Source organism: Pseudomonas sp. OVF7 (assembly GCF_030644265.1).
In the GTDB taxonomy this organism is placed as follows: Bacteria; Pseudomonadota; Gammaproteobacteria; order Pseudomonadales; family Pseudomonadaceae; genus Aquipseudomonas; species Aquipseudomonas gorinensis.
The window spans coordinates 2516441-2570814 of record NZ_CP128996.1 but is presented as its reverse complement, the minus strand read 5'-3'; the positions used below and the strand labels follow the sequence as shown (position 1 = coordinate 2570814).

At 60.2% G+C, this 54374-nt stretch carries 60 protein-coding genes and 1 pseudogene (2 of these 61 running past the window's edge); 35 read left to right on the top strand and 26 right to left on the bottom strand.

Annotation, left to right across the window (positions count from 1 at the left end; genetic code table 11):
• From kdgD to garD, 4 genes are all read left to right on the top strand, one after another.
• A protein-coding gene (gene kdgD / locus QU606_RS11745) for a 5-dehydro-4-deoxyglucarate dehydratase (protein ID WP_024073438.1) crosses the window boundary here: on the top strand, positions 1-191 show its 3' end. The gene continues 721 nt to the left of window position 1, outside the view; 191 of the gene's 912 nt are visible here — the last part of the coding sequence; its start codon lies beyond the left edge, outside the window; it ends in the stop codon at positions 189-191.
• A 54-nt stretch (positions 192-245) separates the two neighbouring features.
• The gene (locus QU606_RS11740) at positions 246-1691 is read left to right on the top strand and encodes an aldehyde dehydrogenase family protein (protein WP_069075252.1); all 1446 of its coding nucleotides are present in this window, start codon (positions 246-248) and stop codon (positions 1689-1691) included.
• A gap of 204 nt (positions 1692-1895) precedes the next feature.
• Positions 1896-3260 (top strand): MFS transporter, encoded by a 1365-nt coding sequence (locus tag QU606_RS11735; protein ID WP_024073440.1) that lies wholly within the window; start codon positions 1896-1898, stop codon positions 3258-3260.
• Positions 3261-3271: 11 nt separating this feature from the next.
• Positions 3272-4825 carry a galactarate dehydratase gene (gene garD, locus QU606_RS11730; protein ID WP_041160840.1) on the top strand — a complete coding sequence of 518 codons (1554 nt, stop codon included), beginning with the start codon at positions 3272-3274 and terminating at the stop codon, positions 4823-4825.
• Between the two features lies 1 nt (position 4826).
• Here the strand turns inward: garD and QU606_RS11725 are convergent, their stop codons facing one another.
• The 3 genes from QU606_RS11725 to QU606_RS11715 are packed head-to-tail and all read right to left on the bottom strand — an operon-like array spanning position 4827 to position 7026.
• Positions 4827-5543, bottom strand: coding sequence for an HAD family phosphatase (locus tag QU606_RS11725; protein ID WP_304998404.1), 717 nt, complete (start codon positions 5541-5543; stop codon positions 4827-4829).
• Positions 5540-6400, bottom strand: coding sequence for a hypothetical protein (locus tag QU606_RS11720; RefSeq protein ID WP_024073443.1), 861 nt, complete (start codon positions 6398-6400; stop codon positions 5540-5542). Before QU606_RS11720 ends, QU606_RS11725 begins: the two co-directional genes overlap by 4 nt.
• A 32-nt stretch (positions 6401-6432) precedes the next feature.
• Positions 6433-7026 (bottom strand): GNAT family N-acetyltransferase, encoded by a 594-nt coding sequence (locus QU606_RS11715; protein ID WP_102624976.1) that lies wholly within the window; start codon positions 7024-7026, stop codon positions 6433-6435.
• A 205-nt stretch (positions 7027-7231) separates the two neighbouring features.
• Between QU606_RS11715 and QU606_RS11710 the strand changes: the two genes are divergently transcribed.
• Positions 7232-8173, top strand: coding sequence for an AEC family transporter (locus QU606_RS11710; protein ID WP_069075255.1), 942 nt, complete (start codon positions 7232-7234; stop codon positions 8171-8173).
• Positions 8174-8292: 119 nt separating this feature from the next.
• On the opposite strand, the gene QU606_RS11705 is transcribed toward QU606_RS11710, so the two are convergent.
• The 6 genes from QU606_RS11705 to gatC form a co-directional block, all read right to left on the bottom strand.
• The gene (locus tag QU606_RS11705) at positions 8293-8676 is read right to left on the bottom strand and encodes a carboxymuconolactone decarboxylase family protein (protein WP_024073446.1); all 384 of its coding nucleotides are present in this window, start codon (positions 8674-8676) and stop codon (positions 8293-8295) included.
• Positions 8673-9719 carry a calcium/sodium antiporter gene (locus QU606_RS11700; protein ID WP_081329149.1) on the bottom strand — a complete coding sequence of 349 codons (1047 nt, stop codon included), beginning with the start codon at positions 9717-9719 and terminating at the stop codon, positions 8673-8675. The genes QU606_RS11705 and QU606_RS11700 overlap by 4 nt, the downstream gene beginning before the upstream one ends.
• Positions 9720-9777: 58 nt before the next feature.
• Positions 9778-10149, bottom strand: coding sequence for a septal ring lytic transglycosylase RlpA family protein (locus tag QU606_RS11695; RefSeq protein ID WP_024073448.1), 372 nt, complete (start codon positions 10147-10149; stop codon positions 9778-9780).
• Between the two features lie 184 nt (positions 10150-10333).
• Positions 10334-11779 carry an Asp-tRNA(Asn)/Glu-tRNA(Gln) amidotransferase subunit GatB gene (gene gatB / locus QU606_RS11690; RefSeq protein WP_304998403.1) on the bottom strand — a complete coding sequence of 482 codons (1446 nt, stop codon included), beginning with the start codon at positions 11777-11779 and terminating at the stop codon, positions 10334-10336.
• A 10-nt stretch (positions 11780-11789) separates the two neighbouring features.
• Positions 11790-13241, bottom strand: coding sequence for an Asp-tRNA(Asn)/Glu-tRNA(Gln) amidotransferase subunit GatA (gene gatA / locus QU606_RS11685; RefSeq protein ID WP_304998402.1), 1452 nt, complete (start codon positions 13239-13241; stop codon positions 11790-11792).
• 17 nt (positions 13242-13258) lie between these two features.
• The gene (gatC, locus tag QU606_RS11680; RefSeq protein WP_010567677.1) at positions 13259-13546 is read right to left on the bottom strand and encodes an Asp-tRNA(Asn)/Glu-tRNA(Gln) amidotransferase subunit GatC; all 288 of its coding nucleotides are present in this window, start codon (positions 13544-13546) and stop codon (positions 13259-13261) included.
• A 210-nt stretch (positions 13547-13756) separates the two neighbouring features.
• On the opposite strand from gatC, the gene mreB reads away from it, so the two are divergent.
• The 8 genes from mreB (at position 13757) to tldD (ending at position 24962) form a co-directional block, all read left to right on the top strand.
• A complete protein-coding gene (gene mreB, locus QU606_RS11675) occupies positions 13757-14794 on the top strand; it encodes a rod shape-determining protein MreB (protein WP_002555108.1) in 1038 nt (345 codons plus the stop codon).
• Positions 14795-14932: 138 nt separating this feature from the next.
• A complete protein-coding gene (mreC, locus tag QU606_RS11670) occupies positions 14933-16051 on the top strand; it encodes a rod shape-determining protein MreC (RefSeq protein ID WP_081329150.1) in 1119 nt (372 codons plus the stop codon).
• On the top strand, positions 16051-16539 hold the full coding sequence (gene mreD / locus QU606_RS11665; RefSeq protein ID WP_024073452.1) for a rod shape-determining protein MreD: 489 nt from the start codon (positions 16051-16053) through the stop codon (positions 16537-16539). The genes mreC and mreD overlap by 1 nt, the downstream gene beginning before the upstream one ends.
• A gap of 51 nt (positions 16540-16590) precedes the next feature.
• Positions 16591-17187 (top strand): nucleoside triphosphate pyrophosphatase, encoded by a 597-nt coding sequence (locus QU606_RS11660; protein WP_024073453.1) that lies wholly within the window; start codon positions 16591-16593, stop codon positions 17185-17187.
• 71 nt (positions 17188-17258) lie between these two features.
• Complete coding sequence (rng, locus tag QU606_RS11655; RefSeq protein WP_024073454.1) at positions 17259-18716, top strand: ribonuclease G; 1458 nt, start codon at positions 17259-17261, stop codon at positions 18714-18716.
• Positions 18717-18791: 75 nt separating this feature from the next.
• The gene (locus tag QU606_RS11650; protein WP_304998401.1) at positions 18792-22607 is read left to right on the top strand and encodes a YhdP family protein; all 3816 of its coding nucleotides are present in this window, start codon (positions 18792-18794) and stop codon (positions 22605-22607) included.
• 47 nt (positions 22608-22654) lie between these two features.
• The gene (locus QU606_RS11645) at positions 22655-23503 is read left to right on the top strand and encodes a carbon-nitrogen hydrolase family protein (protein ID WP_069075260.1); all 849 of its coding nucleotides are present in this window, start codon (positions 22655-22657) and stop codon (positions 23501-23503) included.
• A gap of 16 nt (positions 23504-23519) precedes the next feature.
• A complete protein-coding gene (gene tldD / locus QU606_RS11640; protein WP_069075261.1) occupies positions 23520-24962 on the top strand; it encodes a metalloprotease TldD in 1443 nt (480 codons plus the stop codon).
• 44 nt (positions 24963-25006) lie between these two features.
• On the opposite strand, the gene yjgA is transcribed toward tldD, so the two are convergent.
• Positions 25007-25528 carry a ribosome biogenesis factor YjgA gene (gene yjgA, locus QU606_RS11635; RefSeq protein ID WP_024073458.1) on the bottom strand — a complete coding sequence of 174 codons (522 nt, stop codon included), beginning with the start codon at positions 25526-25528 and terminating at the stop codon, positions 25007-25009.
• 108 nt (positions 25529-25636) lie between these two features.
• On the opposite strand from yjgA, the gene pmbA reads away from it, so the two are divergent.
• The 6 genes from pmbA (at position 25637) to QU606_RS11605 (ending at position 30892) form a co-directional block, all read left to right on the top strand.
• Positions 25637-26983 (top strand): metalloprotease PmbA, encoded by a 1347-nt coding sequence (gene pmbA, locus QU606_RS11630; protein WP_041160842.1) that lies wholly within the window; start codon positions 25637-25639, stop codon positions 26981-26983.
• Between the two features lie 148 nt (positions 26984-27131).
• On the top strand, positions 27132-27527 hold the full coding sequence (locus tag QU606_RS11625) for a hypothetical protein (protein ID WP_024073460.1): 396 nt from the start codon (positions 27132-27134) through the stop codon (positions 27525-27527).
• Positions 27520-28896 (top strand): lyase family protein, encoded by a 1377-nt coding sequence (locus QU606_RS11620; RefSeq protein WP_168232445.1) that lies wholly within the window; start codon positions 27520-27522, stop codon positions 28894-28896. The genes QU606_RS11625 and QU606_RS11620 overlap by 8 nt, the downstream gene beginning before the upstream one ends.
• A 27-nt stretch (positions 28897-28923) precedes the next feature.
• On the top strand, positions 28924-29352 hold the full coding sequence (locus QU606_RS11615) for a hypothetical protein (RefSeq protein ID WP_024073462.1): 429 nt from the start codon (positions 28924-28926) through the stop codon (positions 29350-29352).
• Position 29353: 1 nt separating this feature from the next.
• The gene (locus QU606_RS11610) at positions 29354-29965 is read left to right on the top strand and encodes a superoxide dismutase (RefSeq protein WP_102625288.1); all 612 of its coding nucleotides are present in this window, start codon (positions 29354-29356) and stop codon (positions 29963-29965) included.
• 33 nt (positions 29966-29998) lie between these two features.
• Positions 29999-30892 (top strand): ZIP family metal transporter, encoded by an 894-nt coding sequence (locus tag QU606_RS11605; protein WP_069075266.1) that lies wholly within the window; start codon positions 29999-30001, stop codon positions 30890-30892.
• A 35-nt stretch (positions 30893-30927) separates the two neighbouring features.
• On the opposite strand, the gene QU606_RS11600 is transcribed toward QU606_RS11605, so the two are convergent.
• From QU606_RS11600 to QU606_RS11555, 10 genes are all read right to left on the bottom strand, one after another.
• The gene (locus QU606_RS11600; RefSeq protein ID WP_024073465.1) at positions 30928-31200 is read right to left on the bottom strand and encodes an HPr family phosphocarrier protein; all 273 of its coding nucleotides are present in this window, start codon (positions 31198-31200) and stop codon (positions 30928-30930) included.
• A 16-nt stretch (positions 31201-31216) separates the two neighbouring features.
• Positions 31217-32074 (bottom strand): RNase adapter RapZ, encoded by an 858-nt coding sequence (gene rapZ / locus QU606_RS11595; RefSeq protein ID WP_024073466.1) that lies wholly within the window; start codon positions 32072-32074, stop codon positions 31217-31219.
• 2 nt (positions 32075-32076) lie between these two features.
• Positions 32077-32541: a PTS IIA-like nitrogen regulatory protein PtsN gene (gene ptsN, locus QU606_RS11590; protein WP_024073467.1), complete on the bottom strand. Its 465-nt coding sequence runs from the start codon at positions 32539-32541 to the stop codon at positions 32077-32079.
• A gap of 12 nt (positions 32542-32553) precedes the next feature.
• Positions 32554-32859: a ribosome hibernation-promoting factor, HPF/YfiA family gene (gene hpf / locus QU606_RS11585; protein WP_024073468.1), complete on the bottom strand. Its 306-nt coding sequence runs from the start codon at positions 32857-32859 to the stop codon at positions 32554-32556.
• Between the two features lie 75 nt (positions 32860-32934).
• Positions 32935-34428 (bottom strand): RNA polymerase factor sigma-54, encoded by a 1494-nt coding sequence (locus tag QU606_RS11580; protein ID WP_024073469.1) that lies wholly within the window; start codon positions 34426-34428, stop codon positions 32935-32937.
• Between the two features lie 185 nt (positions 34429-34613).
• Entirely contained in the window at positions 34614-35339 is a 726-nt protein-coding gene (gene lptB, locus QU606_RS11575; protein ID WP_003171806.1) for an LPS export ABC transporter ATP-binding protein, read from the bottom strand.
• Positions 35339-35872 (bottom strand): lipopolysaccharide transport periplasmic protein LptA, encoded by a 534-nt coding sequence (lptA, locus tag QU606_RS11570; protein WP_024073470.1) that lies wholly within the window; start codon positions 35870-35872, stop codon positions 35339-35341. Before lptA ends, lptB begins: the two co-directional genes overlap by 1 nt.
• Positions 35859-36431 carry an LPS export ABC transporter periplasmic protein LptC gene (lptC, locus tag QU606_RS11565; RefSeq protein ID WP_024073471.1) on the bottom strand — a complete coding sequence of 191 codons (573 nt, stop codon included), beginning with the start codon at positions 36429-36431 and terminating at the stop codon, positions 35859-35861. Before lptC ends, lptA begins: the two co-directional genes overlap by 14 nt.
• A gap of 8 nt (positions 36432-36439) precedes the next feature.
• Positions 36440-36964 (bottom strand): HAD family hydrolase, encoded by a 525-nt coding sequence (locus QU606_RS11560; protein WP_069075269.1) that lies wholly within the window; start codon positions 36962-36964, stop codon positions 36440-36442.
• Positions 36965-37939 (bottom strand): KpsF/GutQ family sugar-phosphate isomerase, encoded by a 975-nt coding sequence (locus QU606_RS11555; protein WP_024073473.1) that lies wholly within the window; start codon positions 37937-37939, stop codon positions 36965-36967.
• A gap of 312 nt (positions 37940-38251) precedes the next feature.
• On the opposite strand from QU606_RS11555, the gene QU606_RS11550 reads away from it, so the two are divergent.
• The 10 genes from QU606_RS11550 (at position 38252) to hisC (ending at position 46243) form a co-directional block, all read left to right on the top strand.
• Positions 38252-39061: an ATP-binding cassette domain-containing protein gene (locus tag QU606_RS11550; protein WP_024073474.1), complete on the top strand. Its 810-nt coding sequence runs from the start codon at positions 38252-38254 to the stop codon at positions 39059-39061.
• Positions 39061-39858 (top strand): lipid asymmetry maintenance ABC transporter permease subunit MlaE, encoded by a 798-nt coding sequence (mlaE, locus tag QU606_RS11545; protein ID WP_024073475.1) that lies wholly within the window; start codon positions 39061-39063, stop codon positions 39856-39858. Before QU606_RS11550 ends, mlaE begins: the two co-directional genes overlap by 1 nt.
• Positions 39858-40325 carry an outer membrane lipid asymmetry maintenance protein MlaD gene (gene mlaD / locus QU606_RS11540; protein WP_017845975.1) on the top strand — a complete coding sequence of 156 codons (468 nt, stop codon included), beginning with the start codon at positions 39858-39860 and terminating at the stop codon, positions 40323-40325. The genes mlaE and mlaD overlap by 1 nt, the downstream gene beginning before the upstream one ends.
• 11 nt (positions 40326-40336) lie before the next feature.
• Positions 40337-40984 carry a phospholipid-binding protein MlaC gene (locus QU606_RS11535; RefSeq protein ID WP_041161099.1) on the top strand — a complete coding sequence of 216 codons (648 nt, stop codon included), beginning with the start codon at positions 40337-40339 and terminating at the stop codon, positions 40982-40984.
• The gene (locus QU606_RS11530; RefSeq protein WP_024073477.1) at positions 40981-41286 is read left to right on the top strand and encodes a lipid asymmetry maintenance protein MlaB; all 306 of its coding nucleotides are present in this window, start codon (positions 40981-40983) and stop codon (positions 41284-41286) included. The genes QU606_RS11535 and QU606_RS11530 overlap by 4 nt, the downstream gene beginning before the upstream one ends.
• A gap of 104 nt (positions 41287-41390) precedes the next feature.
• Positions 41391-41630 (top strand): BolA family protein, encoded by a 240-nt coding sequence (locus QU606_RS11525; protein ID WP_024073478.1) that lies wholly within the window; start codon positions 41391-41393, stop codon positions 41628-41630.
• 23 nt (positions 41631-41653) lie between these two features.
• On the top strand, positions 41654-42919 hold the full coding sequence (gene murA / locus QU606_RS11520; RefSeq protein ID WP_024073479.1) for a UDP-N-acetylglucosamine 1-carboxyvinyltransferase: 1266 nt from the start codon (positions 41654-41656) through the stop codon (positions 42917-42919).
• 181 nt (positions 42920-43100) lie between these two features.
• Positions 43101-43736 carry an ATP phosphoribosyltransferase gene (gene hisG, locus QU606_RS11515; RefSeq protein WP_003188599.1) on the top strand — a complete coding sequence of 212 codons (636 nt, stop codon included), beginning with the start codon at positions 43101-43103 and terminating at the stop codon, positions 43734-43736.
• A 127-nt stretch (positions 43737-43863) separates the two neighbouring features.
• Positions 43864-45189 (top strand): histidinol dehydrogenase, encoded by a 1326-nt coding sequence (gene hisD, locus QU606_RS11510; RefSeq protein ID WP_304998399.1) that lies wholly within the window; start codon positions 43864-43866, stop codon positions 45187-45189.
• A gap of 1 nt (position 45190) precedes the next feature.
• The gene (gene hisC / locus QU606_RS11505; RefSeq protein ID WP_304998398.1) at positions 45191-46243 is read left to right on the top strand and encodes a histidinol-phosphate transaminase; all 1053 of its coding nucleotides are present in this window, start codon (positions 45191-45193) and stop codon (positions 46241-46243) included.
• A gap of 129 nt (positions 46244-46372) precedes the next feature.
• Here the strand turns inward: hisC and QU606_RS11500 are convergent, their stop codons facing one another.
• Both QU606_RS11500 and upp read right to left on the bottom strand, forming a co-directional pair.
• Complete coding sequence (locus QU606_RS11500; RefSeq protein WP_024073482.1) at positions 46373-47647, bottom strand: uracil-xanthine permease family protein; 1275 nt, start codon at positions 47645-47647, stop codon at positions 46373-46375.
• A gap of 2 nt (positions 47648-47649) precedes the next feature.
• Complete coding sequence (gene upp / locus QU606_RS11495) at positions 47650-48288, bottom strand: uracil phosphoribosyltransferase (RefSeq protein ID WP_024073483.1); 639 nt, start codon at positions 48286-48288, stop codon at positions 47650-47652.
• A 164-nt stretch (positions 48289-48452) separates the two neighbouring features.
• Here upp and QU606_RS11490 point away from each other — a divergent pair, with 164 nt between their 5' ends.
• The 4 genes from QU606_RS11490 to QU606_RS11475 all read left to right on the top strand — a co-directional run bounded on the left by QU606_RS11490 (position 48453) and on the right by QU606_RS11475 (position 50446).
• Positions 48453-49010, top strand: coding sequence for a hypoxanthine-guanine phosphoribosyltransferase (locus QU606_RS11490; RefSeq protein ID WP_024073484.1), 558 nt, complete (start codon positions 48453-48455; stop codon positions 49008-49010).
• A 3-nt stretch (positions 49011-49013) separates the two neighbouring features.
• Complete coding sequence (locus tag QU606_RS11485) at positions 49014-49481, top strand: WbuC family cupin fold metalloprotein (RefSeq protein ID WP_024073485.1); 468 nt, start codon at positions 49014-49016, stop codon at positions 49479-49481.
• A 35-nt stretch (positions 49482-49516) separates the two neighbouring features.
• Positions 49517-50002, top strand: coding sequence for a hypothetical protein (locus QU606_RS11480; protein WP_024073486.1), 486 nt, complete (start codon positions 49517-49519; stop codon positions 50000-50002).
• 156 nt (positions 50003-50158) lie between these two features.
• Positions 50159-50446: a PA4642 family protein gene (locus QU606_RS11475; protein ID WP_017845962.1), complete on the top strand. Its 288-nt coding sequence runs from the start codon at positions 50159-50161 to the stop codon at positions 50444-50446.
• Between the two features lie 61 nt (positions 50447-50507).
• On the opposite strand, the pseudogene QU606_RS11470 reads toward QU606_RS11475, so the two are convergent.
• The 3 genes and pseudogenes from QU606_RS11470 to QU606_RS11460 all read right to left on the bottom strand — a co-directional run.
• Positions 50508-50621: pseudogene (locus QU606_RS11470) on the bottom strand (outer membrane lipoprotein carrier protein LolA); the annotation flags it as partial.
• Complete coding sequence (gene mqo, locus QU606_RS11465; protein WP_024073488.1) at positions 50618-52126, bottom strand: malate dehydrogenase (quinone); 1509 nt, start codon at positions 52124-52126, stop codon at positions 50618-50620. The pseudogene QU606_RS11470 and the gene mqo, both read right to left, overlap by 4 nt.
• Positions 52127-52853: 727 nt before the next feature.
• Positions 52854-53087, bottom strand: coding sequence for a hypothetical protein (locus QU606_RS11460; protein ID WP_024073489.1), 234 nt, complete (start codon positions 53085-53087; stop codon positions 52854-52856).
• A gap of 193 nt (positions 53088-53280) precedes the next feature.
• On the opposite strand from QU606_RS11460, the gene QU606_RS11455 reads away from it, so the two are divergent.
• On the top strand, positions 53281-53865 hold the full coding sequence (locus QU606_RS11455; RefSeq protein WP_024073490.1) for a YajG family lipoprotein: 585 nt from the start codon (positions 53281-53283) through the stop codon (positions 53863-53865).
• Positions 53866-53921: 56 nt separating this feature from the next.
• Here the strand turns inward: QU606_RS11455 and QU606_RS11450 are convergent, their stop codons facing one another.
• Positions 53922-54131: a hypothetical protein gene (locus QU606_RS11450; RefSeq protein WP_024073491.1), complete on the bottom strand. Its 210-nt coding sequence runs from the start codon at positions 54129-54131 to the stop codon at positions 53922-53924.
• Between the two features lie 182 nt (positions 54132-54313).
• On the opposite strand from QU606_RS11450, the gene QU606_RS11445 reads away from it, so the two are divergent.
• On the top strand, positions 54314-54374 hold the 5' portion of the coding sequence (locus tag QU606_RS11445; RefSeq protein ID WP_024073492.1) for a hypothetical protein. It continues 197 nt past the right edge of the window; the window shows 61 of its 258 coding nt (coding positions 1-61); its start codon is at positions 54314-54316; its stop codon lies off the right edge, out of view.

Here is a 54374-nt window from a genome sequence, read left to right as displayed (position 1 = left end):
TCATCGACGACTTCTTCCTGCCGTACCTGGACATCCGTAACCGCAAGGCCGGCTACGCCGTGAGCATCGTCAAGGCGGGTGCCAGGATCGTCGGCTATGACGCCGGCCCGGTGCGCACCCCGCTGACCGACCTGCTGCCGGAAGAATACGAAGCCCTGGCCGCGCTGATCGACAAGCAAGGCCCGCAATAACTTATCTATAAGGCCGCTGAGCAATCAGCGGCCTTTTGCGTCAGGAGAAGATTCGTGTCCCAAGCCAAACGTTTTGAAAACTACATCAACGGTGAGTGGGTAGCCGGTGCTGACTATTGCACCAATATCAACCCGTCGGAGTTGTCCGATGTGATTGGCGAATACGCCAAGGCTGATGTTGCCCAGGTCAACGCCGCCATTGATGCGGCCCGCGCTGCATTCCCTGCGTGGTCCACCTCCGGTATCCAGGCGCGCCACGACGCCCTGGATAAAGTCGGCAGCGAAATCCTTGCCCGCCGCGAAGAACTTGGCACCCTGCTGGCCCGGGAAGAGGGCAAGACCCTGCCTGAAGCCATCGGCGAAGTGACCCGCGCCGGTAACATCTTCAAGTTCTTTGCTGGCGAATGCCTGCGTTTGTCCGGTGACTACGTGCCGTCGGTGCGCCCGGGCGTCAACGTGGAAGTGACGCGCGAAGCCCTTGGTGTGGTCGGCCTGATCACCCCGTGGAACTTCCCGATTGCCATCCCCGCGTGGAAAATCGCCCCGGCCCTGGCCTACGGTAACTGCGTGGTGATCAAGCCGGCCGAACTGGTACCGGGCTGCGCCTGGGCCCTGGCGGAAATCATCTCCCGCGCCGGCTTCCCCGCCGGTGTGTTCAACCTGGTGATGGGCAGCGGTCGTGTGGTCGGCGATGTGTTGGTCAACAGCCCGAAAGTCGATGGCATCAGCTTCACCGGTTCCGTCGGTGTGGGCCGTCAGATCGCGGTCAGCTGTGTATCGCGCCAGGCCAAGGTGCAGTTGGAAATGGGCGGCAAGAACCCGCAGATCATCCTTGATGACGCCGACCTCAAGCAGGCCGTCGAGCTGTCGGTACAGAGCGCGTTCTACTCCACTGGCCAGCGTTGCACCGCCTCCAGCCGCTTGATTGTCACGGCCGGCATCCACGACCAGTTCGTTGCAGCCATGGCCGAGCGCATGAAGTCGATCCGGGTGGGGCACGCCCTGAAAAGCGGTACCGACATCGGCCCGGTGGTTTCCCAGGCCCAGTTGGACCAGGACATGAAGTACATCGATATCGGCCAAAGCGAAGGCGCGCGGCTGGTGAGCGGTGGCGGCCTGGTGACCTGCGACACCGAAGGCTACTACCTGGCGCCGACCCTGTTTGCCGACAGCGAAGCCGCCATGCGTATCAGCCGTGAAGAGATCTTCGGCCCGGTGGCCAACGTGGTGCGCGTAGCGGACTACGAGGCGGCGCTGGCCATGGCCAACGACACCGAGTTCGGTCTGTCGGCGGGTATTGCCACCACGTCGTTGAAATACGCCAACCATTTCAAACGTCATTCCCAGGCCGGGATGGTGATGGTCAACCTGCCGACCGCCGGTGTGGACTATCACGTTCCATTTGGTGGCCGTAAGGGCTCATCCTACGGTTCGCGTGAGCAAGGTCGCTATGCGCAAGAGTTCTACACCGTGGTGAAAACCAGCTACATCGGTTCGTAATACGCAACATCCCCCTGTCAGGAGGGGGGCTGTCTTTCTGTAGGAGCGAGCTTGCTCGCGAAAAACCCAAGGGCTCCGCGTGCATCCCGAATGCCCGCGTATTCGTTGACATTTTTCGCGAGCAAGCTCGCTCCTGCAGGGGGCGGCATCCAAGAACACATAACTATTACCCGCAAAAAAAATAATTAGTGGGAGTACATCTACATGCAAGCGACCAAGCCAACCCATGTCCGCTATTTGATCCTGCTCATGCTGTTCCTGGTGACCACGATCAACTACGCCGACCGGGCCACCATCGCCATTGCCGGCTCCAGCCTGCAAAAAGACCTCGGTATCGACGCGGTCACCCTCGGTTATATCTTTTCTGCATTCGGTTGGGCCTACGTGGCCGGGCAAATCCCCGGCGGCTGGCTGCTCGATCGTTTCGGCTCGAAAAAAGTCTACGCCCTGAGCATCTTCACCTGGTCGCTGTTCACCGTGCTGCAAGGCTATGTCGGTGAGTTCGGTATCTCCACCGCCGTCGTCGCGCTGTTCATGCTGCGCTTTATGGTGGGCCTGGCCGAAGCGCCGTCCTTCCCAGGTAACGCGCGCATTGTGGCTGCCTGGTTCCCCACGGCCGAACGCGGCACGGCCTCGGCGATCTTCAACTCGGCGCAATACTTCGCCACGGTGCTGTTTGCGCCGCTGATGGGCTGGATCGTCTACAGCTTCGGCTGGCAGCACGTGTTTATCGTGATGGGCGTGATCGGCATCCTCTTCTCGCTGGTGTGGCTGAAGATTATCCACAGCCCGCGCCAGCACCCGATGATCAACGAAGCCGAGTTCAATCACATCGCGGCCAATGGCGCGATGGTCGATATGGACCAGGACAAGGGCAAGGGCAAGAAAACCGATGGTCCGAAGTGGGATTACATCCGTCAGCTGCTGACCAACCGCATGATGCTCGGGGTTTACCTGGGCCAGTACTGCATCAACGGCATCACCTACTTCTTCCTGACCTGGTTCCCGGTGTACCTGGTGCAGGACCGTGGCATGACCATCCTCAAGGCTGGGTTCATTGCTTCGCTGCCGGCGATCTGCGGGTTTATCGGGGGCGTGCTGGGCGGGGTGATATCCGACTACCTGTTGCGCAAGGGCCATTCCCTGACCTTCGCCCGCAAGGCGCCGATCATTGGCGGCTTGCTGATTTCCAGCAGCATCGTGGCCTGCAACTACGTCGACATCGAGTGGATGGTGGTGGGCTTCATGGCCTTGGCCTTCTTCGGTAAAGGCGTTGGCGCACTGGGCTGGGCGGTGGTGTCCGACACCTCGCCGAAACAAATCGCCGGCCTCAGTGGCGGCCTGTTCAACACCTTCGGTAACCTGGCCTCGATCACCACGCCGATTGTCATCGGCTACATCATCAGCACCACCGGCTCGTTCAAATGGGCACTGGTGTTCGTCGGCGCCAATGCGCTGGTGGCGGTGTTCAGCTATCTGGTCATCGTCGGCCCGATCAAGCGTGTCGTACTCAAAGAGCCGCCAAGCAAGGGGCCTGAGTTGACCAACCTAACCGAAGCGCATTCCTGAGAGGCCCCGTGATGCAGTTGATTGAACATGCCGACTCGCCGCGCTCCATTCGCCTGCACGCGCGCGACAATGTAGTGATCGTGGTCAACGACCAGGGCGTACCGGCCGGGACCGAGTTCCCGGACGGCCTGGTGACCGTGGATTTCATCCCCCAGAGTCACAAAGTGACCCTGGAAGACATCCCCGAAGGCGGTCAGATTATTCGCTACGGCCAGACCATCGGTTATGCCCTGGCGCCGATTCCCCGTGGCAGTTGGGTGCAGGAAGATCAACTGCGCATGCCCACCGCGCCGCCCTTGGACAGCTTACCGCTGTCCACCGAGGTGCCGCAGGCCCAGGCGCCGCTGGAAGGGTTCACATTCGAGGGGTATCGCAATGCCGACGGCACGGTCGGCACACGCAATATCCTGGGTATCACCACCACGGTGCAGTGTGTCACCGGGGTACTGGACCATGCGGTCAAACGCATCAAGGATGAGTTGCTGCCCAAGTATCCCCATGTCGATGACGTGGTGGCGCTGACTCACAGCTACGGCTGTGGGGTCGCGATCACCGCGACGGATGCCTACATCCCGATCCGCACTGTGCGCAATCTGGCGCGCAACCCGAACCTGGGCGGCGAAGCCCTGGTCATCAGCCTGGGCTGCGAGAAATTGCAGGCCGGGCAGGTGATGCACGACAACGATAGCTCGGTCGATTTGAGCGAGCCGTGGTTGTATCGGTTGCAGGATTCCAGCCACGGCTTTACCGAGATGATCGAGCAGATCATGGAACTGGCCGAAGTCCGCCTGAAGAAGCTCGACCAGCGCCGTCGGGAAACCGTGCCGGCGTCCGAGCTGATCCTGGGCATGCAGTGCGGCGGCAGCGATGCGTTTTCCGGGATCACCGCCAACCCGGCGCTGGGCTACGCCTCGGACTTGTTGCTGCGGGCGGGGGCGACGGTGATGTTTTCCGAAGTCACTGAAGTGCGCGATGCGATTTATTTGCTGACTTCACGCGCCGAAACCAAGGCTGTCGCCGAGGAACTGGTCCGGGAAATGGACTGGTATGACCGTTACCTGGCCAAGGGCGAGGCGGATCGCAGTGCCAACACCACGCCGGGGAACAAGAAGGGCGGGTTGTCGAACATTGTCGAGAAGTCCCTGGGCTCCATCGTCAAGTCCGGCAGCAGCGCGATCAACGGCGTGCTGGGGCCGGGCGAGCGCTTCAAAAGCAAGGGCCTGATCTTTTGCGCGACGCCGGCCAGTGACTTTGTGTGCGGCACCTTGCAGCTCGCGGCAGGGATGAACCTGCATGTGTTCACTACAGGGCGCGGTACCCCTTACGGGCTCGCCATGGCACCGGTCGTGAAGGTCTCGACCCGTACGGAGTTGGCGCAGCGCTGGCCGGATCTGATCGACATCGACGCCGGACGCATTGCCACCGGGCGCGCGACCATCGAGGAATTGGGCTGGGAGTTGTTCCACTTCTATCTGGACGTCGCCAGCGGTAAGAAGCAAACGTGGGCGGAGCAGCACAAGCTGCATAACGACATCACGTTGTTCAACCCGGCACCGATTACCTAGATCAGGTTGGCGGGCGTTGGAGGTTGCCCAGCACTGTTTGGATGTGTGCGTAGACCTGACCGGGTTCGCTGGCGCGCAAGACATTGTCGGGCAATTGCGTCAGTGGCTGCTCGATAAAGTAGTCCGCGCAGACGAAACCGTCCACGCAGCCGTTCTTGTAGACCTGGAAGTCGGACGCACCGTCGCCCACGATGAGCGTTCGGCCTTTCAGCCTGCCAGCGGCACGCCATCGACGGACAATCTCCGACTTGCCCTTCGACGAGCTGAGCAGCGGAGAAGGGCGCGTGAGCAGGACGCGTTTGCCCGCCCACAAGAACTGGTTGGCCGCCACATTTTGGTGGGCGATACCCCATTCACGGGCCGTGGGTACGATCCACTCCGTGTAGCCGCCGGAAATGATATGCAGCCCTACACCGTCTTCTCGCAGCCGGCCAAGGGTTTCCAGCAATACGGCCGGGATGCTGCGAATGGCCTTTTCCACATACTGGTCGATGTGATGGGCACGCACATGGGTTGCCACGCTCATCAGCTTCAACAATTCTCCGATACTTGCTTTGCCGCTCAATGCTTTGGGGGCAATTCGCGCGATCCGCTCAAGCCGCTCGGCACTGTCCGGATGGTCGTGGAGAGCGGCTTTAAGCACTTCCACCGTGCTTTCGTGGTCGACCAAGGTGTAATCGAAATCAAAGATGATGTCGACGTCGTTGCCCATGCTCATCGCGTTGCTCGTTTGTCAGTGCTGCGGTAGGTGTATTTGTCGTCCCGGGTCCAGTGACAGGCGGCAATGGCTAAATGTTCGGCGATGCTTTGCTGAATCTGATCGGCAAACGCTTGATCGCTCTGATGTGCCGTGCGCACTTGTGGCGCCAGGTAGCTCATCTCGAACTCAATGCGCGGCATTGCCAGAAGACGCAGGAACTTCATCAGGCCTGAGGCGTGCAGCGGGTTGGCGGTCAAGCCGAACGGCACATTCAAGCGCAGGGCCAGTGGTACCACGGGCAGCCCGCGATTGAGCATTTCCGGGCGGAACCGGAACAGACCATGGCCATTGTTGATGGTCGTCTCGGGTGTGGTGTAGAGCGCAGTGCCGCTGGGCCTGCGACGAAATTCGCGGATGCGTCTGGCGAGCATTTTCTTGTCGCTGACTTTCCAGAACGTGCCACCGGAACATTTGAAGAGCAGGAAAGCGGTTGCGGCACCGAGGGGGCTGTCGGAGTTGGCTACCATGATGGTCGCTGAGGGCATGGCCAGCACTGGAAAATGATCGAATACACTGATGTGGTTGGCGGCGACGATGCAACCATCGGTATGCGCCGCGACTTGTTTCGGGGACATTTTGCACGTGATTTTCACGCCCAGGATGAACAGCAGTACGCGGTACATGAGTTGTTTGGCCGCTACGGGTAAAGGCCAGGCGATCAAGCTGATAAACACCACGGCCTGCAGACGGTTCAAGACAAGTGCGCAGCCCAGCGGCAGGTAAAGCCAGCGCCACAGGGCGCGACCCTTCCAGACCTGTGCGGTGCATAGGTCGGCAACTGAAGGGGAGTGGCAGGTGTTTTTTTCATTGGGCAAGGTCGGGTCTCTCTGAAAGGCAGGGGGCGTCATCAAGCCGGAGCGTGGCTGCGGGTCAGGCGGCGGGAGAATCGGTCGATACGTGCGCGATTCAATGGGCTTATTTCCATGAACCGTTCACGGGTCAGGTCGACTTTCAAATGCGGGCCGAAGGGTGTTTCCATGACAGTCCCGCTGATTTCCGGCAAATGCAGAAAGGCGCGGTTCATCTCCAGGGCGCGGTGATGCTTGATGTTGGTCAGGGTGTAGATCTGATCGAAGCCCAGTTGCAGGAAACCATGCTCCAAGGCCAGATGAATAGCCGTGAAGGGATAGGGGCTGCCCCAGTATTTTTTGAGAAAACGGTTGCCGAAGTTGATGCCGTATTCTTTTTCGGCAAACCCGGCATAACCGATGAAGGGCGAATCCAGGCCCAGGCTTACGGCCCAGCGTGACCAGCCTTGCTGGGCTATTTCCTGCTGGAAACGTGCGATTTCTGCAGCGGCCGTGTCTCGGTTGCGCGTGGTTCCTGCCGATATGTATTGCATGGTCTGCGGATCACCGAGGAGTTCAGCGTAACCCTCGATGTCGTCTTGGTCCCAGGTTCTGAGATATACGTTGTAAAGGTGGTTCACGTTTTGCCGCATTGGTTGTTTCCTTGCCTCACGACTTTCGTAACGAAGAAGGCGTTAGCTTGTGCCGAAGCGGGAACAACGCGGAGTTGCAAAATCTTTGTGTGTTGTAGGCAACGTTACCTTTCTAGGTAGGGACGATTTCAATCAAACCTCATGCGCGGGCCTGAGCTGGCTTATCATGAGCCTTTCCTGAACACAGGTTCCAAGGCCCGTTCTTATGCTGGCAATTTTCCTCACCACCCTCACCATCACCGCGCCGGTATTCGCCATGCTGTTCCTGGGGGTGCTGCTCAAGCGCATCAACTGGATCAACGACAACTTTATCCACACGGCTTCGTCCCTGGTGTTCAACGTCACCATGCCTGCGCTGCTGTTTCTCGGCATCCTGCACGCCGACCTGCATTCGGCGCTCAAGCCGGGTTTGCTGATCTACTTTGCCGTCGCCACTCTGCTGAGTTTTGCCCTGGCCTGGGGCTGGGCGATTTTTCGCTGCGCGCGCGAAGACCGGGGCATCTACACCCAGGGGGCGTTTCGCGGCAACAATGGGGTGATCGGCCTGGCGCTGGCCGCCAGCATGTACGGCGACTACGGTATTTCCCTGGGGGCAATTCTCGCCGCACTGGTCATCCTGTTCTACAACACCTTGTCGACCATTGTGTTGGCGGTGTACAGCCCAGTGATCAAGTCCGACCCGTGGAGCATCTTCAAAAGTGTGGTGGCCAACCCGCTGATCATCAGCGTGATCGTGGCCGCGCCGTTCGCCTATTTCCAGATTGGCCTGCCAGGCTGGCTGGAAAGATCCATGCAGTACCTGGCGGACACCACCTTGCCGCTGGCATTGATCTGCATTGGCGGCACCTTGTCCCTGGCGGCGTTGCGCAAGAGCGGCAATATGGCGCTGAGCGCAAGCTTGATGAAGATGGTGTGGCTGCCGGTAGTCGCCACGCTGGGCGCCTGGCTGCTGGGGTTCCGTGGGCCGGAATTAGGGATTCTGTTCCTGTACTTCGGTGCGCCGACCGCTGCGGCGAGCTTCGTGATGGCGAGGGCGGCCGAGGGCAATCATGAGCTGGCGGCGGCGATTATCGTGATCACTACCTTGATGGCGGCAGTGACCACGAATATCGGGATTTTTGTGTTGCAGGCGGGTGGCTGGATCTGAGTCTTGTGGTGTCTGTGAGGGCCATTGGCGAGCAAGCCCGCTCCCACAGTTGACCGCGTTTCAATATGAGCATGCGATCGAATGTGAGAGTGGGCTTGCTCGCGAATGCTATCTGGCAGTCACTGCTGGTCGGCCTGATACGCCTCGATGACTTCCTGTGCCGCTCTAAATGCATCAATCGCCGCCGGTACGCCGGCATATACCGCGCAATGCAGCAGCGCTTCGCGGATCTCTTCCACGCTGCAGCCATTGTTCAGCGCGCCGCGCACGTGACCCTTGAGTTCCTGCGGGCACTTGAGCGCGGTGAGGGCGGCGAGGGTGATCAGGCTGCGCGTCTTCAGCGGCAAGCCTTCGCGGTTCCACACACTGCCCCAGGCATGTTCGTTGACGAAGTCCTGGAGGGGCTGGGTGAATTCGGTGGCATTGCCCAGGGCGCGGTCGACGAACACATCGCCCATCACCTGGCGACGCATTTCAACCCCGGGCTTTTTCTGATCGGTCATTGCGATTCCCTCTTGTGTTGGCGGCGCCAGGCTCGCAGCGTGCTGAACAGCAGGAACACCACCAGCACTGGCAGGACGTAAAACAGCATCAGTTGTTCAAGCTTGTTGGCCAGCGGCATACCGGTGGTGAACGCCATCACATGCAGCCCATACGCCAGGTACAGTCCCAGCAGCACCAGGCCTTCGATGCGGGTCACACGGTAGCCGGTATAAAACACCGGCAGGCACAGCACCACCACGCCGAGCATCACCGGCAGATCGAAATCCAGGGCGTTAGGCGACACCGACAGCGGCGATGGCGCAAGCAGGGCCGTCAGCCCCAATACGCCCAGCAGGTTGAACAGGTTGCTGCCAATCACGTTGCCTACGGCGATATCCCGCTCGCCGCGCAGGGCTGCAATCAGCGAGGTGGCCAGGCACGGCAGGGACGTGCCAACGCCGATCAGTGTCAGGCCGATGATGCGTTCCGACAGTCCCAGGTCACTGGCTACATCCACCGCCGCGCCCAGCAACAGATGCCCGGCCAGTACCAGGACCAGCAGGCCGCCGAACATCAGCAATACACTGCTCAGCCAGGGCGCCTTGGCCACGATGTCCAGCGTGCGCGGACGGCGTGAATGGCGGGTCTGGTAGTGCAGCACGCCGAGGTAGGCCAGCAGGGCGCAGAGCAGCAGCAAACCGTCGAGCGGTGTGAGCTCTTCGTTGGCGGCCAGGGTAAATACCAGCAAGCCGGCGAGGATCATGACCGGGATGTCCAGGCGCACCAGTTGGCGCGAGACCCGCAATGGAATGATCAGCGCCGACAGGCCCAGGGTGACGAGGATATTGAAGATGCTGCTGCCGATGACGCTGCCGACGGCAATATCGGTGTTGCCGGCCAGGGTGGCCTGCAGGCTCACGGTCATCTGCGGTGCGCTGCTGCCGAAGGCGACGATCGTCAGGCCGATGATCAGTGGGCGGACCTTGAGGCTGGCGGCCAGGCGCACAGCGGCACGTACCAGGATTTCGGCGCCGACGATCAGCAGCACCAGGCCGCTGACCAGTTCGAGCAGGCTCCAGGGCGAGAGGGCGGTTAATCCGAAAATGGCCAGGGCTCCGTCGTCAATTGTTCAGGGCTTGCACGCGAACCCGTGCGGTGCCGCTGCTCAGCATGCCCAGTTGTTCGGCCGCCTTGCGTGAAAGATCGATCAAGCGCCCACGGGTATGCGGGCCGCGATCATTGATACGCACCACCACGGTTCTGTCGTTGTCGAGGTTGGTGACCTTGACCTGGGTGCCAAAGGGCAATTGCCGGTGGGCGGCGGTCAGGGCGTTCTGGTTGAAAGGTTCACCGCTGGCGGTTTTTTTGCCATGGTGCTTGGCGCCGTAATAAGAGGCGGTGCCGGTTTCATCGTAGCCGTTGGGGTTAATGAGGCCGCTGGCGCAGCCGGCCAGCAGGGAAAACAGGGCCAGGAGGCCGAATAGACGCTTCATTTCCAAGGTGCCCCCATTTCGAGTTTGGGGTGAGCTTATGTGGGAGGGGGCTTGCCCCCGATAGCGGAGTGCCAGTCACTGAATGCTTTGACTGAATCACCGCCATCGGGGGCAAGCCCCCTCCCACACAAGCCCGCTCCCACAGGGGTCCGAGTAGAAGTCTCACTCGGACCATTCATCGCAATCAGCCTTCGAGCTTGCTTTTCAGCAGTTCGTTTACCTGCTGCGGGTTGGCCTTGCCCTTGGAGGCTTTCATGGCCTGGCCGACAAAGAAGCCGAACATCTTGCCGCGCTTGGCTTCGTCTGCTGCACGGTACTGCTCGACCTGTTCCGCGTTGGCCGCCAGCATTTCGTCGAGCACGGCCGAGATGGCGCCGCTGTCGGTGACTTGCTTGAGGCCGCGTTTTTCGATGATGTCATCGGCGCTGCCTTCGCCACTGGCCATGGCTTCAAACACTGTCTTGGCGATTTTGCCGGAGATGGTGTTGTCCTTGATGCGCAGCAGCATGCCGCCCAGTTGCTCGGCGGTGACCGGTGCCTCGTCGATTTCCAGGCCCTGTTTGTTCAACAGGCTGCCCAGCTCAACCATCACCCAGTTGGCCGCCAGCTTGGCGTCGCCGGCAATGCTCACGACTTTTTCGAAGTAGTTGGCTTGCTCACGGCTGGACGCCAACACGCTGGCATCGTAGACCGACAAGCCGAACTGCTCCTGGAAGCGCTCGCGTTTTTGCTGCGGCAGTTCCGGCAGGGTGGCGCGGATGTCGTTGAGGAACGAGTCTTCCAGTACCACCGGCAACAGGTCCGGGTCAGGGAAGTAACGGTAGTCGTTGGCTTCCTCTTTGCTGCGCATGGCGCGGGTTTCGTCTTTGTTCGGGTCGTACAGGCGGGTTTGCTGGATCACCTTGCCGCCGTCTTCGATCAGGTCGATCTGGCGGCGGACTTCGCTGTTGATCGCCTTCTCGATGAAGCGGAACGAGTTGACGTTCTTGATCTCGCAGCGGGTACCGAACTCGACCTGGCCCTTAGGGCGGATCGATACGTTGCAGTCGCAACGTAGCGAGCCTTCGGCCATGTTGCCGTCGCAGATGCCCAGGTAACGCACCAGCGCGTGGATCGTCTTGACGTAGGCCACGGCTTCCTTGGCGCTGCGCATATCCGGCTCGGAAACGATTTCCAGCAACGGTGTGCCAGCTCGGTTCAGGTCGATACCAGTGGCACCCGGGAATTCTTCGTGCAGGCTTTTGCCGGCGTCTTCCTCGAGGTGGGCACGGGTCACGCCGACACGCTTGATGGTGCCATCTTCCAACGGGATATCCAGGTGGCCCTTGCCGACAATCGGCAGTTCCATCTGGCTGATCTGGTAGCCCTTGGGCAGGTCCGGGTAGAAGTAGTTCTTGCGCGCGAACACGTTGTGCTGGCCGATTTCGGCGTCAATCGCCAGGCCGAACATCACCGCCATGCGCACCGCTTCCTGGTTCAGCACCGGCAGTACGCCGGGCATGCCCAGGTCGACCAGGCTGGCCTGGGTATTCGGCTCGGCGCCGAACGTGGTGGCGCTACCGGAGAAAATCTTCGATTGGGTGGCGAGCTGGGTATGAATCTCCAGCCCGATCACGACTTCCCATTGCATAGTGTTCTCCTCAGAAGCCGGTAGGGGTGCGAGTGTGCCAGTCAGTGTTCAACTGGTACTGGTGCGCCACATTGAGCAGGCGGCCTTCCTGGAAATACGGGGCGAGCAATTGCACGCCAACCGGCAGCCCATCGACGAAACCTGCCGGCATGGACAAGCCTGGCAAGCCCGCGAGGTTGGCGGTGATGGTGTAGAGGTCTTCCAGGTATTCGGCGATCGGGTCGCCGGTCTTGGCGCCGATCTTCCAGGCCGGGTTGGGCGTGGTTGGGCCGAGGATGATGTCGACTTCTTCAAACGCCGCCATGAAGTCGTTCTTGATCAGGCGCCGGATTTTCTGCGCCTTGAGGTAGTACGCGTCGTAGTAGCCGGCCGACAGGGCGTAGGCACCGACCATGATCCGGCGTTGCACTTCGGCACCGAAACCTTCGCCACGGGAGCGTTTGTACAGGTCGGTGAGGTCCTTCGGGTTCTCGCAGCGATAGCCAAAGCGCACGCCGTCGAAGCGCGACAGGTTGGAGGACGCTTCAGCGGGGGCGATCACGTAGTACGCCGGAATCGCGTGCTGGTTGTTCGGCAGGCTGATTTCCTTGATCACGGCACCGAGCTTTTCCAGCTCCTTGACGCTGTTGTGCACCAATTCGGCGATGCGCGGGTCGAGACCGGCGCTGAAGTATTCCTTCGGCACGCCGATGCGCAGGCCTTTGATCGAGGTATTGAGGCTGGCGCTGTAGTCCGGCACCGGTTCGTCGATGCTGGTGGAATCCTGCGGATCGAAGCCTGCCATGCCTTGTAACAAAATCGCGCAGTCTTCGGCCGTGCGGGCCAGGGGGCCGCCCTGATCCAGGCTGGATGCATAGGCGATCATGCCCCAGCGGGAAACGCGACCATAGGTCGGCTTCAGGCCGGTGAGGTTGGTAAAGGCCGCGGGCTGGCGGATCGAGCCGCCGGTGTCGGTGGCAGTTGCAGCGGGCAGGAAGCGCGCGGCGACCGCGGCAGCCGAACCGCCAGACGAACCGCCCGGGACGTGTTCCAGGTTCCACGGGTTTTTCACCGGGCCGTAATAGCTCGACTCGTTGGCCGAACCCATGGCGAATTCGTCCATGTTGGTCTTGCCCAGGGTCACGGCTCCGGCGGCAGCCAGCTTGGACACCACGGTGGCGTCGTAGGGCGCCTTGAAGTTGTCGAGCATCTTCGAGCCGCAGCTGGTGCGGATGCCTTGGGTGCAGAACAGGTCTTTGTGGGCGATCGGTGCGCCCAGCAGTGCACCATTGTCACCGTTGGCGCGACGCACGTCGGCGGCCTTGGCCTGGCTCAGGGCCAGCTCCTCGGTGAGGCTGATGAAGCTATTGACCTTGGAGTCGAGCTCGGCGATACGCGCCAGCAGGGTCTTGGTCAGCTCTTCGGAAGAAAACTTTTTGTCGGCGAGACCGCGGGCGATCTCGGCCAGAGTCATGTGATGCATTGCAGGCTCTTTCCCTATTAGTCGATGACTTTCGGAACCAGGTACAGGCCGTTTTCGACCGCTGGTGCGATGGACTGGTAGGCCTCGCGATTATTAACCTCGGTCACGACGTCTGCGCGCAGGCGCTGGCTGGCTTCCAGCGGGTGAGCCAGGGGCTCGATGCCGTCGGTATTGACGGCCTGCATTTGGTCAACCAGCCCCAGAATGCTGTTCAGGGCTGCGGTGGTCTGTGGAAGATCGGCTTCATTCAGGCCAAGCGAGGCCAGATGAGCGATTTTTTCCACGTCGGAGCGTTCAAGCGCCATGGGATTCTCCAGTGGAAAACAGAACGGAGGGCGTCCGTGTGTTAGATTGTCGGAACACTACCGCATTTCTACGGTCATATGGCCGCGATTGTGGGGGTTGGTGCACAGAAAGTCGGCCAATTTAGCACATTGGCGCCTTGCCCAAAATCCCTGTCGTTGTTAGAGTTTGCCGCACTTTTTTACCCACGCGTTGCCTAGGGTCCCTTTCCCATGTTCAAGAAACTGCGTGGCATGTTTTCCAGCGATCTTTCCATTGACCTGGGCACTGCCAACACCCTTATTTACGTGCGCGAGCGCGGTATCGTCCTGAATGAGCCATCGGTTGTGGCTATTCGGACCCATGGTAATCAGAAAAGTGTCGTTGCCGTTGGCACCGAGGCCAAGCGCATGCTTGGCCGAACACCAGGCAATATCGCTGCCATTCGTCCGATGAAAGACGGCGTGATCGCCGACTTCAGCGTCTGCGAGAAGATGCTGCAGTACTTCATCAACAAGGTTCACGAAAACAGTTTTCTGCAGCCCAGCCCTCGTGTGCTGATCTGCGTTCCGTGCAAGTCCACCCAGGTGGAGCGTCGCGCCATCCGTGAATCGGCCCTTGGTGCCGGTGCCCGTGAAGTCTTCCTGATCGAGGAGCCAATGGCTGCTGCGATCGGTGCCGGCCTGCCGGTTGAAGAAGCGCGCGGTTCGATGGTGGTGGATATCGGTGGTGGTACCACTGAAATCGCCCTGATTTCCCTGAACGGCGTGGTGTATGCCGAGTCCGTGCGTGTAGGCGGCGACCGCTTCGACGAAGCGATCATCACTTATGTGCGTCGTAACTACGGCAGCCTGATCGGCGAATCCACCGCCGAGCGCATCAAGCAGGAAATCGGTACCGCTTATCCCGGTGGCGAAGTTCGCGAAGTCGACGTTCGCGGTCGCAACCTGGCCGAAGGCGTTCCACGTGCCTTTACCCTGAACTCCAATGAAGTGCTGGAGGCTCTGCAAGAGTCCCTGGCAACCATCGTTCAGGCGGTGAAGAGCGCCCTGGAGCAATCGCCGCCGGAGCTGGCTTCCGATATCGCCGAGCGTGGCCTGGTACTGACCGGTGGTGGCGCCTTGCTGCGCGACCTCGACAAGTTGCTGGCCCAGGAAACTGGCCTGCCGGTGATCGTTGCCGAAGACCCGCTGACCTGCGTTGCCCGTGGCGGTGGTCGTGCACTGGAAATGATGGATAAACACACCATGGACCTGCTTTCCAGCGAATAAGACCGTTGGTTGCACCATGTTTCGCCCGCAGGCAGCACTTTGCAGTGCTGCCTGTTGGCGTTTATCTTCTTCAATCTGCATCCAGGCCGGTTAGATGCCGTATGAATAAAGAGAAACTTTGCCTGGGAGGAGCGGCCTATTAAACCGCTTTTCGCCAAAGGCCCCTCATTGGGCGTGCGCTTGTTGGTGCTGGTCGTGCTTTCGGTCGCGCTGATGGTGGTCGATGCCCGCTTTGCACTGCTCAAGCCTGTGCGTAGCCAAATGTCGCTGGTATTGATGCAGACCTACTGGATCACCGACCTGCCGCAACGTCTCTACCAGGGCGTGGCCAGCCAATTCGGCAGCCGCACCGAGCTGGTCGCCGAGAACGAAAAACTCAAGACTGAAAACCTGCTGTTGCAGGGGCGCATGCAAAAGCTGGCGGCCCTCACCGAGCAGAACGTTCGGCTGCGCGAGTTGCTCAATTCTTCGGCACTGGTCAACGAAAAGGTCGAAGTCGCCGAGCTGATCGGCATGGACCCCAACCCCTTTACCCATCGCATCATCATCAACAAGGGTGAGCGCGACGGTGTGGTGCTCGGCCAGCCGGTGCTCGATGCCCGTGGCTTGATGGGCCAGGTGGTCGAGTTGATGCCCTACACCTCGCGGGTATTGCTGCTGACGGACACGACCCACAGCATTCCGGTGCAGGTCAACCGCAACGGCTTGCGTGCGATTGCCAGTGGCACCGGTAACCCCGAACGCCTGGAATTGCGCCATGTGGCCGATACCGCCGACATCAAGGAAGGCGACCTGCTGGTCAGCTCGGGCCTCGGCCAACGCTTCCCGGCGGGTTACCCGGTGGCGACAGTCAAGGAAGTGATCCACGATTCTGGCCAGCCGTTCGCCATTGTGCGCGCCGTGCCCACCGCCGCCCTGAACCGCAGCCGCTACCTGCTGCTGGTATTCAGCGACAACCGTACCCCGGAAGAGCGTGCCAACGACGCCGCACAAGCCCAGGAAGCGGAAGACAAGCAAAACGGCACCGCGCCGATCATTCCGGCAACCGTACCCAAGCCGGCGCCTGCCGCATCGGCCACACCGGCGCCCGCTCCGGCAGTAGCGCCCGTGGCCACGCCCGCCAAGCCGGCCGCTCACAGTGCGCGCGCGGTGAAGCCAGCGGCGACCAAGCCGTCGGCCACCACGCCTGCCACCACGACGCCTGCTGCGAAGCCCCCAGCCGCCGCCCCGGCAACCACACGGCAGAGGGAGGAATAATGGCCGGTACTCATTCGAGCAATGGCTGGATCGTCTGGCTGACCTTCGCCATCGGCTTGCTACTCAGCGTTTCGCCACTGCCGCAGTTCATGGAAATCCTGCGTCCGCTGTGGCTGGCCTTGCTGCTGGCATTCTGGTCGCTGAACCTGCCGCACAAGGTGGGCATGGTCACGGCGATGTTCCTGGGCTTGGCGGAAGATGTGCTCTATGGCACCTTGCTGGGCCAGAACGCGTTGATCCTGACCCTGATTACCTTTCTGGTGCTGTCGTTGCAGCAACGCCTGCGCATGTTCCCGATGTGGCAACAGTGCCTGGTGATCCTGGTGATCTTCGGCCTGGCGCAATTGGTGCAACTGTGGCTCAGCGCCTTGACTGGTAACCGCCAGCCGACCCTGGCGCTGGTATTGCCGGCCCTGGTCAGTGCGCTGCTGTGGCCATGGGTCAGTTTTGGCCTGCGCGGGTTACGTCGTCGCTATAAAATCAATTGAATGGATTGCGAGGCTCTGCCTGGTTATCGAACCCCACAGGGAGAGTCTGGAATGAATTCGCTTTATCTGGCTTCGGGCTCCCCGCGACGGCGTGAACTGCTGACCCAGATCGGTGTGCCTTTCACCGTGGTCAGTGCTGCCATTGATGAAACTCCCCTTACAAATGAATCTGCCGTTTCCTACGTCGAGCGTCTAGCGCGCGGCAAGGCAACGGCGGGTTTTGCTGCGCTTGGGCAAACGTCGGGCGCCTGTGTATTGGGTGCCGACACGGCAGTGATTGTCGACGGCCAGATCCTTGGCAAGCCGGTGGATCAGGCGGATGCCCTGGCCATGTTGCTGGCCCTGTCGGGGCGTGAGCATGAAGTGCTGACGGCGGTTGCCCTCACGGACGGTCAGCGTTGTGAAACTCGATGTGTAAGCAGTCGCGTACGTTTCCGGGGTATTTCTGTCGAGGAGGCTACAACCTACTGGCACAGTGGCGAACCCCAGGACAAGGCAGGCGGCTATGCTATCCAAGGGCTGGGCTCGGTGTTTGTGGCCGGGCTCAATGGCAGCTATTCCGCCGTGGTTGGCCTGCCCGTGTGCGAAACCGCGGAACTGCTTGGTCAATTCGGCATACCCTGTTGGCAAAACCTTACCGCGCGCTGAACGCCTGTACTTGCGCGCCAAGCCTTAAGCGATCGGTCACTATTGTGAAAACGCCTGAACGAGACCCAGCCATGAGTGAAGAGATTCTGATCAATATCACGCCGATGGAATCGCGCGTGGCGGTGGTAGAGAACGGTGTTCTGCAAGAAGTGCACGTCGAGCGCACCCAGAAGCGCGGGATTGTCGGCAACATCTATAAAGGCAAGGTCGTGCGCGTATTGCCGGGGATGCAGGCGGCTTTTGTCGACATTGGCCTGGACCGTGCCGCGTTTATCCATGCTTCGGAAATTTCCCTGCGCGAAGGCCCGGCGGTCGAAAGCATCAGCGCCTTGGTTCACGAAGGGCAGAGCCTCGTGGTGCAAGTCACCAAGGACCCCATCGGTTCAAAGGGCGCGCGCCTGACGACCCAGCTGTCGATTCCATCGCGCTACCTGGTGTACATGCCGCGCACCGCTCATGTGGGCATTTCCCTGAAAATCGAAGACGAGGCCGAGCGTGAGCGCCTGAAGAAGGTGGTCAGCGATTGCGTGGCGGCCGAGGGCATCAAGGAGGCGGGCGGCTTTATTCTGCGCACGGCGGCCGAAGGCGCCGGGGCTGATGAGATTCTCATGGACATCCGTTACCTGCGGCGCCTGTGGGACCAGATTGGCGCGCAGATCAAGACCGTTGGCGCGCCCAGCGTGATCTACGAAGACCTGGGCCTGGCCCTGCGCACCTTGCGCGACCTGGTCAGCCCGAAGATCGAGAAAATTCGCATCGACTCGCGGGAAACCTTCCAGCGCACCACGCAGTTCGTCGCCGAGCTGATGCCGGAAATTGCCGACCGCCTGGAGCATTACCCCGGCGAGCGGCCGATCTTCGACCTGTATGGCGTCGAAGACGAAATCCAGAAGGCCCTGGACCGCAAGGTGCCGCTCAAGTCGGGCGGTTACCTCGTTGTGGACCCGGCGGAAGCCATGACCACCATCGACGTCAACACCGGTGCGTTCGTGGGCCATCGCAACCTCGAAGAAACCATCTTCAAGACCAACCTCGAAGCCGCTACCGCGATTGCGCGTCAACTGCGCCTGCGCAACTTGGGCGGGATCATCATCATCGACTTCATCGACATGGAAGATGAAGAGCATCAGCGCCAGGTACTGCGCACCCTTGAAAAGCAGCTGGAACGCGATCACGCCAAGACCAATATCATCGGTATTACCGAGCTGGGCCTGGTGCAGATGACCCGCAAACGCACCCGCGAAAGCCTGGAACAGGTGTTGTGCGAGCCGTGCAGCAGTTGCCAGGGGCGCGGTAAATTGAAAACGCCTGAAACGGTTTGCTACGAGATTTTCCGCGAAATCCTACGGGAGGCGCGAGCCTACCAGGCCGAAGGTTATAGAGTGCTTGCCAACCAGAAAGTGGTCGATCGGCTGCTGGACGAAGAGTCCGGTAACGTCGCTGAGCTGGAGGGGTTTATCGGACGCACGATTCGCTTCCAGGTTGAGACCATGTATTCCCAGGAACAATACGACGTGGTGCTGCTCTGATCCTCATTCGTTTCTTTCTACGAGATGCGCAGACCTTGATCTGCCGTCCGCTTACTGCCTTGAGGGTCGCCTGACATGGAGCGTCTGAAACGCTTTTTTGCCGCTTTGACCCGTTGGGGCCTGGGCTTGTGCGCCTTGCTGCTGGTATTGGCGGCGGTCTATGTGAGCCTGGGACGAGAATTGACTCCGCTGGTGGCCGAATACCGTGCGGACATCGAAGCCAAGGCCCAGGCCGCAGTGGATATGCCACTGCACATCGGCAACCTGGAAGGGCGCTGGAGTGGTTTCGCACCGGTATTGCTGGCCCACGACGTGATGGTCGGCCAGGGCAGCAACGCCTTGCGCCTGGATCAGGTCGAAGTCGTGCCGGATATCTGGGCCAGCCTGATGGCCCGCGAAGTGCGCCTTGCGCACCTGCAAGTCAGCGGCCTGCAATTGAGCGTCAAGGAAGACCAGGACGGCCACTGGGCGCTGCAAGGCCTGCCGGTGCAGGATGACCAGCCGCTGGACCCGGAGCAGGTGCTCAAACGCCTGCAAATGGTCAAGCGTGTGTCGTTGCTCGACAGCCAGGTGACCCTGCAACCGATCGACCATGCCCCGCTGACCCTGACCTATGTGGGCCTGAGCCTGCACACCGGGACCACCCGCCAACGCCTGGATGCCCGCCTGACCTTGCCCGATGGCCAGCCCCTGGCCTTGAGCCTGCGCAGCCGTATTCGCGCAAGCCAATGGAAGGATGCTGAAGTCGACGCCTACCTGAGCCTGCCGCAAAGCGACTGGGCCAAATGGATTCCGGCCAAACTGACTCAACAATGGAAGCTCACGCAGTTCAAGGCGGGTGGCGAGTTCTGGCTCAACTGGGCCAAGGGTGACGTGCAGAGTGCTGTGGTGCGCCTCAATTCACCCCAGGTGAAGGGCAGCTACGCCGATCGCAAGCCCGTGCATATCGAAAACCTCGCCCTGACCGCGTACCTGCAACGCAATGAGCAGGGTCTGAAGGTATTGTTCGACTCGCTGGCGATGAACCTGGGCGAGACCCGCTGGGAATCGCGCTTGCAGTTGCAGCAGAGCCTGGCCACCGACCAGGCGCAGGAGGTCTGGAACCTGCAGGCCGATCGCCTGGACCTCACGCCCATTACGCCGTTGCTGAATGCCCTGGCGCCCCTGCCGGAAGGCTTCGCCAAGACCATCGAGCACCTCAAGGCCACTGGCCTGTTGCGCAATGTGCTGGTGGATTTCCGTCCCCAGGACACGACCGATCAGAAAGTCAGCTTCGCCGCCAACCTTGAGCGGGTGGGGTTCGATGCTTACTTTGGTGCACCGGCGGCGCGGAACGTATCCGGCAGCATCAGCGGTGACCTGGGGCATGGCGAGTTGCGCCTGGACAGCAAGGACTTTTCCCTGCACCTGTTTCCGATCTTCGCCAAGCCCTGGCAGTACATCCAGGCGAATGCGCGCCTGACCTGGAAGCTGGATAAAGAAGGCTTCACCCTGATTGCTCCCTATATCAAGGTGCTGGGGGAAGAGGGCAAGGTCGCGGCTGACTTCCTGATCCGCCTGCACTTTGACCCTGGCCAGGAAGACTACATGGACCTGCGGGTCGGCATGGTCGATGGCGATGGGCGCTTCACGCCCAAGTACCTGCCAGCGGTACTGAGCCCCGCGTTGGACGAATGGCTGCGCACAGCGATTCTCAAGGGCGCGGTCGATCAAGGTTTCTTCCAGTACCAGGGCTCGTTGAACCATGACGCGCTGCCGGCTTCGCGCAACATCAGCCTGTTCTTCAAGGTGCATGATGCAGAGCTGGCATTCCAGCCGGGCTGGCCGCATGTGAGCAAGGTCAATGGCGAAGTGTTCGTCGAGGAGAGTGGCGTACGCATCCTGGCCAGCAAGGGCCAGTTGCTCGACACCCAAGTCAAGGACGTCTACGTCAATATTCCCCACGCACCCGCGGGCAAGGACAGCCACCTGCTGCTCACCGGCGGGTTTGCCGGTGGCCTGGGTGATGGCCTGAAGATTCTCCAGGAAGCGCCAATAGGCACTGCCTCGACCTTTGCCGGCTGGAAAGGCGAGGGGGACCTGCAAGGCAAGCTGGACCTGGATATTCCGCTGGCCAAAGGTACCGAACCGAAGATCGTGGTGGATTTCCAGACCGACAAGGCGCGCTTGCAATTGGCTGAGCCGACCCTGGACCTGACGCAACTCAAGGGTGACTTCCGCTTTGATGGTGCCAAGGGCTTGAGTGGGCAGAATATTACGGCGCAAGCATTCGAACGGCCGATTAGCGCGCAGATTTTTGCCGATGGTAAGCCAGGTAATCTGAGTACCCGCATCACGGCCAAAGGCCAGGTCACGGTCAAGCGGCTGACCGATTGGTTGAAAATCAGCCAGCCACTGCCGGTGTCCGGCGATATTCCGTACCAGTTGCAAGTCAACCTGGATGGCGCCGATAGCCAATTGATGGTCAATTCCAACCTCAAGGGGGTCGCAGTGGATCTGCCGGCACCGTTCGGCATGGCGGCCAGCCAGGGGCGTGACAGTACCTTCCGCATGACCTTGCAGGGCGCCGAGCGTCGTTACTGGTTCGATTATGGCGAGCTGGCGAACTTCACCTTTGCGGCGCCGCCGGACAAGTTCAATGAGGGCCGCGGTGAACTATTCCTGGGGGATGGCGATGCCGTGCTGCCCGCAGGCAAGGGGTTGCGCATCCGTGGCGTGCTTTCGGAGTTGGACATAGACCCGTGGAAGAAACTCGTGGACCGCTACGCGGGCAATGACCCTGGCGGCAGCGCCAAGCAACTGCTGAGCGGCGCTGACTTCAAGGTGGGCAAGCTGACTGGCTTCGGCAAGCAGTTCGACCAGGTCAACTTGCAGCTTGACCGGAAACCCACCGCCTGGGGCCTGCAACTCGACAGCCAGCAGGCCAAAGGCAGCGTGAACCTGCCGGATGCCAAGGGCGCGCCCATCGCGATCAACCTGCAGTTCGTGAAATTGCCGGCCGTGGACCCGACCGTCCAGGCAGACGAAAACGCCCCGGACCCGTTGGCCGATATCGATCCCAAGGGGATCCCGGCGCTTGATATCAGCATTGATCAACTGTTCCAGGGACCGGACCTGATAGGGGCCTGGTCGCTGAAAATCCGGCCAACTGCCAAGGGCCTGGCCTTTAATAGCCTGGACCTGGGCCTCAAGGGCATGCAGCTCAAGGGCGCGGGGGGCTGGGAGGGTGCACCGGGGGACAGCAGCAGTTGGTACAAAGGGCGCCTGGATGGCAAGAACATCGCCGATGTGCTCAAGGGCTGGGGCTTTGCGCCTACCGTGACCAGTGAAGATTTTCACTTGGACGTAGACGGCCGTTGGCCGGGGTCGCCGGCCTGGGTCGGGCCCAAACGTTTTTCCGGTAGCCTCGATGCCACCTTCCGCAAAGGCCAGTTCGTTGAAGTGGAAGGCGGCGCCCAGGCGCTTCGGGTGTTTGGCTTGCTTAACTTCAACTCCATTGGCCGCCGGCTGCGCCTGGACTTTTCCGACCTGCTCGGCAAAGGCTTGAGCTATGACCGCGTCAAGGGCTTGCTGGCAGCGAGCAACGGCGTATTTGTGACCCGTGACCCCATCACCATGACCGGGCCATCGACCAACCTGGAACTCAATGGCACCCTGGACCTGGTCGCCGACCGCGTGGACGCCAAGCTGTTGGTGACCCTGCCGGTCACCAACAACCTGCCGATTGCGGCGCTGATTGTGGGTGCGCCGGCCATTGGTGGCGCGTTGTTCCTGATCGACAAGCTGATCGGTGACCGCGTCGCGCGCTTTGCCAGTGTGCAATACAAAGTGGAAGGGCCCTGGAAGGATCCGAAAATCACCTTCGACAAGCCATTCGAAAAGCCTAACTGAGACTTTCTGGAGTAGCCTGGAGCTATTCGTTTACGGAGTATCGGCCCATGTCGTTTGCGGTAATTCAGATGGTCAGCCAGAGCGATGTGCTGGCCAACCTGGCCCAGGCCCGGCGCTTGCTGGAGCAAGCGGCAGCGGGCGGGGCGAAGCTCGCGGTGCTGCCGGAAAACTTTGCCGCCATGGGACGCCGTGACGTGGCTGATATCGGCCGTGCCGAGGCATTGGGTGAAGGTCCGATCCTGCCATGGTTGAAACAGACCGCCCGCGACCTCACCTTATGGATAGTTGCAGGCACATTGCCGCTGCCGCCCAGGGACCAGCCGGATGCCAAGGTCAACGCCTGCTCGTTGCTGGTGAATGACCAGGGCGAGATAGTGGCCCGATACGACAAGCTGCACTTGTTCGATGTCGACGTGGCGGATGCCCGAGGCCGTTATCGTGAATCCGATGACTATGCTTTCGGCAGTAATGTGGTGCTGGCGGATACGCCGGTTGGCCGCTTGGGCCTCACGGTATGCTACGACCTGCGTTTCCCCGAGCTGTACAGCGAATTGCGCGCGGCCGGGGCTGAGTTGATTACCGCACCTTCGGCCTTTACGGCGGTGACCGGCGCCGCGCACTGGGATGTGTTGATCCGCGCGCGGGCCATCGAGACCCAGTGCTACCTGCTGGCGGCCGCCCAGGGCGGTGTGCACCCAGGGCCCCGGGAAACCTTTGGCCACGCGGCGATTGTCGACCCGTGGGGGCGCATACTGACGCAACAGGATCAAGGCGAAGCGGTGTTGCTGGCCGAGCGCGACAGCAGTGAACAGGCGTCGATACGGGCGCGCATGCCGGTGGTGAACCATCGGCGCTTTTTTTCGCAGGGCGCGCAGCGGCCTGCTTCAGAACGATGAATTTAAGGCCAAACCTATGAGCGAGTTGTTGTCCTCAGTCAGTGAACACCTCCTGGCACCCGGTGGCGTGACCATCGAAAGTCTGCAAACCGTGCTCGGCGATCTGGCCGGACCGGGCATCGACGCGGCCGACCTGTATTTCCAGGGGCAGATTTCCGAGTCCTGGGCCCTGGAAGACGGCATCGTCAAGGAAGGCAGTTTCAACCTCGACCAGGGCGTGGGGGTGCGGGCGCAATCCGGTGAAAAAACCGGTTTTGCCTACAGCAACGCGATCACCTTGGAAGCGCTGGGCCTGGCCGCTCGCGCAGCGCGCTCGATCTCCCGTGCCGGTCAACATGGCACGGTGCAGGCGTTCAGTACCCAGGATGTGGCCCAGTTGTACGCGCCGGATAATCCGCTGGAAGTGATCAGCCGTGCGGAAAAGGTCGAGTTGCTCAAGCGTGTCGATGCCGCCACCCGCGCCTTGGACCCGCGTATCCAACAAGTCACCGTGAGCATGGCTGGCGTGTGGGAGCGGATCCTGGTGGCGTCCACCGATGGCAGCCTGGCAGCGGATGTACGGCCGCTGGTGCGTTTCAACGTCAGTGTGATCGTCGAGCAGAACGGGCGCCGCGAGCGTGGCGGTCATGGCGGCGGCGGGCGTACCGACTACCGTTATTTCCTCACCGATGATCGCGCCATGGGTTACGCCCGTGAGGCACTGCGCCAGGCGCTGGTCAACCTGGAAGCCATTCCGGCGCCGGCCGGTACCTTGCCGGTGGTGCTCGGTTCGGGCTGGTCTGGCGTATTGCTCCACGAAGCGGTCGGCCATGGCCTGGAAGGCGACTTCAACCGCAAGGGCAGTTCGGCCTACAGCGGACGCATGGGTGAGATGGTCGCCTCCAAACTGTGCACCATTGTCGATGACGGTACCCTGGCCGGGCGCCGGGGTTCGCTGACGGTCGATGACGAAGGTACGCCGACCGAGTGCACCACGCTGATCGAGAACGGCGTGCTCAAGGGCTACATGCAAGACAAACTCAATGCCCGTCTGATGGGCGTGGCACGCACTGGTAACGGCCGTCGCGAATCCTACGCTCACTTGCCGATGCCGCGCATGACTAACACCTACATGCTCGGTGGCGAAAGCGACCCGGCGGAAATCATCGCCTCGGTGAAACGCGGTATCTACTGCGCCAATCTCGGCGGCGGCCAGGTGGATATCACCAGCGGCAAATTCGTGTTTTCCACCAGCGAGGCCTATCTGATCGAAGACGGCAAGATCACCGCCCCGGTCAAAGGGGCAACGTTGATTGGTAACGGGCCAGAGGCGATGAGCAAGGTGTCGATGGTCGGTAACGACCTGTCGCTGGACAGCGGCGTCGGTACGTGCGGTAAGGATGGGCAGTCGGTGCCGGTCGGCGTGGGTCAGCCCACCTTGAAGATTGACGCGATCACCGTGGGTGGCACAGGGTCGTAAACCGGGAGCTTCGGGTGGCGAAGACCGCCACCCGGGGAAGAGGATCAGCGCAGGCCGCGTTGAGTCTCGTCCAGCTCACGGATGTACTTGAAGATTTTACGGCTGGTGGCCGGCGCCTTGTTATGCGCCTGCTCGTGCTGGGCCTGACGGATCAGGGAGCGCAGTTGCTGGCGGTCGGCATCCGGATAGTCCACCACGAACTTCTCCAGTACCGCGTCATCGCCCGAGATCAGGCGGTCACGCCAACGCTCCAGGTTATGGAAGCGTTCATTGTACTGGCGAGTGGAGGCATCGAGTTGATCGAGCAAGGTCAGAATGGCGTCAGTGTCCTGGTCGCGCATCAGCTTGCCGATAAACATGATGTGCCGTTTACGCGCGATATTCGCGGTGTGCTTGGGCGCATCCGCCAGGGCCCGACGCATTTCGTCGGTCAGAGGCAATTTTGCAATCAAGTCCGGCTTGAGCGTTGTAAGGCGCTCGCCGAGGTCAACCAGAGCATGCAGCTCGCGTTTGACCTGGGTTTTGCTTTTCTCCCCATCGAGGGAGTCGTCGTAAGAATCAACCATGGTGGCAGTCCGCAAAGAAACGCCGCCATGATAACCAGTCGGGGGCCGCTTGTCCGGCCCGGTCGCTCGATGGCCTTAACCGAAAGCAGAATTTGAGTGGAGAAAACCATGAGTGCAGCCCAAAGCGTCGGTCCGCAAGCGTTACCGGCACTGCAGGAACAAGTCGAGCAGATCCTTGCCGAGGCCAAGCGCCAGGGGGCCAGTGCCTGCGAGGTGGCTGTGTCGCTGGAGCAGGGGTTGTCGACGTCGGTACGTCAGCGGGAAGTGGAAACCGTTGAATTCAACCGCGACCAGGGTTTTGGCATCACCTTGTACGTAGGGCAGCGCAAAGGCTCGGCCAGTACGTCGGCCAGTGGCCCGGAAGCCATTCGCGAGACTGTCGCTGCTGCGTTGGCAATTGCCAAGCACACCTCCGAGGATGAGAGTTCGGGCCTGGCCGACAAGGCATTGATGGCCAAGGACCTGCAGGATTTTGACCTGTTTCATGCCTGGGACATCACGCCAGAGCAGGCCATCGAACAGGCATTGATCTGCGAAGCGGCGGCATTCGATGCCGATGCCCGTATCAAGAACGCCGATGGCACCACGTTGAGCACCCATCAAGGGTGCCGCGTGTACGGCAACAGCCATGGTTTTATCGGCGGTTATGCCTCCACGCGCCATAGTTTGAGCTGCGTGATGATTGCCGAGGCCAATGGGCAGATGCAGCGCGATTACTGGTACGACGTGAACCGCCAGGGCGAATTGCTGGCGTCTCCTGCCAGCATTGGCCAACGTGCTGCGCAACGTGCCGCGAGTCGCCTGGGCGCGCGCCCGGTACCGACCTGCGAAGTGCCGGTGCTGTTTTCGGCAGAGCTGGCCGGTGGTTTGTTCGGCAGCTTTCTGGGGGCGATTTCCGGCGGCAACCTGTATCGAAAATCATCGTTCCTTGAAGGCGCGATCGGCCAGAAACTGTTTCCTGAGTGGCTGACCATCGATGAGCGTCCACACCTGATGCGTGCGATGGGCAGTTCGTCGTTCGACGGTGATGGCCTGGCGACCTATGCCAAGCCGTTCGTCGAGAAGGGCGAATTGGTGTCCTATGTCCTGGGCACCTATGCCGGTCGCAAGCTCGGTTTGCCCAGTACGGCCAACGCGGGTGGCGTGCACAACCTGTTTGTGACCCACGGTGATGAAGACCAGGCGGCGCTGTTGCGGCGCATGGGGCGTGGCCTGCTGGTGACCGAGTTGATGGGCCAGGGCCTGAACATGGTCACCGGTGATTATTCCCGGGGCGCGGCAGGTTTCTGGGTGGAAAATGGCGAGATTCAATTCGCCGTCCAGGAAGTCACCATCGCCGGCAATATGCGCGATATGTTCAAGCAGATCGTTGCCGTCGGGAATGACCTGGAACTGCGCAGCAACATTCGCACGGGTTCGGTATTGATCGAACGGATGACGGTCGCCGGTAGCTGATCCTTCCGACGCTTCACAAAAAAGGCGCGCCATCCTGGAGATGGCGCGCCTTTTTTGTGGGCGCATGGTTGAAGGATGGGAAGGGTGACCTTGTTTTGATTCTCAATATCATTTAATAATGAATATCATTATTGAGCGAGTGCGGATCATGAGTACTGTCCTGCATGAGGATCCCTATCTGGAGAGCTGGCGCTGGATGAGTCGCCAGATTCGTTGTGGCCTTGATCCCAATGAACCTCGCCTGATCGAGCATTACCTCAATGAAGGTCGATACTTGGCGTGTTGTACCGCGACCCACCCGTGGACGATCGCCGAAACGGCATTTCGCCTGCTGATCGATACCGCCACTGATATCGCACTGCCGTGGCACTGGCGCTCAATGTGCCTGGACCAAGCCTGGCGACCGCTGCGCGACCTGGAAAAACTCTCCCACTGTGCCTGCCGCCTCAAGCGCTGGCAGACCTTTGCCTGGCAATTGGCGACCTGCGAATTGCTGCCGTCTATTTCTCATTCCGACCTAGTGCAAGGATCTAATGATGAGTAACACCCGTATCGAACGCGACAGCATGGGCGAACTGCAAGTCCCCGCCGAGGCCCTGTACGGCGCACAAACCCAGCGCGCGGTGAATAACTTCCCGATCAGCCACCAACGTATGCCGGCGCAATTCGTTCGTGCGCTGATCCTGGCCAAGATCGCGGCCGCCAAGGTCAACGTCGACCTCAAGCAGATCAGCGAAGGGCAGGGCAAGGCCATTGTCGACGCCGCCCAAGGCTTGCTGGAAGGGGACTTCATGCAGCACTTCCCTGTGGATATTTTCCAGACCGGTTCCGGCACCAGCTCCAACATGAACGCCAACGAAGTCATTGCGACCCTGGCCAGCCGTCTGCTGGGCGAGGTGGTCAACCCCAACGATCATGTGAACTGTGGCCAAAGCAGCAACGACATCATCCCCACCACCATTCACGTCAGCGCGGCGTTGGTGCTGCATGAGCAAACCCTGCCGGCCCTGCTGCACCTGGTACAGGTCATCGAGCAGAAGGCCACACAAGTGCACCCGTTCATCAAGACTGGCCGCACCCATCTGATGGACGCCATGCCCGTGCGCATGAGTCAGGTGCTTGACGGTTGGGCGCAGCAGCTCAAGGCCAATATCGGCCACCTGCAGGACCTGCTGCCAAGTCTGCAGGCGCTGGCGCAGGGAGGGACGGCAGTGGGCACCGGGATCAACGCTCACCCGGAGTTTGCTGCACGTTTCAGCCAGCGACTGAGCCAATTGACCCAGGTGCAGTTCACGCCTGGCAAGAACCTGTTTGCGCTGATCGGCTCTCAGGACACCGCGGTTGCCGTCTCCGGCCAATTGAAAGCCACCGCCGTATCGTTGATGAAAATTGCCAACGACCTGCGCTGGATGAACTCCGGCCCACTGGCCGGCCTCGGCGAAATCGAACTGGAAGGCTTGCAGCCTGGTTCCTCAATCATGCCCGGCAAGGTCAACCCGGTGATCCCGGAGGCCACGGCGATGGTTGCCGCGCAAGTCATCGGCAATGACACCGTCATCACGGTTGCCGGCCAATCCGGCAACTTCGAGCTGAACGTGATGCTGCCGATCATTGCCCAGAATCTACTCAGCAGCCTGGAGCTCCTGGCCAACGCCAGCCGCCTGCTGGCGGACAAGGCGATCGCCAGCTTCAAGGTCAACGAAGCCAAGCTCAAGGAAGCGCTGTCGCGCAATCCGATCCTGGTGACTGCACTCAACCCGATCATTGGTTACCAAAAGGCTGCTGAAATCGCCAAGAAGGCCTATCAGCAAGGCCGTGCGGTGATTGATGTGGCCCTTGAGCACACCGACTTGCCCCGTAGCCAACTGGAAGTCCTGTTGGATCCGGAAAAACTCACGGCCGGCGGCGTGTAATCACCGACCCTGCTTTGGAGGCTCACCATGGAGCACTGGAAACGCACGATCGAACGGGCCAATCGCTGCTTTATGCAGGGCGAATTGGTTGACGCTCGCGAGGCCTATCTGCAAGCCCTGGCCCTGGCCCAAGTGCTGTTCGAGCGCTGGGCGAACGCCGACGAAGCAGTAGCGGCTTGCGTCATTTCCCATCACAACCTGGCGGACTTGCACCTGCGCCTGAATCAGCCCGAGGAAAGCGCCGAATACCTCTGTGCTATTCACCAGCGCTTGCTGCAGGCCATGCAGGACGTGCGTCTGAGCCCGCAACTGCGCGAAGCGGCCTTGCGCCAGAGCAGCAAGACTTACGTCGAGTTGTTGAATTTTATCAGTGATCACGGTGAGTACCCGCGCACCCATCGCTTACTGGGCGGTACTGCCGTGCAGCCGACCACGTCTCAATACGGAGCACATTGATATGCCCTACACCTTGCCTGCCTTGCCCTATGCCTACGATGCCCTGGAACCGCATATCGATGCGCAAACCATGGAGATTCACTACACCAAGCACCACCAAACCTACATCAATAACCTCAATGCTGCGGTCGAGGGCACCGAATTTGCGGGCTGGCCGGTGGAGAAACTGGTGTCCAGCGTGCAGCAACTGCCGGAAAAACTGCGTGTGGCCGTAATCAACCAAGGCGGCGGCCACGCCAACCACTCACTGTTCTGGGCGGTGATGTCGCCTAAAGGTGGTGGCAAGCCCGATGGCGCGCTGGGAAAAGCCATTGAAGAGCAACTCGGTGGTTTCGACAGTTTCAAGGAAGCCTTCACCAAAGCCGCCTTGACCCGTTTCGGCAGCGGCTGGGCCTGGCTGAGCGTCACCCCGCAAAAGACTCTGATAGTGGAAAGCAGCGGCAACCAGGACAGCCCACTGATGAATGGCAATACGCCGATCCTCGGCCTGGACGTCTGGGAGCATGCTTATTACCTGCGGTACCAGAACCGTCGGCCTGAATACATCAATGCCTTCTACAGTGTCATTAACTGGCCGGAAGTTGCTGCACGCTATCAGGCCGCGCTGGCCTGACAGTCACCTCGATAACAAGATCTAAGGCCGACTATGGGCACTGAAACACTGGCGATCAGTAGCGTGCGAATGTTTCGTTATGCGTTTGGCTCGCTGCTGCTATTGGCAGGTACTGCATTGCTGGTGGCCCACGGGCTGGCCTGGCTGGATCTGGAGCCGCGCATCATGCGCGCCTTGCAAGGCGGGGCGATTTGCGCGCTTGGCACGGCGCTGGGGGCGGTTCCGGTATTGGTGATTCGTCGGATGCCGGTGGCGTTGAGCGATACCTTGTTGGGCTTCGGTGCCGGCGTGATGCTGGCGGCGACTGCCTTTTCGCTGGTCGTACCTGGTATTGCTGCTGCCGAAGCCCTTGGCCTTTCGCCCTGGGGGGCAGGTGGGCTGATCAGCTTCGGCATCATGCTGGGGGCATTCGGTTTGTATCTGGTGGACCGCAAAGTCTCCGGCGCCAGCCCGGAGATGTTGGTGGGCACGCCGGATAAACCGGTGATTCCACCGCGCATCTGGCTGTTTGTGTTTGCCATCATCGCCCACAACATCCCCGAAGGCATGGCCGTTGGCGTTTCAGCCGGCGGCGGCATGCCGGATGCCGACAGCCTGGCCATGGGCATTGCCTTGCAGGATGTGCCGGAAGGGTTGGTGATTGCGTTGGTATTGGCCGGGGCGGGGATGTCGCGGGTCAAGGCCTTCCTGATCGGTGCGGCGTCAGGCTTGGTAGAGCCAGTGTTCGCCGTGCTTTGCGCCTGGCTGGTGACCCTGGCCGAGGTGCTGTTGCCGCTTGGCCTGGCGTTGGCTGCCGGGGCGATGTTGCTGGTGGTGACTCATGAAGTGATCCCCGAATCGCGGCGTAATGGCCACGAAAAGCTTGCCAGCCTGGGGCTATGTAGCGGTTTTTGCTTGATGATGGTGATGGATACCGCCTTGGGGTGAAGCCCCTGGCTTCACGCCCGCCTCAGCGGATGGTTTTACTCACCCTCATCAAAGAAGTTGTTGATCAGCTCCACCAGGGCCTCCATTGCTTCCTGCTCTTGCTCGCCCTCGGTGCTCAAATGAATCTTGGTGCCCTTGCCGGCTGCCAACATCATCATCGCCATGATGCTTTTGCCATCGACCATGGTCTCCGGTGTGCGCCCGGCGCGGATCTGGCAAGGGAACTTCCCGGCAATACCGACGAATTTGGCAGAGGCGCGTGCGTGCAGGCCCAGCTTGTTGATGATTTCAATTTCCAGAGCGGGCATCGCGCAGGTGTTCCTTTCAGCTGAGGTCGCGGTGGCGGACCTGGACATTCTTGAGGGTTTTTTGCAGCACCTGGCCCAGGCGTTCGGTCAGGTAGACGGAGCGATGGTGGCCGCCGGTGCAGCCGATGGCAATGGTGACATAGGCTCGGTTGCTCGCGGCAAAGCGCGGCAACCATTTGAGCAGGTAGCTGGAGATGTCCTGGAACATCTCCTCCACATCCGGTTGTGCGGCCAGGTAGTCGGCCACTGGCTGATCCAGCCCCGACTGGTCACGCAGCTCTGGTTTCCAGTAGGGGTTGGGCAGGCAGCGCACATCGAAGACCAGGTCGGCATCCACCGGCATGCCACGCTTGAAGCCAAAGGACTCGACCAGAAATGCCGTGCCAGGCTCTGGCTGGTTCAGCAGGCGTAGCTTGATGGCATCGCGTAACTGGTACAGGTTGAGGCTGGTGGTGTTGATCTTGAGGTCGGCGAGGTCAATGATCGGCCCCAGCAACTTGGTTTCGTCCTCGATGGCTTCGGCCAGGGAACGATGGGGGCTGCTGAGAGGGTGGCGTCGACGGGTCTCGGAGAAGCGCTTGAGCAGGGTTTCTTCGTCGGCGTCCAGATACAGCACATCGCAATGAATGTGCTTGGCGCGCACCTCTTCGAGCAATTCCGGGAAGCGCGTAAGGTGGCTGGGCAGGTTGCGGGCATCAATCGAAACGGCGACCAGGGGCTGCGCCAATTCGGTGTGGATCAGGGCGCGTTCCGCCAACTCCGGCAGCAGCCCGGCGGGCAGGTTGTCGATGCAATAGAAACCGTTGTCCTCAAGAACGTTGAGGGCGGTACTTTTACCCGAGCCAGAGCGGCCGCTGACGATGATCAAACGCATGATTACTGCCCGTTTTGCTCATCCAGGACAACTTGGTACAGTGCCTCGTTGCTGCTGGCACTGCGCAGTTTGTCGCGTACGTCCTTGCGGTCGAGCATGCTTGCGATCTGCCGAAGCAGTTCCAGGTGCGCATCGGTGGCGGCCTGTGGGACCAGCAGAACAAACAGCAGGTCTACCGGGGCACCGTCGATCGCGTCGAAATCGATAGGCGCGTCCAAGTGCAGCAGGGCGCTGACAGGTGTGTCGCAGCCTTTGAGGCGGCAGTGAGGAATGGCGATGCCGTTGCCAAAACCGGTGGAACCGAGTTTTTCACGGGCAATCAGAGCCTCAAAGACATCTTGCATCTCCAGATCAGGCACTTCTCGGCTGATCAGGTTGGCAATTTGTTCGAGGGCTTTCTTCTTGCTGCCGCCCGGCGCGTTCACGAGGGAACGGCCGGGGGTCAGGATGGTTTCAAGTCGGATCATGGGTGGGGAGTGTTAGCGGCCGGTGCCCTGAAGGAGGCTCAACTGCTTTTCCTTATGCTTTTTGATTTGGCGATCCAGTTTGTCGGTCAGGTCGTCAATGGCGGCATACATATCAGTATGCTCGGCATTGGCGACGACTTCTCCGCCGGGTATACGCAAGGTGGCTTCAATTTTCTGCTTCAGCTTTTCGACAGTCATAATGACTTGCACGTTGGTGATCTTGTCGAAATGCCCCTCAATTCTTTTGAGTTTTTCGCCGATATAGGCGCGCAGCGGTTCGGTCACTTCCAGTTGGTGTCCACTGATGTTGACTTGCATACAGCTTCTCCTTCGTTGCCAGTGCATAAAGCGGCGGGTAGGAATACCCGCCACTGGAACGCTGTGGCCCGCCCGTCACATCAAACGCTTACGCTCGCTGGAAGGCGCGATCCCAAGGGACTCGCGGTACTTGGCGACGGTTCGACGGGCGACCTGAATGCCTTGTGCCTCCAGTAAACCAGCGATCTTGCTGTCACTCAACGGCTTTTTCTGATTTTCCGCCGCAACCAGTTTTTTGATGATCGCGCGGATCGCCGTGGACGAGCATTCGCCGCCTTCGGAGGTGCTGACATGGCTGGAGAAAAAGTATTTCAGCTCATATATGCCCCGTGGGGTATGCATGAATTTTTGCGTGGTCACCCGGGAAATCGTTGACTCATGCATGCCAACCGCTTCGGCGATGTCATGCAGCACCAGAGGCTTCATCGCTTCGTCGCCGTATTCCAGGAAGCCACGCTGGTGCTCGACGATCTGGGTGGCGACTTTCATCAGGGTTTCGTTGCGGCTTTGCAGGCTCTTGATGAACCAGCGCGCTTCCTGCAACTGGTTGCGCATGAAGGTGTTGTCGGCGCTGGTGTCGGCGCGACGCACAAAACCGGCATATTGCGGATTGACCCGCAGGCGCGGTACCGACTCCTGGTTCAGTTCCACCAGCCAGCGCTCGTTGTCCTTGCGTACGATCACGTCGGGGACGACGTATTCGGCTTCGCTGGACTCGATCTGCGAGCCCGGGCGAGGGTTGAGGCTCTGTACCAGCTCGATCACCTGGCGCAGGTCGTCTTCCTTGAGCTTCATACGGCGCATCAACTGGCTATAGTCGCGGCTGCCCAGCAGGTCGATGTAGTCCGTGACCAGGCGTTGGGCTTCGGCAAGCCAAGGCGTCTTGGCAGGCAGTTGACGCAGTTGCAGCAGCAGGCACTCGCTGAGGGTGCGCGCGCCAATGCCGGCGGGCTCGAATTGCTGGATGCGGTGCAGGACGGCTTCGATCTCGTCCAGTTCGATATCCAGTTCCGGATCGAAGGCTTCAAGAATCTCGTCGAGCGTTTCGTCCAGGTAACCCTGGTTGTTGATGCAGTCGATCAGGGTCACGGCGATCAGGCGATCGGTGTCGGACATCGGCGCGAGGTTCAATTGCCACAACAGGTGGCTCTGCAGGCTCTCGCCGGCGGACGTGCGGGTGGTGAAGTCCCACTCGTCATCATCGTTGCTGGGCAGGCTGCTGGCGCTGGTCTGGTAGACGTCTTCCCAGGCGGTGTCCACGGGCAGCTCGTTGGGTATGCGTTCGTTCCAGTCGCCTTCCTCGAGGTTATCCACCGTCGGGGCGGTTTCCTGGTAGGAGGGTTCCTGCACATCGGGGTTGGGTTTTTGCTCGATGTTGTCGGCCAGCGGGTCTGCATTGTCGAAGTCGTCGCCTTCTTCCTGGCGTTCGAGCATCGGATTGGACTCCAGGGCCTCCTGGATTTCCTGTTGCAGGTCCAGGGTCGACAATTGGAGCAGGCGGATGGCCTGTTGCAGCTGCGGTGTCATCGTCAGCTGCTGGCCCATTCTCAGGACTAGCGATGGTTTCATGGCAGGGGCTTAACACCTTATTCGCCGGCGCAATGCGCCATCCACGACAGGGCGCGTGAGCGCCAAACATAAGCAAATTATATGCCTGATATCGGGGGCTTTGCCTAGAGCGCGGTAACAATAAAAATCCGGAGGTTTTTATTGACTCCCGCGCACCGTGGCCAACGGCCGTGACGCCAGGCTGCTTACAGGCGGAACTCGTGGCCCAGGTACACTTCCTTGACCAGTTCGTTGGCCAGGATAGTGGCGGAGTCACCTTCGGCAATCAGCTGGCCATCGTTGACGATGTAAGCTGTTTCGCAGATATCCAGGGTCTCACGGACGTTGTGGTCGGTGATCAGTACACCGATGCCCTTGGCCTTGAGGTGATGGATGATCTGCTTGATGTCACCCACCGAGATGGGGTCCACGCCGGCAAACGGTTCGTCCAGCAGGATGAATTTCGGCGCGGTCGCCAGGGCGCGGGCAATTTCAACGCGACGACGCTCACCACCGGACAGGCTCATGCCGAGATTGTCGCGAATGTGGTTGATGTGGAATTCCTGCAGCAGGCTTTCCAGCTCTTTGCGGCGGCCGTCGCGGTCGAGTTCCTTGCGGGTCTCGAGGATGGCCATGATGTTGTCGGCCACCGAGAGTTTGCGGAAGATCGACGCTTCCTGGGGAAGATACCCAATACCTGCGCGTGCACGGCCATGCATCGGCTGGTGGCTGACGTCCAGGTCATCGATCAGTACGCGACCTTGGTCCGCCTGCACCAGGCCGACGATCATATAGAAGCAGGTGGTCTTGCCGGCGCCGTTGGGGCCGAGCAGGCCGACGATCTGGCCGCTGTCGATCGACAGGCTGACGTCGCGCACGACCTGACGGCTTTTATAGGCCTTGGCCAGATGCTGGGCTTTCAGGGTTGCCATTACTCGGCCTTCTTCTTCGGCTGGATAACCATGTCGATACGTGGGCGTGGCGCAGTGACCTTGCTGCCGTTGGCCCGGCCGGCATTGGCGACCTGCTTCACGGTGTCATAGGTGATCTTCTCGCCTTCGGTGGAGTTGCCATCGGGGCTGAGCACCTTGGCCTGGTCGATCAGGACGATGCGGTTTTGCTGGGCGTGATACTGGATGGTCTTGCCGTAGCCCTTCATCGGGGCGGTATCGGTAGCGGCCTGCTTCTGTTCGAAGTAGGCCAGGTTGCCCACCGAAGTCACGACGTCGATGTCGCCAGCGGGGGTGCGAGTCAGTGTCACCGTGTTACCGGTGATTTTCATCGAGCCCTGGGTAATGATCACGCCGCCTGTATAAGTGGCGACGCCTTGCTTGTCATCCAGTTGCGCATCGTCAGCTGAGATGTGGATCGGTTGCTGGCTATCGTTCGGCAGAGCCCAGGCGCTCACGCTTCCCAGTGCTGCGCCCAGACCGAGCAAAATAGGGAGGGTTTTAACGAGCCTCATACTGTCCTCTTACGTTCGATAGCAGGTGTATCCTGCTTTCTTTCAAATACGCTTTCATTCCCTTGCCAGTCGATACACCGCCAGCGCCGTCGATTCTAACGTCTTGCTCGGTCTGCGCATATTGCTTCTGTGGGAATACGGTCATGCGTGTGGTGGTAATAATGGTGTCGCGGTTCTGTGCGTCAGTACGTGCGACGCGCACCGAGTCGATCAGTTCCACCTGGGTACCGTCCGGGTTGACCTCGCCACGCTTGCTGGTGACGTGCCATGGGAACTCGGTGCCGCGGTACAGGTTCATGTCCGGATTGGTCAGCAGGGTGACCTCGGAGGCCTTCAGGTGCTCGACCTTGTCCGACGTCATTTCATATTGCACCTTGCCATCGGGCAGGAACTGCACGCTATAGGCATTGGTTGCGTAATAGTCGATAGCCCCTTCATCAACCTGCGCAACAGGCTGGTCGAGAAAGCGCTCCGGGCTGATATTCCAGTAGCCCACCGCCAGGAACAGCGCGGCGATGCCTGCGAATAGCAGGAAGTTGCGAATCTTTTTACTCAGCATAAAACGCTCTATAGGTAGGCGGCATGGGCCGCTTCGAGGCGGCCTTGGGCCCGCAGGATCAACTCGCAGAACTCACGGGCGGCGCCTTCGCCGCCACGGGCCGTGGTGATGCCGTGGGCATGCTCGCGAACAAACGCCGCCGCATTGGCGACGGCCATGCCCAGGCCCACGCGGCGGATCACCGGCAAGTCGGGCAGGTCGTCGCCCAGATAGGCGACCTGCTCATAGCTTAGGTGGAGTTGGCCAAGAAGCTCGTCCAGTACCACCAGTTTATCCTCACGGCCCTGATACAGGTGAGGAATCCCCAGGTTTTGTGCGCGGCGTTCCACAACCGGCGTTTTTCGGCCGCTAATAATGGCAGTTTGCACTCCCGCTGCCATCAACATCTTGATGCCCTGGCCATCGAGGGTGTTGAACGTCTTGAATTCGCTGCCGTCTTCGAGGAAGTACAGGCGGCCATCGGTCAGCACGCCGTCAACGTCGAAAATCGCCAGCTTGATGTGCTTGCCGCGTTGCAATAGGTCGCTGGTCATTTACATCACTCCTGCACGCAGCAAGTCGTGCATGTTCAGGGCGCCAATCGGGCGGTCATCGTTATTGACGACCACCAGCGCGCCGATCTTGTGGTCTTCCATGATCTTCAGCGCTTCGGCTGCAAGCATCTCGGGGCGTGCGGTCTTGCCATGGGGGGTCATCACCGCGTCGATGGTGGCGGTGTGGATGTCGATGGTGCGGTCCAGCGTGCGGCGCAAGTCGCCGTCGGTGAACACTCCGGCCAGGCGCCCGTCGGCTTCGAGGATCACGGTCATGCCCAGGCCTTTGCGGGTCATTTCCATCAGCGCATCCTTGAGCAGCGTGCCCCGTTGGACATGGGGTAGCTCATCGCCGGAGTGCATGACGTTTTCCACTTTCAGCAGCAGGCGACGGCCCAAGGCACCCCCTGGGTGGGAAAACGCGAAATCTTCAGCAGTAAAGCCACGGGCTTCCAGTAACGCCACGGCCAGCGCATCGCCCATGACCAGGGCGGCGGTGGTGGAAGACGTGGGGGCCAGGTTCAGGGGGCATGCCTCGTGGGTCACGTGAACGTTCAGGTTCACTTCGGCTGCCTTGGCCAGCGTCGATTCCGGGTTGCCGGTGATGCTGATCATCTTGATGCCCAGGCGCTTGATCAGCGGCAGCAGGGTCACGATTTCGTTGGTGGTGCCGGAATTGGACAGTGCCAGGATGATGTCATCCTTGGTGATCATGCCCATGTCACCATGGCTGGCTTCGGCCGGATGCACGAAGAAAGCGGTGGTTCCGGTGCTCGCCAGTGTCGCGGCGATCTTGTTGCCGACGTGGCCGGACTTGCCCATGCCTACCACGACAACGCGGCCCTTGCTGGCCAGAATCATCTCGCAGGCGCGTACGAAATCTGCATCGATATGGGCCAGTAAGCCTTCTACGGCTTCAAGCTCAAGGCGAATGGTGCGTTGTGCGGATTGGATAAGATCGCTGGATTGGCTCATGTCTGAAATCGTATAGCCTGACGAAAAGTCGGCGATTATAACGGTAATGAGCAATTCCCTCACGCAAGTTCGTCAGGCTTTATTCTGCGGGTGGCATGAGATTCCCTCTCAGTAACATAGCCAGCAACGTTTTTTCCCTGTCCCCAATCTGAACAAGCGCTTTTCCGGCCTTGGGCGCGTTGTACCAGCAGTGATATAGTTCGCCGCCAGTTCGGTTCACCCAGCCCATACGTCTATCTATATCGCGCAATCGTGCAAACGTTTGTCGCCAATACGGTGTCTGAGTGAGAAGCTGCATCCCAAGGAGTTTAGATGAGTGCCGATAACGCCTACGCGGTCGAGCTGAAGGGCCTTACCTTCAAGCGCGGGACGCGCAGCATCTTCAATAACGTCGATATTCGCATTCCCCGTGGCAAGGTCACGGGCATCATGGGGCCTTCCGGTTGCGGCAAGACCACCCTGTTGCGGCTGATGGGCATGCAACTGCGCCCCAATGCCGGCGAAGTGTGGGTCAATGGCCAGAACCTGCCGACGCTGTCGCGTAGCGAGCTGTTTGACGCACGCAAGCACATGGGTGTGCTGTTCCAGAGTGGTGCGCTGTTCACTGACCTGGATGTTTTCGAGAACGTGGCGTTTCCGCTGCGAGTGCATACCCAGCTGTCCGATGAAATGATTCGTGACATCGTGTTGCTGAAACTGCAGGCCGTGGGCCTTCGCGGTGCCATCGACCTGATGCCTGACGAGTTGTCCGGTGGCATGAAACGTCGTGTCGCCCTGGCGCGCGCCATCGCCCTTGACCCGCAGATCCTCATGTACGACGAGCCCTTCGTTGGCCAGGACCCGATCGCCATGGGCGTGCTGGTACGCCTGATCCGCCTGCTCAACGATGCGCTGGGGATCACCAGTATCGTGGTGTCCCACGACCTTGCAGAAACCGCGAGCATTGCCGACTACCTGTATGTCGTCGGCGATGGTCAGGTGCTGGGGCAGGGCACGCCTGAAGAGCTGATGAACGCTGACAACCCGCGTATCCGCCAATTCATGACCGGCGATCCTGATGGCCCGGTGCCTTTTCATTTTCCGGCAGCGGACTACCGCGCAGATCTTCTGGGGAAGCGCTGATGCGCAAGACATCACTTATCGAAAGGGTTCGCCTTTTCGGCCGCTCCGGCATCGACATCATCGAAGTGCTGGGGCGTTCGACCATTTTCCTGTTCCACGCCTTGCTGGGCCGCGGTGGCATCGGCGGCGGCTTTGGCTTGCTGATCAAGCAACTGCACTCCGTCGGCGTGATGTCCCTGGTGATTATCGTGGTCTCCGGGGTCTTTATCGGCATGGTGCTTGCGTTGCAGGGCTTCAACATCCTATCCAGCTACGGCTCGGAGCAGGCGGTCGGGCAGATGGTCGCCCTGACGCTGCTGCGCGAGCTGGGGCCGGTGGTGACTGCCTTGCTGTTCGCCGGGCGCGCCGGTTCCGCGCTGACCGCTGAAATCGGCAACATGAAGTCCACCGAGCAGTTGTCCAGCCTGGAAATGATCGGCGTGGACCCGCTCAAGTACATTGTTGCCCCGCGCCTGTGGGCCGGCTTCATTTCCCTGCCGCTGCTGGCGATGATTTTCAGTGTGGTGGGTATCTGGGGCGGTTCGTGGGTGGCGGTGGATTGGCTGGGGGTCTACGAAGGCTCCTACTGGGCCAATATGCAAAACAGCGTTACCTTCAGCGGCGACGTGCTCAACGGCATCATAAAGAGCATCGTCTTCGCCTTTGTCGTGACCTGGATCGCCGTATTCCAAGGCTATGACTGTGAGCCCACTTCAGAAGGGATCAGTCGTGCCACCACCAAGACCGTTGTGTACGCCTCGCTGGCGGTACTGGGCCTTGACTTCATTTTGACCGCCTTGATGTTTGGAGATTTCTGATGCAAAACCGCACTGTGGAAATCGGTGTCGGCCTTTTCTTGCTGGCTGGCATCCTGGCTTTACTGTTGCTCGCCCTGCGAGTCAGTGGCCTTTCGGCCAGCCCTACCGCCGATACTTATAAACTTTACGCGTACTTCGACAATATCGCCGGTTTGACTGTCAGAGCTAAGGTGACCATGGCCGGTGTGACTATCGGCAAGGTCACGGCAATCGATCTGGACCGCGACAGCTTCACCGGGCGAGTGACCATGCAACTGGACAAGAAGGTCGATAATCTGCCGACTGACTCCACTGCATCTATCCTCACTGCGGGTCTGCTGGGCGAGAAGTACATCGGTATCAGCGTGGGCGGGGAAACAGCCCTGCTCAAGGATGGCTCGACCATCCACGACACGCAGTCGTCGCTGGTACTTGAGGACCTGATCGGTAAATTCCTGCTCAATACGGTCAATAAAGACGCCAAATGAGGAACCTGTTCATGATCTCTACCTTGCGACGTGGCCTGCTGGTACTGCTTGCGGCGCTGCCGCTGATGGCTAACGCGGCAGGTTCTGCGCACGAACTGGTGCAGGACACCACCAGCAAAATGCTGGCTGACCTGACTGCCAATAAAGAGCAGTACAAGCAAGACCCGAGTAAGTTCTACGACGCGCTCAATACCATTGTCGGCCCTGTCGTCGATGCCGAAGGCATTTCGCGCAGCATCATGACGGTCAAGTACTCGCGCAAGGCCACGCCTGCGCAGATGCAGACGTTCCAGGAAAACTTCAAGAAGGGTCTGTTCCAGTTCTATGGCAACGCCCTGCTGGAGTACAACAACCAGGGGATCACTGTCGATCCGGCCAAGGATGAGTCGGGTGACCGCACCAGCGTTGGCATGACCGTCAAAGGCAGCAACGGTGCGATCTACCCTGTGCAGTACACGCTGGAGAAGGTTAACGGTGAGTGGAAACTGCGCAACGTGATCATCAACGGTATCAACATTGGCAAGCTGTTCCGCGACCAGTTCGCTGACGCGATGCAGCGCAATGGCAACGACCTGGACAAGACCATCAACGGTTGGGCCGGTGAAGTGGCCAAGGCCAAGGAAGAAACCGATAAAGCAGCCGGGAAACCCGCGCAATGACCGAGTCGGCTGTTCGTATCGGCGAAGCCGGCGAGCTGTTCCTCAGCGGCGTGCTGGATTATCGCTCCGGGCCTGACCTGCGCAAGCAGGGCCAGGCGCTGATCAAGGCGAGCACCGCGCCTGCGCTGGTGCTGGACTGCTCGGCGGTAACCAAGTCCAGCAGCGTCGGTTTATCGCTGCTGCTGTGCTTTATACGTGATGCCGAGGCGGCGAAAAAAACGGTCAGTATCCGTGCGCTGCCCGACGACATGCGTGAAATTGCCGAAGTTTCCGGTCTGACCGAACTGTTGGCGCATCCTTAATAAAGAAGCCCCCCGTCAGAGTCCTGCTATGCGGGGTTCGCAGGCGCGGGGCTTTTTTGTATGATGTGCGACCCGTGCGCACTGGGCGCCGATAGAGGTTGAGCATGCAGGCCCTAGAAGTTAAGAGCTTCCTTGAAGGAAAGCTGCCGGAAACGAAAGTAGAAGTTGAAGGCGAAGGCTGCAACTTCCAGCTGAACGTGATTAGCGATGAACTGGCGGCACTCAGCCCGGTCAAGCGTCAACAGCAGATCTATGCCCATTTGAACCCGTGGATCACCGATGGCAGCATCCACGCGGTCACTATGAAATTTTTCAGCCGCGCGGCCTGGGCCGAGCGCACCTGAGCCCCCAAGGCGTCGAGATTCTTATGGATAAATTGATTATTACCGGCGGTGCCCGCCTTGATGGCGAGATTCGCATTTCCGGTGCGAAAAACTCTGCCTTGCCGATCCTGGCCGCGACCCTGCTGTGCGATGGCCCCGTAACCGTAGCCAACCTGCCGCACCTGCATGACATCACCACCATGATCGAGCTGTTTGGTCGCATGGGTATTGAGCCGGTAATCGACGAGAAGCTGTCCGTCGAAATCGACCCGCGCACCATCAAGACCCTGATCGCCCCGTACGAACTGGTGAAAACCATGCGTGCGTCGATCCTGGTGCTGGGCCCGATGGTTGCCCGTTTCGGCGAAGCCGAAGTCGCATTGCCTGGCGGTTGCGCCATTGGCTCGCGTCCGGTGGACCTGCACATCCGTGGCCTTGAAGCCATGGGCGCAACCATCGACGTCGAGGGTGGCTACATCAAGGCCAAGGCGCCGGAAGGCGGCCTGCGTGGCGCCAACTTCTTCTTTGATACCGTCAGCGTGACCGGTACCGAGAACATCATGATGGCCGCTGCCCTGGCCAACGGTCGCAGTGTGCTGCAAAACGCCGCTCGCGAGCCTGAAGTGGTCGACCTGGCCAACTTCCTGATCGCCATGGGGGCCAACATCACCGGCGCCGGCACCGACACCATCACCATCGACGGTGTGAAGCGCCTGCACCCTGCCACCTACAAAGTGATGCCGGACCGCATCGAGACCGGTACCTACCTGGTTGCTGCTGCCGTCACCGGTGGTCGCGTCAAGGTCAAGGACACCGATCCGACCATCCTGGAAGCGGTCCTGGAGAAACTGCGCGAAGCCGGTGCCGAAATCACCACCGGTGAAGACTGGATCGAGCTGAACATGCACGGCAAGCGGCCAAAAGCCGTCAACGTGCGTACTGCTCCGTACCCGGCGTTCCCAACCGACATGCAGGCGCAGTTCATCTCCTTGAACGCGATTGCCGAAGGCACGGGTGCAGTGATCGAGACCATCTTCGAAAACCGCTTCATGCACGTGTACGAACTGCACCGCATGGGCGCGAAGATCCAGGTCGAAGGCAACACGGCCATCGTTACCGGCACCGAGAAGCTCAAGGGCGCGCCAGTCATGGCCACCGACCTGCGCGCTTCGGCCAGCCTGGTGATCTCGGCGCTGATCGCCGAAGGAGACACCCTGATCGACCGCATCTACCACATCGACCGTGGTTACGAATGCATCGAAGAAAAACTGCAGATGCTCGGCGCGAAAATCCGCCGCGTACCGGGCTAGTCCCAGTAGCTGCGAAAACATCCACTGTGGCGAGCCCGCTCGCCACAGTAAGATGTTTTGCGGTTAACTGAGTTTGTCCCTGCTGAATACGATTTCAAGTCGAGGCTGTCATGGCCTCGATCTGTGTCTGGCGCCGTTTGCGACCGGACAGCAATAGCCTGATGAAGGACTGACATTTCCCATGTTGACCATCGCACTGTCCAAGGGCCGCATCCTTGACGACACCTTGCCGCTTCTGGCTGAAGCGGGCATCGTGCCGACCGAGAATCCGGACAAGAGCCGCAAGCTGATCATCCCTACGACCCAGGATGACGTTCGCCTTTTGATCGTACGGGCTACCGACGTGCCGACGTACGTTGAGCATGGCGCGGCCGACCTCGGTGTCGCCGGTAAGGACGTGCTGATGGAATACGGCGGCCAGGGCCTTTACGAGCCGCTGGACCTGCGCATTGCCCTGTGCAAGCTGATGACCGCTGGCCGTGTCGGTGATGTCGAGCCTAAAGGTCGCCTGCGCGTGGCCACCAAGTTCGTCAACGTCGCCAAGCGCTACTACGCCGAACAAGGCCGTCAGGTCGACATCATCAAGCTCTACGGCTCGATGGAGCTGGCACCGCTGATTGGCCTGGCCGACAAGATCATCGACGTAGTCGACACCGGCAACACCTTGCGTGCCAACGGCCTGGAGCCCCAGGATTTCATTGCCGACATCAGCTCCCGGCTGATCGTCAACAAGGCTTCCATGAAAATGCAGCACGCCCGTATCCAGGCGTTGATCGACACCCTGCGCAAGGCAGTGGAGTCTCGACACCGCGGTTGACTCACCCGCGTAGCTTAAAAGCTGCGCCCGTCTATCCGCCTCATAGCCAGAATTCTCAGGTGCCCAAGCGGAGCGAACGGTAGTTTAGGGCGCCTGAGTTTTTGCCAATTCTATTGAGGCCCTCGCTATGACCACGTCCACTGCAATTGCCCGACTCAACGCTGCCGACCCGGATTTCGCCCATCATCTGGATCATCTGCTGAGCTGGGAAAGCGTGTCCGACGACTCGGTCAACCAGCGGGTGCTCGACATCATCAAGGCCGTGCGCGAGCGCGGTGATGCAGCGCTGGTGGATTTCACCCGCCAGTTCGATGGCCTGGACGTCAAGTCCATGGCTGACCTGATCCTGCCTCGCGAACGCCTGGAGCTGGCCCTGACGCGCATCACCGCGCCGCAGCGCGAAGCCCTCGAAGTCGCTGCGACCCGAGTGCGCAGCTACCACGAAAAGCAGAAGCAGGACTCCTGGAGCTACACCGAAGCCGATGGCACCGTGCTGGGCCAGAAGGTCACGCCACTGGACCGCGCCGGTTTGTACGTGCCGGGCGGTAAAGCCTCGTACCCGTCGTCGGTGCTGATGAACGCGATCCCGGCCAAGGTGGCGGGCGTGACCGAAGTGGTCATGGTGGTGCCGACCCCGCGTGGTGAAATCAACGAGCTGGTACTGGCAGCGGCTTGCATCGCCGGCGTCGACCGCGTGTTCACCATCGGCGGCGCCCAGGCTGTCGCGGCCCTGGCCTATGGCACCGAAAGCGTACCGAAGGTCGACAAAGTGGTCGGCCCCGGCAACATCTACGTCGCCACCGCCAAGCGCCATGTGTTTGGCCAAGTCGGTATCGACATGATCGCCGGGCCTTCGGAAATCCTCGTGGTGTGTGACGGCCAGACTGACCCGGACTGGATCGCCATGGACCTGTTCTCCCAGGCTGAGCACGACGAAGATGCCCAGGCGATCCTGGTCAGTCCCGATGCCGAGTTCCTCGACAAGGTTGCGGCCAGCATCAATAAGCTGCTGCCGACCATGGACCGCGCCGACATTATCGAGAAGTCGATCAATGGCCGTGGTGCGCTGATTCTGGTGCGTGACATGGAGCAGGCCATCGAAGTGGCCAACCGTATCGCACCGGAACACCTGGAGCTGTCCGTGGCCGACCCACAAGCCTGGTTGTCGTCGATTCGCCATGCGGGTGCGATCTTCATGGGCCGCCACACCAGCGAAGCCCTGGGTGACTACTGCGCGGGTCCCAACCACGTATTGCCGACCTCCGGCACCGCGCGCTTCTCGTCGCCGCTGGGGGTGTATGACTTCCAGAAGCGTTCGTCGATCATCTTCTGCTCGCCACAAGGTGCTTCCGAGTTGGGCAAGACCGCTTCGGTGCTGGCCCGTGGTGAATCCCTGAGCGCCCACGCCCGCAGCGCTGAATACCGCATCCTTGACGACAAGAAAGGTAATTGAGATGAGCAAATTCTGGAGCCCCTTCGTCAAGGACCTCGTGCCTTACGTACCCGGTGAGCAGCCGAAGCTGACCAAGCTGGTCAAGCTCAACACCAATGAAAACCCCTATGGCCCATCGCCCAAGGCGCTGGCGGCCATGCAGGCCGAGTTGAACGACAACCTGCGCCTGTACCCGGACCCCAACAGCGACCTGCTCAAGCAGGCCGTGGCCAAGTACTACGGGGTCGACGCCGGCAAAGTGTTCCTCGGCAACGGTTCCGATGAAGTCCTTGCGCACATCTTCCATGGCCTGTTCCAGCACGACTTGCCGCTGCTGTTCCCGGATATCAGCTACAGCTTCTATCCGGTGTACTGCGGCCTCTATGGCATCAAGTCCGACCCGGTGCCGCTGGATGAGCAGTTCCAGATTCGCGTTGCGGACTACGCCAAGCCCAACGGCGGGATCATCTTCCCCAACCCGAACGCGCCGACTGGCTGTGTGCTGGCGCTGGAGGCGGTGGAGCAGATCCTCAAGGCCAGCCCGGATTCGGTGGTGGTGGTTGATGAAGCCTATATCGACTTTGGTGGCGAAACGGCGATCAGCCTGGTCGACCGTTACCCGAATCTGCTGGTGACCCAGACCCTGTCCAAATCGCGCTCACTGGCCGGTTTGCGCGTGGGCCTGGCGGTGGGGCACCCGGACCTGATCGAGGCACTGGAGCGGGTCAAGAACAGCTTCAACTCCTACCCGCTCGATCGCCTGGCGATCGTTGGCGCGGCGGCGGCGTTCGAGGACCGTGAGTATTTCGAGAAGACTTGCCAGTTGGTGATCGACAGCCGTAACAAGCTAGTTGTGCAATTGGAAGGCAAAGGCTTTGAAGTATTGCCATCGGCTGCGAATTTCATCTTCGCCCGCCACCCTCAGCACGACGCAGCGGGCCTGGCGGCCAAGCTGCGTGAGCAAGGGGTTATCGTGCGGCACTTCAAGCAGGAGAGGATTGCCCAGTTCCTGCGGATCAGCATCGGTACGCCGGAACAGAACCAGGCGCTGATTGATGGCTTGGGTGAGCTCTAAGCCACACTGAAGATGTAAAAATGTGGGAGGGGGCTTGCCCCCGATAGCAGTGTGTCAGTCGCTACATGTGTGACTGATACACCGCCATCGGGGGCAAGCCCCCTCCCACATCTGGTTTTGCGTTGGCAGTTAGAGCAGCGGTTCGTCAGGCTTTTTGTTCTTCCAGCCATCATTGCCCGGCAGCAGCAGGTTCAAACCAATCGCGACCACCGCACACAAGGCAATGCCCTTCAGGCCGAAGTCGTCCGGCCCCGTGCCGGTACCCACCAGCACACCGCCAATCCCGAACACCAGGGTCACCGACACAATCACCAGATTGCGCGCCTCCCCCAGGTCGATCTTGTGGCGGATCAGCGTGTTCATGCCCACCGCGGCAATCGAGCCGAACAACAGGCATAGAATCCCGCCCATCACCGGCACCGGGATGCTCTGCAGCAGTGCGCCGAACTTACCGATAAACGCCAGGCTGATGGCAAAGATGGCAGCCCAGGTCATGATCTTCGGGTTGTAGTTCTTGGTCAGCATCACCGCGCCCGTCACTTCGGCGTAGGTGGTGTTCGGCGGGCCGCCAAACAGGCCAGCGGCCGTGGTGGCGATGCCGTCGCCCAGCAAGGTGCGGTGCAGGCCCGGTTTTTTCAGGTAGTCGCGCCCCGTCACGCTGCCCACCGCGATCACGCCGCCGATATGTTCGATCGCCGGAGCCAGGGCTACCGGGACGATAAACAGGATCGCCTGCCAGTTGAACTCCGGCGCGGTGAAGTGGGGCAGGGCGAACCACGGTGCGGCGGCGATCTTCGCCGTGTCGACCACGCCAAAATAGAATGACATGGCAAAGCCCACCAGCACGCCGGAGATGATCGGCACCAGGCGGAATATGCCTTTGCCGAACACCGCCACGATCAGCGTGGTCAGCAACGCTGGCATCGAGATCAGCATCGCCGTCTGGTAATGGATCAACTCGGCACCGTCGCCGGATTTACCCATCGCCATATTGGCGGCAATCGGCGCCATGGCCAGGCCGATGGAGATGATCACCGGGCCGATCACGACCGGCGGCAGCAACCGGTCGATGAAGCCGGTGCCCTTGATCTTTACCGCAGCGCCAAGGAAGGTGTAAACGAAACCGGCCGCCATCACCCCGCCCATGGTCGCCGCCAGGCCGAACTGCTGCTTGGCGAGAATGATCGGGGTAATGAAGGCAAAGCTCGACGCCAGGAAAACCGGCACCTGCCGCCCGGTCACCAGCTGGAACAGCAGCGTGCCCAGGCCGGCGGTAAACAACGCGACGTTTGGATCAAGACCTGTAATCAGCGGCATCAACACCAGCGCGCCAAATGCCACGAAGAGCATCTGTGCGCCAGACAGGATCTGGCGCCAAAGCGGGTCGTTGAATTCATCCTGCATGCTCACGCGTCCTTCTGCTTGGTACCGAAGATCTTGTCGCCGGCATCGCCCAGGCCCGGGATGATGTAGCCGTGTTCGTTCAGGCGTTCATCGATGGAGGCCGTGTAGATCTGCACGTCCGGGTGGGCCTTCTCGACAGCGGCGATGCCTTCCGGCGCGGCCACCAGCACCATCGCGCGAATGTCCTTGCAACCGGCCTTTTTCAGCAGGTCGATGGTGGCGACCATGGAACTGCCGGTGGCGAGCATCGGGTCGATGATCATCGCCAGTCGCTCGTTGATTTCCGGTACGAGTTTTTCCAGGTACGTGTGCGCCTGCAGGGTTTCTTCATTGCGGGCCACGCCCACGGCGCTGACTTTGGCGCCCGGGATCAGGCTGAGTACACCTTCGAGCATGCCGATACCGGCCCGCAGGATCGGTACCACGGTGATTTTCTTACCGGCGATTTTCTCGACCTGGACGGGACCCGCCCAACCGGGGATCTCGTAGCTTTCCAGGGGTAAATCCTTGGTGGCTTCGTAAGTGAGCAACGCTCCGACTTCCTGAGCAAGCTCACGGAAGTTCTTCGTGCTAATGTCGGCGCGGCGCATAAGGCCGAGCTTGTGTCGGATCAGCGGATGGCGGATCTCGCGAGTGGGCATGGGAAAGGCTCCGGCGGCGGGCAAAAAAACCGGCCTAGATTAATCTATCCGAGGGTGTTGTCCTATAGACATCTAGTACGTTAGTCCATTAAGGCTTGAACGTTGCGCCTCACATGCGTACCTTTGCCCGCTTTTCTTGCCACAGCACCCCCTTGGAGAGCGCCATGTCCGCTGATCTCGAGCATATCCGTCAAATCATGCGCGAGGCTGACTGCCTGTACACCGAAGCGCAAGTCGAAGAAGCGATCGCCCGGGTCGGCGCACACATCACTCGCGAGATGGCCGATACCAACCCGGTGGTCTTCTGCGTGATGAATGGGGGCCTGATCTTTGCCGGTAAATTGCTGACTCATCTGCAATTCCCGTTGGAAGCGTCCTATCTGCACGCCACCCGTTACCGCAACGAAACCAGCGGTGGCGATCTGTTCTGGAAAGCCAAGCCGGAAGTCTCGTTCATCGACCGCGACGTGCTGATCATCGACGACATCCTTGATGAAGGGCACACCCTGGGCGCGATCATCGACTTCTGCAAACATGCCGGCGCGCGCAAAGTACACACCGCCGTGCTGATCGACAAAGATCACGACCGCAAGGCGCGTCCTGAGTTGAAAGCCGATTTCGTCGGTCTGCCGTGTATCGATCGCTACATCTTCGGTTACGGCATGGACTACAAAGGTTACTGGCGCAATGCCAATGGGATTTACGCCGTCAAAGGGATGTAAGGCATGACTCGCTTTCTTGACCAGACGTTGTTTGCCGAGTTGGCCGAGAAAGCGGCCGCCAGTTCCCGTGGCCGGCACCACCATAACTTCCATCAGATGGAAGAGCCGTGCCATCGCCTGGCGGTGGGCCTGCAACCCGATACGTATGTACCCCCTCACCGTCACCTGAGCGCGGACAAGGCTGAAACGCTGCTCGTGCTCAAGGGGCGCCTGGGCTTGTTGGTGTTCAGCGAGGCCGGCGAGGTGCTTGCCCAGCGTGTGATGCAGGCGGGCGGTGAGTGTTCGGGAGTGGATCTGCCACCGGGTGTGTTCCATGGCTTGGTGGTGCTGGAGCCCGATACCGTGATGTTCGAGTGCAAGGCCGGGCCCTATCGGCCGGTTGGTGAGGGTGAACTGGCTGACTGGGCGCCCCGCGAAGGCGATGCCGATGTGGCGCAGTATCAACGCTGGATGCTTGCCCACTTCGATTGAGCTACAGTGCTGGGCCATCTTCTGCGGAGCGGCCCATGAGCCTGTTGATACGCACCTGCGCCGCCCTGGCGCTGACCTTGAGCCTGCCCCTGGCCGCCGCGCCTGCGCCGATGCACAGTCAATTCCTGCCGCCGGACGACCTGGCCTTGCGCGCCGAAGCGCCTGACCAGCAGCAACTGCTGCAAATTACCGAATATGCAGTGGTGGTGGGTAACCAGCGTCAATCCACCCAGCAGCCGATTCCGGTGACCTCTCCGTTGATGATTCGACTCAAGGGCAAGTCCTTGAACAAGGGCGCGACCATCGCCCAGGTGGTCCTCAATTTCGATGCCGAAAGCAAAAGCCTGAAAAAGCCGGCATACGATGACAAGAGTAAAACCTTGACCCTGTCGTACCCGGTGACCCAGTACCGAGTGATTGTCGACTTGCTGCGCAATGACACGGTATATGTGCAGTTCCTCAGTTACGCCAATGGGCATATCTGGGCGGATTTGCATACCGGGGCTGTTCGTACCAAATAGCAAAAACACTGAAGAACCAATGTGGGAGGGGGCCTGTCAGTTGATGCATCTGTGGCTGATCCACTGCCACCACATTGGTTCTTCAGCGCTTTCGAAGCCCGCGCCTCGCAGGTAGACTTCAAACCCCGTGTAAATGTCTGCAGGCTGGAGTCGGTAATGCGTAAAGATAAGAAACAGGTGATTGGCGACGAAATCGGCGACGATCAAATCAAGTTGTTCCTGGACTTCGAGCCAGTTGACGCGACTTCACCGTCCCTGCACAAACTGATCAAGGCCTATCGTGGCCTGCGTATCGACGATTTCGAACGCTTCCTGGGCTTCTTCAAGGCTGCTGGCCTGGACCTGGACGGCAAGGACGAGCATGGCCAGACCTTTGTCGACCTGATCAAGGACCAGCGCAACGCCGCCGAGTACATCGAGCTGATCGACAACGCCCGCGGCTGACGCTTGCGAGGCATAAAAAAACGCCCCGCTCTCAGCCTGAGAGCGGGGCGTTTTTGCTTTTAACTGTAGGAGCGAGCTTGCTCGCGAAGAACGCAAGGGCACCCCGTTTAATCAGGTGCCCCGCATTATCGTTGACGATTTTCGCGAGCAAGCTCGCTCCTACAGGGGCGATCAAGCGTAGCTTTCAGCCTCGTTGCTTTGCTCTACAAGCTCCAGGCTGATGTTGTTCTGCGCATTGATCTTGCGATACAGCTCAGCATCGGTTTCCAACACTTTTTCCCGGGCCGGGAAGATCTCATGCAGCTTGGTGGCCCATTCGCCGGCAGTTTTTTCCGGGAAGCAGCGCTCGATCAGTTCCAGCATGATCGACACCGTTACCGACGCGCCAGGAGAAGCACCCAAAAGCGCCGCCAACGAACCGTCCTTGGCTGCGACCAGTTCGGTGCCGAATTGCAGCACGCCGCCTTTCTTCGGATCTTTCTTGATGATCTGCACGCGTTGGCCGGCCACTTCCAGGCGCCAGTCCTCGGCTTTGGCTTCCGGGTAGAAGCGGCGCAGGGATTCAAGGCGCTGCTCCATGGACTGCATCACTTCGCTGACCAGGTACTTGGTGAGGTCCATGTTGTCCCGTGCCACGGCCAGCATCGGCCCGATGTTGCCGGCGCGCACTGACAGCGGCAGGTCGAGGAACGAGCCATGCTTGAGGAACTTGGTGGTAAAGCCGGCGTAAGGCCCGAACAGCAGGGACTTCTTGCCATCGACCACGCGGGTGTCCAGGTGTGGCACGGACATCGGTGGCGAACCCACCGCGGCCTGGCTGTAGACCTTGGCCTGGTGGTGCTTGACCACTTCCGGGTTGTCGCAACGCAGCCACTGCCCGCTGACCGGGAAGCCGCCAAAACCTTTGCTCTCTTCGATACCCGAGGCTTGCAGCAGGGGCAGGGCCGCACCACCGGCGCCGAGGAACACGAACTTGGCGTCCACATCACGGCTGTTGCCGCTGTTGACGTCCTTGATGCTCACAGTCCAGCCCGCGCCGTTGCGCTTGAGGCCGGTCACGCGCTTGCAGTACTTGACCTGGGCGTCCGCCGAGCTGGTCAGGTGGCTGAGCAGTTGGTTGGTGAGGGCGCCGAAGTTGACGTCGGTGCCGTTCACGACACGGGTTGCCGCGATTTTTTCGTCCAGCGGGCGGCCTGGCATCATCAGCGGCATCCACTCGGCCATCTCGCTGCGGTCTTCGGTGTAGTGCATATCCGAGAACGCGTGGTGCTGGCTGAGGGTTTCAAAGCGCTTCTTGAGGAAAGACACGCCTTTTTCGCCCTGAACGAAGCTCAGGTGCGGCACCGGGCTGATAAAGGACTTGGACGAGCCAAAGGTGCCTTTTTTGGTCAGGTACGCCCAGAACTGCTTCGACACCTCGAACTGGGTGTTGATGTGCACGGCTTTCTTGATGTCGATGGAACCATCGGCGGCCTGGGGGGTGTAGTTGAGCTCACACAGGCCAGCATGACCGGTACCGGCGTTGTTCCACGGGTTGGAACTTTCCGCGGCACCCGAATCCATCAGCTCAACGACTTCCAGCTTGAGGCCGGGGTCGAGCTCTTTGAGCAGTACGGCCAGGGTGGCACTCATGATGCCGGCCCCTACCAGTACTACGTCGACTGCTTCGTTATGCGCCATTTAACGCGTCTCCAAAATCTGCAGCACCAAATTGACGGCATGGCTGCCAGGAGTGACGGGGCGGTTCACGTGTTGCCCCAGGTTACCCATGGCCAGGATCGCCATGTCCGATTCGCAATTCTTTGCAACTTCAGCGCACGCTTCCTGCCGGGCTAATCTGCCTATGAACGCATTCATGGGCGCCTGTGGCAATTCGACTTATGGTCAAAGCGTGCGATTCGTGCAACCAATCCGTAGCGGACAGGATCAAGCCAGCGTTTTTGAGGCGTGCTCGTTCCTGTGTGGTTGGGCTGTTCCAGACGCTGATGGTGCTTGTACAAACGCCAAACTATTCATTTGCTCGCCACACTCTTGTGAAGTTGTGAAAACCCGTTTTTTCACGCTCTTTTGAAGACGTGAACCTCAAAAAAGGGCTGCCCAGTCTGGCACCTGGCCCGCGACACCTCTGCCGACATGCGGCAAAACGGGCAAACAACTCAAGTGGCCGAGCGCAATGGCAGCTCTGGCAGATTCGGTAAAGAAGGGTGGTTTGCAAGGAAAACAGCAAGCGCGCCAGCTTCACTCGATCTGTGTGGGCGGCTCTCTGTGGGCGATTCTTGGGGGTTAATACCGAGGCATTAACGATGCTGCGAGGCCCGATCAGGAGACGTCCTTATAATCGGGGGGAGATTGTAGCGAAGAACGCTAAGGAAATGGGCGTGTTTTATGACTTTTATTAGGTGTTCGGTCAGGCGGCCAACGGCTGGTGACTTGGCGACTGCGCAGGGCGCTGGCTGATGCGCGCGCGCGCTGGCAAGGGGTGGTGCATCCAGCTCAAGCGAATTTCGTCGATTTCTACCCAACCTTCGCCGACCGGCGGCAGGCTGCACTCTTTGAAGGCCTGGCAGCGGCCTTGGGCATCGAGCAGGGCAAACTGGCGAAGGGCGGGCTTGCGAGAGAACAGTGACCAGAGAAAATGCATGGGATCGACCTCCTTGGATTGAAACCAAGCATGCGCGCCCACGATGACGCACTCGTGTATCAGCGGTGACATATCTGTGACACCGAACCGCTACATCGCCAGCGGGTCATAGGTTGTAACTGGCGCTAGTTCCCGGCAATGGCCGCCCGCTATACTGCCGCGCTGTCGGTACTCGATTTCTGGAGAGAAGAGCATGTTGCAACGCCTGTTGTTCGGTTTGATCACTGTGACCAGTTTGACCCTGGTTGGCTGCGCCAACAGCCCGCAACAACTCAGCCCGCAGCCGATAATCACCACGCAGTTGGCGCCCGTGGGGCACGGCCAGCCGGTGTCGGTGCGTGTAGTGGACGGTCGTCCATCACCCACCCTGGGCTCCCGTGGCGGCTTGTACCCGGAGACCGCACTGGTGTCGGTGAACGCTGCAGACGTGCTGCCCAAGCTGCAAGCCCAGGCCGAAGCCGCCGTGCGCCTGCTGGGTTTTACCCCGGCCAATTCGCCGGGCGCCCCTCAGTTGACCATCACCCTGGCCGAGCTGAAGTACCAGTCGCCCAAGGACGGCCTGTATGTGACCGAAGCCTCTATTGGCGCGACGTTCAAGTCTGACGTCACTGCCGGCACCCGTCGCTACAGCGGCCGTTATGGTGCGTCCCTCAATCAGCGCTTTGGCATGGCGCCGAACCAGGAGACCAATACCAAGCTGGTCAGCGATGTGCTCAGCGACGCCCTGACCCGTCTGTTCAAGGACCCAAGCATCGGCTCCTTGCTCAGCTCGCAATAACCGCTCAATAAAAAACCGGGCCCATCGCTGGGCCCGGTTTTTTTATGCCTTCGGTTTCAGGCTGCGGTGTCGATACAAAAGTCCAGCAGGCTCACCCCCGTCAGCAAATCAGCCTCCGGCAAGTCTGCATGTTGATGCCCGCCAAGGGCGCAATACACCAGCCAGTGGCGGTCCTGGACGTTGAATGCCAGGCCGTCGACCAGCGCCTCCTGCTCATCGCTTTGGGCGATCAGATACAGCCGATCCTGGTTCTGCGCGTGCAACATGACAAGCTCCCGAGCGTTCGAAGGGCAACAGAGTGGCCTGTTAAGGTGACGTTCAGGTGACGCCGTAAATTACTGGATACATTAGCCGTCAATGGAGGAAGGAGTTGGACGGCGCAGGAGGTGACTATCCTTCAGGTTTGTATCTGAATGGATACCAGAATACTGATTCACCGAGGTGTGTGATGGCACTGCCCGCACTGCTGATCAATGCTGTTGCCTTATTAGTGGCCTGCCCGGGTGCAG

What these genes read in the sequence shown, in the direction of transcription:
- QU606_RS11735 (WP_024073440.1), top strand. Translation starts at nt 1,896, where the DNA reads ATGCAAGCGACCAAGCCAACCCATGTCCGCTATTTGATCCTGCTCATG.
- garD (WP_041160840.1), top strand. Translation starts at nt 3,272, where the DNA reads ATGCAGTTGATTGAACATGCCGACTCGCCGCGCTCCATTCGCCTGCAC.
- QU606_RS11725 (WP_304998404.1), bottom strand. Translation starts at nt 5,543, where the DNA reads ATGAGCATGGGCAACGACGTCGACATCATCTTTGATTTCGATTACACC.
- QU606_RS11715 (WP_102624976.1), bottom strand. Translation starts at nt 7,026, where the DNA reads ATGCGGCAAAACGTGAACCACCTTTACAACGTATATCTCAGAACCTGG.
- QU606_RS11710 (WP_069075255.1), top strand. Translation starts at nt 7,232, where the DNA reads ATGCTGGCAATTTTCCTCACCACCCTCACCATCACCGCGCCGGTATTC.
- QU606_RS11705 (WP_024073446.1), bottom strand. Translation starts at nt 8,676, where the DNA reads ATGACCGATCAGAAAAAGCCCGGGGTTGAAATGCGTCGCCAGGTGATG.
- QU606_RS11695 (WP_024073448.1), bottom strand. Translation starts at nt 10,149, where the DNA reads ATGAAGCGTCTATTCGGCCTCCTGGCCCTGTTTTCCCTGCTGGCCGGC.
- gatB (WP_304998403.1), bottom strand. Translation starts at nt 11,779, where the DNA reads ATGCAATGGGAAGTCGTGATCGGGCTGGAGATTCATACCCAGCTCGCC.
- gatA (WP_304998402.1), bottom strand. Translation starts at nt 13,241, where the DNA reads ATGCATCACATGACTCTGGCCGAGATCGCCCGCGGTCTCGCCGACAAA.
- gatC (WP_010567677.1), bottom strand. Translation starts at nt 13,546, where the DNA reads ATGGCGCTTGAACGCTCCGACGTGGAAAAAATCGCTCATCTGGCCTCG.
- mreB (WP_002555108.1), top strand. Translation starts at nt 13,757, where the DNA reads ATGTTCAAGAAACTGCGTGGCATGTTTTCCAGCGATCTTTCCATTGAC.
- mreD (WP_024073452.1), top strand. Translation starts at nt 16,051, where the DNA reads ATGGCCGGTACTCATTCGAGCAATGGCTGGATCGTCTGGCTGACCTTC.
- QU606_RS11660 (WP_024073453.1), top strand. Translation starts at nt 16,591, where the DNA reads ATGAATTCGCTTTATCTGGCTTCGGGCTCCCCGCGACGGCGTGAACTG.
- rng (WP_024073454.1), top strand. Translation starts at nt 17,259, where the DNA reads ATGAGTGAAGAGATTCTGATCAATATCACGCCGATGGAATCGCGCGTG.
- QU606_RS11650 (WP_304998401.1), top strand. Translation starts at nt 18,792, where the DNA reads ATGGAGCGTCTGAAACGCTTTTTTGCCGCTTTGACCCGTTGGGGCCTG.
- QU606_RS11645 (WP_069075260.1), top strand. Translation starts at nt 22,655, where the DNA reads ATGTCGTTTGCGGTAATTCAGATGGTCAGCCAGAGCGATGTGCTGGCC.
- tldD (WP_069075261.1), top strand. Translation starts at nt 23,520, where the DNA reads ATGAGCGAGTTGTTGTCCTCAGTCAGTGAACACCTCCTGGCACCCGGT.
- yjgA (WP_024073458.1), bottom strand. Translation starts at nt 25,528, where the DNA reads ATGGTTGATTCTTACGACGACTCCCTCGATGGGGAGAAAAGCAAAACC.
- pmbA (WP_041160842.1), top strand. Translation starts at nt 25,637, where the DNA reads ATGAGTGCAGCCCAAAGCGTCGGTCCGCAAGCGTTACCGGCACTGCAG.
- QU606_RS11625 (WP_024073460.1), top strand. Translation starts at nt 27,132, where the DNA reads ATGAGTACTGTCCTGCATGAGGATCCCTATCTGGAGAGCTGGCGCTGG.
- QU606_RS11620 (WP_168232445.1), top strand. Translation starts at nt 27,520, where the DNA reads ATGAGTAACACCCGTATCGAACGCGACAGCATGGGCGAACTGCAAGTC.
- QU606_RS11615 (WP_024073462.1), top strand. Translation starts at nt 28,924, where the DNA reads ATGGAGCACTGGAAACGCACGATCGAACGGGCCAATCGCTGCTTTATG.
- QU606_RS11610 (WP_102625288.1), top strand. Translation starts at nt 29,354, where the DNA reads ATGCCCTACACCTTGCCTGCCTTGCCCTATGCCTACGATGCCCTGGAA.
- QU606_RS11605 (WP_069075266.1), top strand. Translation starts at nt 29,999, where the DNA reads ATGGGCACTGAAACACTGGCGATCAGTAGCGTGCGAATGTTTCGTTAT.
- QU606_RS11600 (WP_024073465.1), bottom strand. Translation starts at nt 31,200, where the DNA reads ATGCCCGCTCTGGAAATTGAAATCATCAACAAGCTGGGCCTGCACGCA.
- rapZ (WP_024073466.1), bottom strand. Translation starts at nt 32,074, where the DNA reads ATGCGTTTGATCATCGTCAGCGGCCGCTCTGGCTCGGGTAAAAGTACC.
- ptsN (WP_024073467.1), bottom strand. Translation starts at nt 32,541, where the DNA reads ATGATCCGACTTGAAACCATCCTGACCCCCGGCCGTTCCCTCGTGAAC.
- hpf (WP_024073468.1), bottom strand. Translation starts at nt 32,859, where the DNA reads ATGCAAGTCAACATCAGTGGACACCAACTGGAAGTGACCGAACCGCTG.
- QU606_RS11580 (WP_024073469.1), bottom strand. Translation starts at nt 34,428, where the DNA reads ATGAAACCATCGCTAGTCCTGAGAATGGGCCAGCAGCTGACGATGACA.
- lptB (WP_003171806.1), bottom strand. Translation starts at nt 35,339, where the DNA reads ATGGCAACCCTGAAAGCCCAGCATCTGGCCAAGGCCTATAAAAGCCGT.
- lptA (WP_024073470.1), bottom strand. Translation starts at nt 35,872, where the DNA reads ATGAGGCTCGTTAAAACCCTCCCTATTTTGCTCGGTCTGGGCGCAGCA.
- lptC (WP_024073471.1), bottom strand. Translation starts at nt 36,431, where the DNA reads ATGCTGAGTAAAAAGATTCGCAACTTCCTGCTATTCGCAGGCATCGCC.
- QU606_RS11560 (WP_069075269.1), bottom strand. Translation starts at nt 36,964, where the DNA reads ATGACCAGCGACCTATTGCAACGCGGCAAGCACATCAAGCTGGCGATT.
- QU606_RS11555 (WP_024073473.1), bottom strand. Translation starts at nt 37,939, where the DNA reads ATGAGCCAATCCAGCGATCTTATCCAATCCGCACAACGCACCATTCGC.
- QU606_RS11550 (WP_024073474.1), top strand. Translation starts at nt 38,252, where the DNA reads ATGAGTGCCGATAACGCCTACGCGGTCGAGCTGAAGGGCCTTACCTTC.
- mlaE (WP_024073475.1), top strand. Translation starts at nt 39,061, where the DNA reads ATGCGCAAGACATCACTTATCGAAAGGGTTCGCCTTTTCGGCCGCTCC.
- mlaD (WP_017845975.1), top strand. Translation starts at nt 39,858, where the DNA reads ATGCAAAACCGCACTGTGGAAATCGGTGTCGGCCTTTTCTTGCTGGCT.
- QU606_RS11535 (WP_041161099.1), top strand. Translation starts at nt 40,337, where the DNA reads ATGATCTCTACCTTGCGACGTGGCCTGCTGGTACTGCTTGCGGCGCTG.
- QU606_RS11530 (WP_024073477.1), top strand. Translation starts at nt 40,981, where the DNA reads ATGACCGAGTCGGCTGTTCGTATCGGCGAAGCCGGCGAGCTGTTCCTC.
- QU606_RS11525 (WP_024073478.1), top strand. Translation starts at nt 41,391, where the DNA reads ATGCAGGCCCTAGAAGTTAAGAGCTTCCTTGAAGGAAAGCTGCCGGAA.
- murA (WP_024073479.1), top strand. Translation starts at nt 41,654, where the DNA reads ATGGATAAATTGATTATTACCGGCGGTGCCCGCCTTGATGGCGAGATT.
- hisG (WP_003188599.1), top strand. Translation starts at nt 43,101, where the DNA reads ATGTTGACCATCGCACTGTCCAAGGGCCGCATCCTTGACGACACCTTG.
- hisD (WP_304998399.1), top strand. Translation starts at nt 43,864, where the DNA reads ATGACCACGTCCACTGCAATTGCCCGACTCAACGCTGCCGACCCGGAT.
- hisC (WP_304998398.1), top strand. Translation starts at nt 45,191, where the DNA reads ATGAGCAAATTCTGGAGCCCCTTCGTCAAGGACCTCGTGCCTTACGTA.
- QU606_RS11500 (WP_024073482.1), bottom strand. Translation starts at nt 47,647, where the DNA reads ATGCAGGATGAATTCAACGACCCGCTTTGGCGCCAGATCCTGTCTGGC.
- upp (WP_024073483.1), bottom strand. Translation starts at nt 48,288, where the DNA reads ATGCCCACTCGCGAGATCCGCCATCCGCTGATCCGACACAAGCTCGGC.
- QU606_RS11490 (WP_024073484.1), top strand. Translation starts at nt 48,453, where the DNA reads ATGTCCGCTGATCTCGAGCATATCCGTCAAATCATGCGCGAGGCTGAC.
- QU606_RS11485 (WP_024073485.1), top strand. Translation starts at nt 49,014, where the DNA reads ATGACTCGCTTTCTTGACCAGACGTTGTTTGCCGAGTTGGCCGAGAAA.
- QU606_RS11480 (WP_024073486.1), top strand. Translation starts at nt 49,517, where the DNA reads ATGAGCCTGTTGATACGCACCTGCGCCGCCCTGGCGCTGACCTTGAGC.
- QU606_RS11475 (WP_017845962.1), top strand. Translation starts at nt 50,159, where the DNA reads ATGCGTAAAGATAAGAAACAGGTGATTGGCGACGAAATCGGCGACGAT.
- mqo (WP_024073488.1), bottom strand. Translation starts at nt 52,126, where the DNA reads ATGGCGCATAACGAAGCAGTCGACGTAGTACTGGTAGGGGCCGGCATC.
- QU606_RS11460 (WP_024073489.1), bottom strand. Translation starts at nt 53,087, where the DNA reads ATGCATTTTCTCTGGTCACTGTTCTCTCGCAAGCCCGCCCTTCGCCAG.
- QU606_RS11455 (WP_024073490.1), top strand. Translation starts at nt 53,281, where the DNA reads ATGTTGCAACGCCTGTTGTTCGGTTTGATCACTGTGACCAGTTTGACC.
- QU606_RS11450 (WP_024073491.1), bottom strand. Translation starts at nt 54,131, where the DNA reads ATGTTGCACGCGCAGAACCAGGATCGGCTGTATCTGATCGCCCAAAGC.